51 protein-coding genes, 3 pseudogenes and 1 riboswitch (1 of these 55 only partly in view) are annotated in these 55,287 nt (G+C 71.6%); of the genes and pseudogenes, 27 read left to right on the top strand and 27 right to left on the bottom strand.

What is annotated here, in order from left to right; genetic code table 11:
• Both nagA and LIU39_RS12750 read right to left on the bottom strand, forming a co-directional pair.
• Positions 1-620: the 5' portion of an N-acetylglucosamine-6-phosphate deacetylase gene (gene nagA, locus LIU39_RS12755; RefSeq protein WP_227046779.1), read on the bottom strand. The gene continues 583 nt to the left of window position 1, outside the view; only the first 620 of its 1,203 coding nucleotides appear in the window; it begins with the start codon at positions 618-620; its stop codon lies off the left edge, out of view.
• Positions 620-1,552 (bottom strand): ROK family protein, encoded by a 933-nt coding sequence (locus LIU39_RS12750; protein WP_227046778.1) that lies wholly within the window; start codon positions 1,550-1,552, stop codon positions 620-622. Before LIU39_RS12750 ends, nagA begins: the two co-directional genes overlap by 1 nt.
• Positions 1,553-1,835: 283 nt before the next feature.
• Between LIU39_RS12750 and LIU39_RS12745 the strand changes: the two genes are divergently transcribed.
• The 3 genes from LIU39_RS12745 (at position 1,836) to otsB (ending at position 4,511) form a co-directional block, all read left to right on the top strand.
• Positions 1,836-3,107, top strand: a complete 1,272-nt coding sequence (locus LIU39_RS12745) for an extracellular solute-binding protein (protein WP_443742996.1) — start codon at positions 1,836-1,838, stop codon at positions 3,105-3,107.
• An 84-nt stretch (positions 3,108-3,191) separates the two neighbouring features.
• Positions 3,192-3,488, top strand: coding sequence for a DUF3263 domain-containing protein (locus LIU39_RS12740; protein WP_227046776.1), 297 nt, complete (start codon positions 3,192-3,194; stop codon positions 3,486-3,488).
• An 87-nt stretch (positions 3,489-3,575) separates the two neighbouring features.
• Positions 3,576-4,511 (top strand): trehalose-phosphatase, encoded by a 936-nt coding sequence (otsB, locus tag LIU39_RS12735; protein ID WP_227046775.1) that lies wholly within the window; start codon positions 3,576-3,578, stop codon positions 4,509-4,511.
• A gap of 54 nt (positions 4,512-4,565) precedes the next feature.
• Here the strand turns inward: otsB and LIU39_RS12730 are convergent, their stop codons facing one another.
• The 3 genes from LIU39_RS12730 to LIU39_RS12720 are packed head-to-tail and all read right to left on the bottom strand — an operon-like array spanning position 4,566 to position 8,115.
• Positions 4,566-5,597, bottom strand: a complete 1,032-nt coding sequence (locus LIU39_RS12730) for a cytochrome c oxidase assembly protein (protein ID WP_227046774.1) — start codon at positions 5,595-5,597, stop codon at positions 4,566-4,568.
• A 55-nt stretch (positions 5,598-5,652) separates the two neighbouring features.
• Positions 5,653-7,110: an alpha,alpha-trehalose-phosphate synthase (UDP-forming) gene (locus tag LIU39_RS12725; RefSeq protein ID WP_227046773.1), complete on the bottom strand. Its 1,458-nt coding sequence runs from the start codon at positions 7,108-7,110 to the stop codon at positions 5,653-5,655.
• 39 nt (positions 7,111-7,149) lie between these two features.
• A complete protein-coding gene (locus LIU39_RS12720; RefSeq protein ID WP_227046772.1) occupies positions 7,150-8,115 on the bottom strand; it encodes a glucosyl-3-phosphoglycerate synthase in 966 nt (321 codons plus the stop codon).
• A 172-nt stretch (positions 8,116-8,287) separates the two neighbouring features.
• Positions 8,288-8,450, top strand: a riboswitch (SAM riboswitch).
• A 16-nt stretch (positions 8,451-8,466) separates the two neighbouring features.
• Between LIU39_RS12720 and thrC the strand changes: the two genes are divergently transcribed.
• From thrC to LIU39_RS12690, 6 genes are all read left to right on the top strand, one after another.
• Entirely contained in the window at positions 8,467-9,759 is a 1,293-nt protein-coding gene (gene thrC, locus LIU39_RS12715) for a threonine synthase (protein WP_227046771.1), read from the top strand.
• Positions 9,760-9,836: 77 nt separating this feature from the next.
• On the top strand, positions 9,837-10,115 hold the full coding sequence (locus LIU39_RS12710; RefSeq protein WP_227046770.1) for a MoaD/ThiS family protein: 279 nt from the start codon (positions 9,837-9,839) through the stop codon (positions 10,113-10,115).
• A gap of 468 nt (positions 10,116-10,583) precedes the next feature.
• Entirely contained in the window at positions 10,584-10,787 is a 204-nt protein-coding gene (locus tag LIU39_RS12705; protein WP_003986833.1) for a cold-shock protein, read from the top strand.
• A 544-nt stretch (positions 10,788-11,331) separates the two neighbouring features.
• Positions 11,332-12,957: a chaperonin GroEL gene (gene groL / locus LIU39_RS12700; protein ID WP_227046769.1), complete on the top strand. Its 1,626-nt coding sequence runs from the start codon at positions 11,332-11,334 to the stop codon at positions 12,955-12,957.
• A gap of 253 nt (positions 12,958-13,210) precedes the next feature.
• Positions 13,211-13,906, top strand: a complete 696-nt coding sequence (locus LIU39_RS12695; RefSeq protein ID WP_227046768.1) for a type 1 glutamine amidotransferase domain-containing protein — start codon at positions 13,211-13,213, stop codon at positions 13,904-13,906.
• A 52-nt stretch (positions 13,907-13,958) separates the two neighbouring features.
• Positions 13,959-14,738: an SDR family NAD(P)-dependent oxidoreductase gene (locus LIU39_RS12690; protein ID WP_227046767.1), complete on the top strand. Its 780-nt coding sequence runs from the start codon at positions 13,959-13,961 to the stop codon at positions 14,736-14,738.
• Between the two features lie 54 nt (positions 14,739-14,792).
• Here the strand turns inward: LIU39_RS12690 and LIU39_RS12685 are convergent, their stop codons facing one another.
• The 4 genes and pseudogenes from LIU39_RS12685 to LIU39_RS12670 form a co-directional block, all read right to left on the bottom strand.
• Positions 14,793-15,224 carry a VOC family protein gene (locus LIU39_RS12685; protein ID WP_227046766.1) on the bottom strand — a complete coding sequence of 144 codons (432 nt, stop codon included), beginning with the start codon at positions 15,222-15,224 and terminating at the stop codon, positions 14,793-14,795.
• Between the two features lie 105 nt (positions 15,225-15,329).
• Positions 15,330-15,554, bottom strand: a pseudogene (locus tag LIU39_RS12680) (Uma2 family endonuclease); the annotation flags it as partial.
• Positions 15,555-16,368: 814 nt separating this feature from the next.
• Positions 16,369-16,482: pseudogene (locus tag LIU39_RS34900) on the bottom strand (VOC family protein); the annotation flags it as partial.
• A gap of 39 nt (positions 16,483-16,521) precedes the next feature.
• Positions 16,522-16,824 carry a helix-turn-helix domain-containing protein gene (locus LIU39_RS12670; protein ID WP_227046765.1) on the bottom strand — a complete coding sequence of 101 codons (303 nt, stop codon included), beginning with the start codon at positions 16,822-16,824 and terminating at the stop codon, positions 16,522-16,524.
• Between the two features lie 78 nt (positions 16,825-16,902).
• On the opposite strand from LIU39_RS12670, the gene map reads away from it, so the two are divergent.
• The 5 genes from map to tgmC all read left to right on the top strand — a co-directional run bounded on the left by map (position 16,903) and on the right by tgmC (position 21,179).
• Positions 16,903-17,670 carry a type I methionyl aminopeptidase gene (gene map, locus LIU39_RS12665; protein WP_227046764.1) on the top strand — a complete coding sequence of 256 codons (768 nt, stop codon included), beginning with the start codon at positions 16,903-16,905 and terminating at the stop codon, positions 17,668-17,670.
• Between the two features lie 200 nt (positions 17,671-17,870).
• Positions 17,871-18,575: a DUF4328 domain-containing protein gene (locus LIU39_RS12660; protein ID WP_227046763.1), complete on the top strand. Its 705-nt coding sequence runs from the start codon at positions 17,871-17,873 to the stop codon at positions 18,573-18,575.
• 221 nt (positions 18,576-18,796) lie between these two features.
• The gene (gene tgmA / locus LIU39_RS12655; RefSeq protein WP_227046762.1) at positions 18,797-19,069 is read left to right on the top strand and encodes a putative ATP-grasp-modified RiPP; all 273 of its coding nucleotides are present in this window, start codon (positions 18,797-18,799) and stop codon (positions 19,067-19,069) included.
• Positions 19,069-20,040, top strand: coding sequence for an ATP-grasp ribosomal peptide maturase (gene tgmB, locus LIU39_RS12650; protein ID WP_227046761.1), 972 nt, complete (start codon positions 19,069-19,071; stop codon positions 20,038-20,040). The genes tgmA and tgmB overlap by 1 nt, the downstream gene beginning before the upstream one ends.
• Positions 20,037-21,179, top strand: coding sequence for an ATP-grasp peptide maturase system methyltransferase (gene tgmC, locus LIU39_RS12645; protein WP_227046760.1), 1,143 nt, complete (start codon positions 20,037-20,039; stop codon positions 21,177-21,179). Before tgmB ends, tgmC begins: the two co-directional genes overlap by 4 nt.
• A 74-nt stretch (positions 21,180-21,253) precedes the next feature.
• Here the strand turns inward: tgmC and LIU39_RS12640 are convergent, their stop codons facing one another.
• Both LIU39_RS12640 and LIU39_RS12635 read right to left on the bottom strand, forming a co-directional pair.
• Positions 21,254-21,556, bottom strand: a complete 303-nt coding sequence (locus LIU39_RS12640; protein ID WP_227046759.1) for a DUF397 domain-containing protein — start codon at positions 21,554-21,556, stop codon at positions 21,254-21,256.
• Positions 21,540-22,379 (bottom strand): helix-turn-helix domain-containing protein, encoded by an 840-nt coding sequence (locus tag LIU39_RS12635; RefSeq protein ID WP_227046758.1) that lies wholly within the window; start codon positions 22,377-22,379, stop codon positions 21,540-21,542. Before LIU39_RS12635 ends, LIU39_RS12640 begins: the two co-directional genes overlap by 17 nt.
• 121 nt (positions 22,380-22,500) lie before the next feature.
• On the opposite strand from LIU39_RS12635, the gene LIU39_RS12630 reads away from it, so the two are divergent.
• Positions 22,501-22,725, top strand: a complete 225-nt coding sequence (locus LIU39_RS12630; RefSeq protein ID WP_308409378.1) for a hypothetical protein — start codon at positions 22,501-22,503, stop codon at positions 22,723-22,725.
• Positions 22,726-22,968: 243 nt separating this feature from the next.
• Here LIU39_RS12630 and LIU39_RS12625 read toward each other — a convergent pair whose 3' ends face one another.
• On the bottom strand, positions 22,969-23,199 hold the full coding sequence (locus LIU39_RS12625) for a hypothetical protein (RefSeq protein ID WP_227046756.1): 231 nt from the start codon (positions 23,197-23,199) through the stop codon (positions 22,969-22,971).
• 285 nt (positions 23,200-23,484) lie between these two features.
• Between LIU39_RS12625 and LIU39_RS12620 the strand changes: the two genes are divergently transcribed.
• Entirely contained in the window at positions 23,485-24,765 is a 1,281-nt protein-coding gene (locus tag LIU39_RS12620; RefSeq protein WP_227046755.1) for a chloride channel protein, read from the top strand.
• A gap of 48 nt (positions 24,766-24,813) precedes the next feature.
• On the opposite strand, the gene LIU39_RS12615 is transcribed toward LIU39_RS12620, so the two are convergent.
• A complete protein-coding gene (locus LIU39_RS12615) occupies positions 24,814-25,896 on the bottom strand; it encodes a YncE family protein (protein ID WP_227046754.1) in 1,083 nt (360 codons plus the stop codon).
• A gap of 499 nt (positions 25,897-26,395) precedes the next feature.
• Here LIU39_RS12615 and LIU39_RS12610 point away from each other — a divergent pair, with 499 nt between their 5' ends.
• Together LIU39_RS12610 and LIU39_RS12605 are read left to right on the top strand one after the other, a co-directional pair.
• A complete protein-coding gene (locus LIU39_RS12610; protein ID WP_227046753.1) occupies positions 26,396-26,560 on the top strand; it encodes a hypothetical protein in 165 nt (54 codons plus the stop codon).
• A gap of 11 nt (positions 26,561-26,571) precedes the next feature.
• Positions 26,572-27,621, top strand: coding sequence for a hypothetical protein (locus LIU39_RS12605; RefSeq protein WP_227046752.1), 1,050 nt, complete (start codon positions 26,572-26,574; stop codon positions 27,619-27,621).
• 1,068 nt (positions 27,622-28,689) lie between these two features.
• On the opposite strand, the gene LIU39_RS12600 is transcribed toward LIU39_RS12605, so the two are convergent.
• Positions 28,690-28,833: a hypothetical protein gene (locus tag LIU39_RS12600; RefSeq protein WP_227046751.1), complete on the bottom strand. Its 144-nt coding sequence runs from the start codon at positions 28,831-28,833 to the stop codon at positions 28,690-28,692.
• A gap of 417 nt (positions 28,834-29,250) precedes the next feature.
• Here LIU39_RS12600 and LIU39_RS12595 point away from each other — a divergent pair, with 417 nt between their 5' ends.
• Positions 29,251-33,426 (top strand): non-ribosomal peptide synthetase, encoded by a 4,176-nt coding sequence (locus LIU39_RS12595; protein ID WP_227046750.1) that lies wholly within the window; start codon positions 29,251-29,253, stop codon positions 33,424-33,426.
• 9 nt (positions 33,427-33,435) lie between these two features.
• Here LIU39_RS12595 and LIU39_RS12590 read toward each other — a convergent pair whose 3' ends face one another.
• From LIU39_RS12590 to LIU39_RS12580, 3 genes are all read right to left on the bottom strand, one after another.
• Entirely contained in the window at positions 33,436-35,064 is a 1,629-nt protein-coding gene (locus LIU39_RS12590) for a PTS transporter subunit EIIC (RefSeq protein ID WP_227046749.1), read from the bottom strand.
• A 49-nt stretch (positions 35,065-35,113) separates the two neighbouring features.
• A complete protein-coding gene (murQ, locus tag LIU39_RS12585; RefSeq protein ID WP_227046748.1) occupies positions 35,114-36,052 on the bottom strand; it encodes an N-acetylmuramic acid 6-phosphate etherase in 939 nt (312 codons plus the stop codon).
• Positions 36,053-36,161: 109 nt separating this feature from the next.
• Positions 36,162-37,106, bottom strand: a complete 945-nt coding sequence (locus tag LIU39_RS12580; protein ID WP_227046747.1) for a MurR/RpiR family transcriptional regulator — start codon at positions 37,104-37,106, stop codon at positions 36,162-36,164.
• Between the two features lie 137 nt (positions 37,107-37,243).
• Between LIU39_RS12580 and LIU39_RS12575 the strand changes: the two genes are divergently transcribed.
• From LIU39_RS12575 to LIU39_RS12560, 4 genes are all read left to right on the top strand, one after another.
• Positions 37,244-37,615 carry a DUF8819 family protein gene (locus LIU39_RS12575; protein ID WP_227046848.1) on the top strand — a complete coding sequence of 124 codons (372 nt, stop codon included), beginning with the start codon at positions 37,244-37,246 and terminating at the stop codon, positions 37,613-37,615.
• A 68-nt stretch (positions 37,616-37,683) separates the two neighbouring features.
• Positions 37,684-37,974, top strand: coding sequence for a DUF4031 domain-containing protein (locus tag LIU39_RS12570; protein ID WP_227046746.1), 291 nt, complete (start codon positions 37,684-37,686; stop codon positions 37,972-37,974).
• Positions 37,958-38,632 (top strand): acyl-CoA dehydrogenase family protein, encoded by a 675-nt coding sequence (locus tag LIU39_RS12565; protein WP_227046745.1) that lies wholly within the window; start codon positions 37,958-37,960, stop codon positions 38,630-38,632. Before LIU39_RS12570 ends, LIU39_RS12565 begins: the two co-directional genes overlap by 17 nt.
• The gene (locus LIU39_RS12560) at positions 38,608-39,153 is read left to right on the top strand and encodes a pyridoxamine 5'-phosphate oxidase family protein (RefSeq protein ID WP_227046744.1); all 546 of its coding nucleotides are present in this window, start codon (positions 38,608-38,610) and stop codon (positions 39,151-39,153) included. Before LIU39_RS12565 ends, LIU39_RS12560 begins: the two co-directional genes overlap by 25 nt.
• A gap of 28 nt (positions 39,154-39,181) precedes the next feature.
• Here LIU39_RS12560 and LIU39_RS12555 read toward each other — a convergent pair whose 3' ends face one another.
• From LIU39_RS12555 to LIU39_RS12530, 6 genes are all read right to left on the bottom strand, one after another.
• Positions 39,182-40,429 carry a Cmx/CmrA family chloramphenicol efflux MFS transporter gene (locus LIU39_RS12555; RefSeq protein WP_227046743.1) on the bottom strand — a complete coding sequence of 416 codons (1,248 nt, stop codon included), beginning with the start codon at positions 40,427-40,429 and terminating at the stop codon, positions 39,182-39,184.
• Positions 40,430-40,557: 128 nt separating this feature from the next.
• Complete coding sequence (locus LIU39_RS12550) at positions 40,558-41,271, bottom strand: serine hydrolase domain-containing protein (RefSeq protein ID WP_264482702.1); 714 nt, start codon at positions 41,269-41,271, stop codon at positions 40,558-40,560.
• 364 nt (positions 41,272-41,635) lie between these two features.
• Positions 41,636-42,307: an HD domain-containing protein gene (locus LIU39_RS12545; RefSeq protein ID WP_227046742.1), complete on the bottom strand. Its 672-nt coding sequence runs from the start codon at positions 42,305-42,307 to the stop codon at positions 41,636-41,638.
• A 52-nt stretch (positions 42,308-42,359) separates the two neighbouring features.
• Positions 42,360-43,271 carry a transporter substrate-binding domain-containing protein gene (locus tag LIU39_RS12540; RefSeq protein WP_227046741.1) on the bottom strand — a complete coding sequence of 304 codons (912 nt, stop codon included), beginning with the start codon at positions 43,269-43,271 and terminating at the stop codon, positions 42,360-42,362.
• 48 nt (positions 43,272-43,319) lie between these two features.
• Positions 43,320-44,075, bottom strand: coding sequence for a hypothetical protein (locus LIU39_RS12535; protein WP_227046740.1), 756 nt, complete (start codon positions 44,073-44,075; stop codon positions 43,320-43,322).
• Positions 44,072-44,566 carry a hypothetical protein gene (locus LIU39_RS12530; protein WP_227046739.1) on the bottom strand — a complete coding sequence of 165 codons (495 nt, stop codon included), beginning with the start codon at positions 44,564-44,566 and terminating at the stop codon, positions 44,072-44,074. Before LIU39_RS12530 ends, LIU39_RS12535 begins: the two co-directional genes overlap by 4 nt.
• 317 nt (positions 44,567-44,883) lie before the next feature.
• Between LIU39_RS12530 and LIU39_RS12525 the strand changes: the two genes are divergently transcribed.
• Positions 44,884-45,618, top strand: coding sequence for a copper homeostasis protein CutC (locus LIU39_RS12525; RefSeq protein WP_227046738.1), 735 nt, complete (start codon positions 44,884-44,886; stop codon positions 45,616-45,618).
• An 18-nt stretch (positions 45,619-45,636) separates the two neighbouring features.
• On the opposite strand, the gene LIU39_RS12520 is transcribed toward LIU39_RS12525, so the two are convergent.
• Together LIU39_RS12520 and LIU39_RS12515 are read right to left on the bottom strand one after the other, a co-directional pair.
• Positions 45,637-46,056, bottom strand: a complete 420-nt coding sequence (locus tag LIU39_RS12520; protein WP_227046737.1) for a hypothetical protein — start codon at positions 46,054-46,056, stop codon at positions 45,637-45,639.
• Positions 46,053-48,263: a HelD family protein gene (locus tag LIU39_RS12515; RefSeq protein WP_227046736.1), complete on the bottom strand. Its 2,211-nt coding sequence runs from the start codon at positions 48,261-48,263 to the stop codon at positions 46,053-46,055. Before LIU39_RS12515 ends, LIU39_RS12520 begins: the two co-directional genes overlap by 4 nt.
• 387 nt (positions 48,264-48,650) lie before the next feature.
• Between LIU39_RS12515 and LIU39_RS12510 the strand changes: the two genes are divergently transcribed.
• On the top strand, positions 48,651-48,851 hold the full coding sequence (locus LIU39_RS12510) for a hypothetical protein (RefSeq protein ID WP_227046735.1): 201 nt from the start codon (positions 48,651-48,653) through the stop codon (positions 48,849-48,851).
• A 183-nt stretch (positions 48,852-49,034) separates the two neighbouring features.
• Positions 49,035-50,315 (top strand): glycosyltransferase 87 family protein, encoded by a 1,281-nt coding sequence (locus LIU39_RS12505; RefSeq protein WP_227046734.1) that lies wholly within the window; start codon positions 49,035-49,037, stop codon positions 50,313-50,315.
• Positions 50,316-50,333: 18 nt separating this feature from the next.
• Here the strand turns inward: LIU39_RS12505 and LIU39_RS12500 are convergent, their stop codons facing one another.
• Both LIU39_RS12500 and LIU39_RS12495 read right to left on the bottom strand, forming a co-directional pair.
• Positions 50,334-51,992 carry a DNA repair helicase XPB gene (locus tag LIU39_RS12500; protein ID WP_227046733.1) on the bottom strand — a complete coding sequence of 553 codons (1,659 nt, stop codon included), beginning with the start codon at positions 51,990-51,992 and terminating at the stop codon, positions 50,334-50,336.
• 308 nt (positions 51,993-52,300) lie between these two features.
• Positions 52,301-54,832, bottom strand: coding sequence for a helicase C-terminal domain-containing protein (locus tag LIU39_RS12495; RefSeq protein WP_227046732.1), 2,532 nt, complete (start codon positions 54,830-54,832; stop codon positions 52,301-52,303).
• Positions 54,833-55,041: 209 nt separating this feature from the next.
• Between LIU39_RS12495 and LIU39_RS12490 the strand changes: the two are divergent.
• Positions 55,042-55,287, top strand: a pseudogene (locus LIU39_RS12490) (hypothetical protein); the annotation flags it as partial.

Raw genomic sequence — 55,287 nt, 5'->3', positions numbered from 1 at the left:
TCGGTGTGGCCGACGGCGGCGATCACTCCGGCGTCGGCGAGCAGCCGTACGGACTCCAGGCCGCCGGGCAGTTCGGGGGCGATGGTCATCATCCGGGCGGTGCCGCGGGCGGCGTCGACGAGCTTGCGGACGTCGGCCGGGTCGGGGTCGCGCAGCAGCTCGGGCTGGTGGGCGCCGCAGCGGTGCGGGGAGATGAAGGGGCCTTCGAAGTGGATGCCGGCCAGGTCGCCCTGCTGGACGAGTTCGGCGAGTACCGCGGCCTGCCTGCCGAGTTCGTCGAGGTCGCCGGTGACGGTCGAGGCGACCATCGAGGTGGTGCCGTGCCTGCGGTGCGTGGCGGCGACGGTCAGGCACTCCTCGGGGTCGGCGGACGAGAAGGAGCCGCCGCCTCCGCCGTGGACGTGCATGTCGACGAAGCCGGGGACGATCAGATGGCCCGTCAGGTCGATGGCGGTGCCGGCCGTTTCCGGGTCGCCGCCGCGGCTGGACACGTCGGCGATGCGGCTGCCTTCGACGGTGATCCGGCCGCCGTCGACGACGCCGGACGGCCGGGCGATGCGGGCGCCGGCCAGAGTGGTGCGCCGGCCGTCGGCCCGTCCCGCGGATTGTTTCTGTGCCATCAGGCCGATACCTCCGTGGAGAGAAGATCCCAGGCGAGCAGTCCTGCGCCCAGGCAGCCGGCGGCGTCCCCGAGGGCCGCCGGAACGATCGAGGGGAGGCGCTGGAAGGTCACGCGGCGGCGGACCGCTTCGCGCAGCGGCACGAAGAGCGTGTCGCCCGCTTCGGCGAGGCCGCCGCCGATGATCAGCGTCTGCGGGTCGAGCAGGGTGAGTCCGGTGACCAGGCCGTCGGCGAGCGCGTCCACGGCGTTTTGCCAGACGGCGGCGGCGCGCGGGTCGCCGGACGCCACGGCCTTGGCGGCGTCCGCGGCGCCGGCCTCCGGGTCGCCGCAGGCCGCGGCCCAGTCGCGGCCGATGGCTGCGGCGGAGGCCAGCGCCTCCAGGCAGCCGCGCTGTCCGCAGCCGCACGGCGGTCCTCCGGGCCGTACGACGATGTGGCCGATCTCGCCCGCGCTGCCGTGTGCGCCGGTTTCGATGCGGCCCTCGATGCCGATGGCGCCCGCGATGCCGGTGCCCAGCGGCACGAACAGGAAGCGTCCGGCGCCCTGGCCCGCGCCGATGCGGCCTTCGGCGAGGCCGCCGGTGCGGACGTCGTGGCCCAGTGCGACGGGCACGCCGCCGAGGTGTGCGGACAGCAGCGCCCGCATCGGGACGTTCCGCCAGCCGAGGTTGGCGGAGTAGACGGCGAGGCCGGCGGCTTCGTCGACGATGCCGGGGACGGCGACTCCCGCGGCGGCGGCCGTGCTGCCGAACCTGGTTTTGCCGATGTCCCGCAGTTCGGCGGCGAAGCCGAGGACGGCCTCGACGACGGCTTCGGGGCCGTGCTCGCGGCCGGTGGGGCGGCGTGCTTCGTAGAGGAGGGTGCCGTCCGCTCCCGCGAGGGCGGCCTTCATTCCGGTGCCGCCCACATCAAGGGCGATGACGTGTCTCACGGGAACAGTTTCGCGCGATCCGGCATGAAAGGTCTAGTCCACTCGCCGTACCGCCTGCTGTTCGCCGGGAATTATCCTTGGTGTTACCCCATGATTTATTTGACGCAAAACCGCTGTGACCTGCGCCTCCCCGGGGCGATACCCCAGCGATACGGGAGGTGGTGTAGACCTTGTGACGGCACGCGGGGGAGACTCGCTGCCCATGCCGGTGGAGGGCGATCCCTGAAGCCGTACGGCAAACCGGGTACTCACACATCATTCGGGACAAAGGGCGGTAATAGCGGTGCAGCGGCGGTACGTGACCTTGGCGGCGGCGGGACTCGCCACCGTCATGACTCTGACCCTGACCGCCTGTGACGGAGGTCCGGGCGGCGACGGTGACGTCACTCTCAAACTGGTCGCGGCGGACTACGGCGACGGCAAGTCCAACAGCTCCCAGCACTACTGGGACGAACTGACCAGCGCCTTCGAGAAGAAGAACCCCGGCATCAAGGTCGACGTCGACGTCTACAGCTGGACGGAGGTCGACAAGAAGGTCGCCGCCCTCGTCAAGGCCGGCCACGCACCCGACCTCGCACAGATCGGCGCGTACGCCGACTACGCGGCCAAGGACCAGCTCTACAGCGCCGACCAGCTGCTCTCCATCCCGACCCAGGCCGCTTTCACACCCGCGCTCGCCGAGGCCGGCGAGTACCACCGGATCCAGTACGGCATGCCGTTCGGCGCCAGCACCCGCCGCCTCTTCTACAACAAGAAGCTCTTCGCCGATGCCGGCATCACAGAACCCCCGCAGACCTGGGACGACGTCGCCAAGGACGCCGCGCTGCTGAAGGCGCACGGCGTCAAGATGCCCTACGCGCTGCCGCTCGGCCCGGAGGAGACCCAGGCCGAGACCATGATCTGGATGCTCAGCGGTGGCGGCGGCTACACCGACAACATCGGCAAGTACACGATCAATTCGCCGGAGAACGTCAAGACCTTCGACTGGCTCCGGAAGAACCTCGTCGGCAAGGGCCTGACCGGCGGCGACCCGGCCGCCCTCAACCGCGAGGCCGCCTTCCGGGCGTTCGCCGACGGTGACGCCGCCATGCTCAACGGCCACCCGACCCTGATGAAGCAGGCCGCGGCCAAGGGCATCGACTACGGCACCGCCGACCTGCCGGGTGTCAACGGCAGGGCCAAGGCGACCATGGGCGTCGCCGACTGGATGATGGCGTTCAAGCAGAACGGCCACCGCAAGGAAGCCGGCAAGTTCCTCGACTTCGTCTACAGCGACAGCAACGTCCTGACGTTCTCGCACGACTACGGGCTGCTGCCGGTCACGACCACGGCCTCCCAGAAGATGGCCGCCGACGACAAGTTCAGCAGCCTGCACAGCTTCCTCAAGCAGCTCCGCGACGCCGAGTTCTACCCCGCGAACAAGATCTCCTGGCCGATGGTCTCCAAGTCCCTCAAGGCGAAGATGGGCGCGGCGGTCGGCCCCAAGGGCGACCCGCAGAGCGTGCTCACCGAGCTGCAGAACGCCGCGGACGCGGCCGACAACACCAGCGAGTGACCACCCGCGCCCCCGGCGGGCATCCGGCACTGTCGGACCGTGGGCTTATCGTGGAAACGTGATGACGAGCGGTACGGACGCGTGATGACCAGCGGCGCGGGAGGCGGCGCGGACGGCGGCGCACCCGAGGCGGACGGCGCGGACGACGGCGAAGCGGGCGGGCTCTCGGCCAGGGACGAAGCGGTGCTCGCCGTGGAGCGCCGCTCCTGGCCGTCGGCAGGACCCAAGGAGCGCTACATCCGCGAACGGCTCGGCCTCTCGCCGACCCGCTACTACCAGCTCCTGAACGCCCTGTTGGACGACGTACGGGCACTGGAGCACGATCCGGTCACCGTCAACCGCCTCCGCCGGATACGCGCCGCCCGCCGCACCCGGCGGTGAAGGACCGGGCCGGAGCCCGCCGCCCGGCCCGCTCCAGGGCGGCGCACACCCGGCGCACCACGCCGCCCCACCGGTAGGCTCGGCACCATGGGCAGCTCCCCGAACGCCGCACCGGACCCGCAGGAATCCGCCCCCCAGGAACCCGCCCCGCCGGGCCCCGCCGCAGGCCCCCGCCCCCTCCCCGAGCCGAAGACCGCAGCAGGCCGGGCCGGTCTCGCCGCGCTGCTCGCCGAGCCGCAACGCACCGTGATCGCCCTCGACTTCGACGGCACCCTCGCCGACATCGTCCCCGACCCGGAAAAGGCCCGCGCGCACCCCGGCGCCACCACCGCACTCGGCCGCCTCGTCCCGCGGCTGCGCGCCGCCGCCGTGATCACCGGCCGCCCGGTCGCGGTCGCGGTCCGCCTGGCCGGCGTCACGGGCGTCCCGGGCCTGGACCACCTCGTCGTGCTCGGCCACTACGGCGCCGAGCGCTGGGAAGCCGCGAGCAACACCGTCCACGCGCCCCCGCCGCCCCCCGCCTTCGCCGCCAGGGCGGCCGAACTCCCCGGCGTACTGGCCGCTTCCGGCGTCTGGCTCGGCCCCTGGACCGCGACCGCGATCGAGACCAAGGGCGGCCGCGCCCTCGCCGTGCACACCCGCCGCGCCCCGGACCCGCAGGGCGCCTTCGACCGGCTGCGCGAGCCGCTGTCCGTGCTCGCCGCCCGCCACGGCCTGATCGTCGAACCGGGCCGCCTCGTCCTGGAACTGCGCCCACCGGGCATGGACAAGGGCGTCGCCCTCACCGACTGGGTCCGCGAGACCGGCGCCCGCACCGTCCTCTACGCGGGCGACGACCTCGGTGACCTCGCCGCCTTCGACGCCGTCGAACGCCTCCGCGCCGACGGCCTCACCGGCCTCCTGGTGTGCAGCGGCAGCACCGAGGTCGCCGAACTGGCCGACCGCGCGGACCTGGTGGTCGACGGGCCGGAGGGTGTGGTGGCGCTGGTCGACGGGCTGGCGGACCGGCTCGCGGACCGCTGACGTGACCGTGACGGGGCGGCCGTAGCCCGGCCGCCCTCACCCGCACCGCCCGGGTCAGCCGCCCCCGCCGTGCCGCCGGAAGCGCTCGCCGACCGCCCCCTGATCGGTCTCCCACCACGGCCGCGTCAGCTCCGGCTGCGCCACGCCGGGCACACCCGCCGCGTCCGGCACACCCGCAGCGGCCGCCTCGCCCGCCACCGCCAGCTCGCGGTCCAGCCGGGCGTCCAGCGCCTTCGTCCTGGCGCGCTCGGACCGTACCCACTCCGCGAACACCGCGATCAGGAACGGCAGTCCGACGACCTCGGCGATGGTCAGCATCAGCCCGCCGCCGATCATCTGGTCGCGCTCCGGGCTCGGATCCCAGGGCCGGTGCCGGGTGGCGTACCAGCCGCCCGCGATGACGGTGCCGCTGGTCATCACGACGATGCCGGGCACCGCGTCGACCAGCCCGTCGACCAGGACCAGCAGCGCCCGCACCGGATGGCTGCACCACGACGGCAGCAGCGCCTCACGGGTGAGCAGCGGCAGGACGAAGAGGCTGCCGACGACCAGGAGTTGCAGGTACATCAGCTCGTGCAGCGGGCTGTGCCGCAGCGCCGTCGGAAAGTACGGCGTGAAGTAGATCGCCAGCTCGGACGAGAGCACCAGCACCGTGCTGACCAGGGGGAAGGTCAGCAGTCTCAGGGCACGGCCGGTCAGCCGCGCCCGCAGCCACCGGGCGGCGGGACGTTCGTAGGGCAGCGCCCGCAGCGCGAGGGCCAGCGGGTCGCCCAGCGCCAGGCCCAGCGGTGCGATCAGGTCCAGCACGACGTTCTGCACCGCGGCCGGCCAGAACAGCTCGTGATCGTAGACCGCAAGGCCGGACATGGTCGCGGCCACGATGCTGCCGAGCCCGATCACCGCGAAGGCCGCGCTCCGCGCGAGCGGCCACCGTTCGCCCCGCCGCGCGAGCCGGACAAGACCGCAGGCGTAGAGGCCGCCCAGCACGAGCACCAGCGCCAGGGCGTACGGATCGAGCTGCCAGCTGCCGACCAGCCGCCCCGCGGTGAGTTCCGGCAGACCGGCCGCAAGCGTTGTTCCTGTCACGGACCACCACGCTAGACCCGGCCCCGCGACGCCCGCGGAGCGGGTACCCGGGCGGTCAGCAGGACCGGCCCTCCAGTGCCCGCAGCTCCTCCAGCTGCGCCAGGAACCACCGGGCCGGCGGCAGCGCGGTGGCGGCCGCGGCCAGGCGTTCGGTGCGGGTGGCGCGTTCGGCGGCGGGCATCGACAGGGCCGCGTGGAGGGCGTCGGCGGTGGCGTTGATGTCGTACGGGTTGACCGTCAGCGCGTGCTTGCCCAGCTCCTCGTGGGCGCCCGCCTCGCGGGAGAGGACCAGGACGCAGCCCGCGTCGGAGACCACCGGGATCTCCTTGGCGACGAGGTTCATGCCGTCCCGGATGGGGTTGACCAGGGCCACGTCGGCGAGGCGGTAGGCGGCAAGCGAGCGGGCGAAGTCGTCCTTGACGTGCAGTACGACCGGCTGCCAACCGGGCGTGCCGTACTCGGCGTTGACGGCGTCGGCGACCCGCTGCACCTCGGCGGTGTAGTCGCGGTAGACGGCCAGGTCCTGGCGCGAGGGGTAGGCGAAGGCGATGTGGACGACGCGTTCGCGCCATTCCGGGTGATCGGCGAGCAGCCTGCGGTAGGCGTGCAGGCCGCGCACGATGTTCTTGGAGAGTTCGGTGCGGTCGACGCGGACGATGGTCCTGCGGGCCGCGCCGTCGGCCGCGTCGCCGCCCACCTGGGCGCGCAGCGCCGCGAGCCGATCGCCGACGTCCGGCCGGTGCGCCCGCTCGCGCAGGAACCCGGCGTCGGCGCCCAGGCCGTACACGCCGATCCGGGCATCGGCGACCTCGCCCTCCGCGCCCAGCGCGGCCCGGCAGCAGCTCTGGAACGCCTGTGCCCAGCGGCGGGTCAGGAAGTTGGTCCGGTCCGCGCCGAGCATGCCGCGCAGCAGCTGCCGCTGGATGTCGTCGGGCAGCATCGCGAAGTACTCGGCGGGCGCCCACGGCGTGTGGGAGAAGTGCGCGATCCGCAGGTCGGGGCGGAGTTCGCGGAGCATTCCGGGGGCCAGCGCCAGGTGGTAGTCCTGGATGAGGACCGCGGCGCCCGGCGCTGCGGCCTCGGCGAGCGCGTCGGCGAAGGCCGCGTTGTACGCCTCGTAGGCCGCCCACTGCGTACGGAAGTCCGTATCGAAGGCGGGTTCCAGGGGCGTCTGGTAGAGCATGTGGTGGACGAACCACAGGACGGAGTTGGCGATGCCGTTGTAGGCCGCGGCGTGCACGTCGGCGGGGATGTCCAGCATCCGGACGCGCTGTCCGCCGGTGTCGTCCGGGTCGAGGTCGCCGCCGGTGCGCCGTACGGCCGCCCGGTCGCCGTCGCCGAGCGCGGCGCACACCCAGACCGCGTCGGTGTCCGGGCCGATGGCCGAAAGGCCCGAGACGAGACCGCCGCCGCCGCGCTTGGCGGTCAGCGTGCCGTCCGCGGCCAGGGCGTAGGAGACCGGACCGCGGTTGGAGGCGACGAGCACCTCGGCAGACTTGCGTTCGGAGACCATGCGGCGAGAGTAGACGGGCGAGGTGCCGCCCGCGCGCCGTCAGGCCGCCCTGCGCTCCGCGTACTCCGGTATTTCGGCCATCGGGGGCCGCTCCTCGGTGTCCACGTCGGTGGTGCGCGGCACGAAGCCGGACGCGCCGCGGTCGAACTGGGTGAGCCGGGGGCGCACCAAGTGGCCGCGGGCCAGGCGGAGTTGGGCGGTGCGGTAGATGGCGGCCGCCATCCGGCCGAGGGCCTGGCCGTCCTGGTGGCGGTGCTTGCGGACCCCGACGTCCACCTGGGCGAGCGCGTCCAGGCCGACCGTGTGCAGCGCGTCCACCAGCAGGCCCAGCTCGACGCCGTAGCCGACCGGGAACGGCAGGCGTTCCAGCAGGGAGCGGCGGGCCGCGTACTCGCCGCCCAGGGGCTGGACGAAGCCGGCCAGCTGCGGCCAGTGGAGGTTGAGGAGGGGGCGCGCCACCAGTTCGGTGACCCGGCCGCCCTGACCGGCCCCGGAGCCAGGGGCGCCGCCGGTCTCCAGCGGCCGGTCGTACATCGCCTTCACGAACTGGATGTCCGGATCGGTCAGCAGCGGGCCGACGATGCCGGAGACGAAGGACGGCGAGAAGGCGCGCAGGTCGGCGTCTATGAAGCAGACGATGTCGCCGCGGGTCGCCAGCAGCGAACGCCACAGCACCTCGCCCTTGCCGGGCAGCGCGGGCAGCCGCGGCAGGACGGTGTCGCGGTGCACGACGCGCGCCCCGGCCGCCGCCGCGACCTCGGCCGTGCGGTCGGTGGAGCCGGAGTCCAGCACCACCAGCTCGTCGACCAGCGGCACGTCGGCGGTCATCAGCGCGGCGCGGATGGCCGCGACGATGGTGCCGACCGTGGCCTCCTCGTCGAGCGCGGGCAGCACGACACTGACCGTCCGGCCGGTCTGCCGCTTGGCGTCCAGCAGCCGCCCGAGCGGGCGGTCGGCAGCCGACCAGGAGCGGCGCTCCAGCCAGCGCTCCACCTCATCCAGCACGTCTTCGACTCCTCGGTGCGCGCCGTGTCAGCGGCGCATGTGATCCATCTCGCGGTTCGGACGACTATCTCAACCGTCAGGGCCTTCGGTTACAGTCTTGAACAACGCGGACGACCGCCGCATGCCGGGGTCACCGCACCACAAACGCCTGGGATTTTGCCCAGTGCCATACCGCTCATCCAGAGGGGCAGAGGGATACGGCCCGTTGAAGCCCCGGCAACCCTCCAGCCGGTCTTGCCGCCAGGACGTGGAAACGTCCCGCGCGCGTGAGGCTCCCGGCTAGGGAAGGTGCCAAATCCGTCTCGTGGCGAGATGCGCCGCGAGGAAGATGAGGAGAAAGGGCCTCCCTCCATGGCTGTGCAAGCTACTGAAGTCACCGAAAACGCTCCCTCCGTCGCTCTGGGTCCTGCCGTCGCGCTCTCCTGCCGCGAATGCGGCGAGCGGTTCGGACTCGGCCCGATCTTCGCCTGCGCGAGCTGTTTCGGGCCGCTCGAAGTGGCGTACGACCTGCCGGGCGGCGACCCCGAGGGCCTGCGGAAGCGGATCGAGGCCGGTCCCGACAACATCTGGCGCTATGCGCCGCTGCTGCCCGTCCCCGATGACGTGGCCGAGAAGCCGAACCTCAACCCCGGCTTCACCAAGCTCGTCAAGGCCGACAACCTAGCCCGTGAACTGGGCGTCACCGGCGGCCTGTACGTCAAGGACGACTCCGGCAACCCGACGCACTCCTTCAAGGACCGGGTCGTCGCCATCGCGGTCGAGGCCGCCCGTGCCTTCGGCTTCACGACCCTGTCCTGCTCGTCGACCGGCAACCTGGCCGGCGCAGTGGGCGCGGCGGCGCGCCGGGCCGGCTTCAAGTCCTGCGTCTTCATCCCGCACGACCTGGAGGCCGGCAAGGTCGTCATGGCCGCGGTCTACGGCGGCGACCTGGTCGGTATCGAGGGCAATTACGACGACGTCAACCGCTTCTGCAGCGAGCTGATCGGCGACCCGCTCGGCGAGGGCTGGGGCTTCGTCAACGTCAACCTCCGTCCGTACTACGGCGAGGGCTCCAAGACGCTCGCGTACGAGATCTGCGAGCAGCTGGGGTGGCGGCTGCCGGACCAGATCGTCATCCCGATCGCGTCAGGATCGCAGCTGACGAAGATCGACAAGGGGCTGAAGGAGCTGATCGCCCTCGGCCTCGTCGAGGACCGGCCCTACAAGATCTTCGGCGCCCAGGCGGAGGGCTGCTCGCCGGTCTCGACGGCCTTCAAGGCCGGCCACGATGTCGTGCGCCCGCAGAAGCCGGACACCATCGCCAAGTCGCTGGCGATCGGCAACCCGGCCGACGGGCCCTACGTCCTGGACATCGCGCGCCGTACCGGCGGCGCGGTGGAGGATGTCAACGACGAGCAGGTCGTGGACGCGATCAAGCTGCTGGCCCGGACGGAAGGGATCTTCGCGGAGACCGCGGGCGGCGTGACCGTCGGCGTGACCAAGAAGCTCATCGATGACGGTCTGCTGGACCCGTCCCTGACCACCGTCGTCCTGAACACCGGTGACGGCCTCAAGACGCTTGACGCCGTCGCCCCGACCACGGGGCCCACGGCCACCATCCGCCCGAGCCTGGACGCGTTCCGCTCGGCCGGTCTGGCCGGCTGACCGTCCCGCCCGCCGCCGCTCGCCCGGCGGCCCCCGAACTCGCAGTCGTACTCCCGTAGCCGTTGGAGGCACACCCCATGAGCGTCAAGGTCCGCATCCCCACCATCCTCCGCACGTACACCGGCGGCCAGGCCGAGGTCGCGGCCGAGGGCGCGACCCTCTCCGAGGTGATCGGCGACCTGGAGAAGAACCACCAGGGCATCGCGGCCCGCGTGCTGGACGACGCGGGCAAGCTGCGCCGCTTCGTGAACGTGTACGTCAACGACGACGACGTGCGCTTCGAGCAGGGCCTTCAGACGCCGACGCCGGACGGCGCGGGCATCTCGATCATTCCCGCGGTGGCCGGAGGCTGCTGAGCCGCTGCCTTTTCGGGATGGGCACCATCTGATTCGCGCCATCCTTTCTTCGATTGACCGGAATCGCCCCGTCCGTAGTTAAGCGGACGGGGCGATTCCGATTTGTGAAAGGGTCCTGCAAAACGCGGTACCATTTCGCTGTTTCCCTTCTTCGCCCCCACCGTGAGCGGCTCGACGCCCAAGAGATCGCGGTGAGTTGTGCGCAAAGTGTGTGCGGTTTTTGCGGCTTAGGTGAGCTATGCCCGGCCCGACTTGCCCGGGAATATGGGGAGTTCAGGGCATATCGGCCCTTCCGGCGGCGTCAGAATTCTCGTCCGATTGACCTGTTGCGCTGGGCATCGGTGCAGATACATTCAGCGGCGGTCGACGCGTTCCGGCGCACACCCCACGGGCCATTCGCGGGGTGAGGTCTGACCCGGGTCCGCGGAGTGCGGTCCTGTGCAAGGGCCAGTAATAGGGGAGTTAGGCATGGCTCAGGGCACCGTCAAGTGGTTCAACGCGGAGAAGGGGTACGGCTTCATCGCGGTCGACGGTGGTGCGGATGTTTTCGTCCACTACAGCGCGATCCAGATGGACGGCTACCGCACCCTTGAGGAGGGCCAGCGGGTCGAGTTCGAGATCTCGCAAGGCCAGAAAGGGCCGCAGGCGGACATGGTCCGGGTGGCCGGCTGAAGCGCCGACCGACTGCAGCGTGAAGGAGGCCCGCATCCCTTCGGAGGTGCGGGCCTCCTGTCGTACCCGGGAGCGGGATGTGCCCCCCCCGACGTCGTCCGCAGGCGCTTGCTCCCACCCGTCGCCCGACCGCCTCCCCGGAAGGAGCCTTCTTCGAAGGCGCTTGCTCCCACCCGTCGCCCGACCGCCTCCCCAGAGGGAGCCTTCTTCGAAGGCGCTTGCTCCCACCCGTCGCCCGACCGCCTCCCCAGAGGGAGCCTTCTTCGAAGGCGCTTGCTCCCACCCGTCGCCCGACCGCCTCCCCAGAGGGAGCCTTCTTCGAAGGCGCTTGCACTCTAGGGGGTCGAGTGCTAATCATTGGCGTTAGCACTCTCCGGGTGAGAGTGACAGTTTTGGACCGTCGGTGAGGTCCGCAGGCAGGGCGGGAAGGAACCGTCAGGCATGTGGTCCGTCCGTCGCGGGCGCCAGCGCGGTCCGGAGAAATCCGCCCCCACGTCTTGACGGCGTGGGAGGTGCCCCCTTCGTCCTGGGAGGACCACTTCACATGGCCAAGATCATCGCGTTCGACGAGGAGGCGCGGCGCGGCCTTGAGCGCGGTATGAACCAGCTCGCCGACGCCGTCAAGGTCACGCTCGGCCCCAAGGGCCGCAACGTCGTCCTTGAGAAGAAGTGGGGCGCCCCCACGATCACCAACGATGGTGTCTCCATCGCCAAGGAGATCGAGCTGGAGGACCCGTACGAGAAGATCGGCGCCGAGCTGGTCAAGGAGGTCGCGAAGAAGACGGACGACGTCGCCGGTGACGGCACGACGACCGCGACCGTCCTGGCCCAGGCGCTCGTCAAGGAGGGCCTCCGCAACGTCGCCGCCGGTGCCAACCCGATGGCACTCAAGCGCGGCATCGAGAAGGCCGTCGAGGCCGTCTCCGCCGCCCTGCTGGAGCAGGCCAAGGACGTGGAGACCAAGGAGCAGATCGCTTCGACCGCCTCCATCTCCGCCGCCGACACCCAGATCGGCGAGCTCATCGCCGAGGCCATGGACAAGGTCGGCAAGGAAGGCGTCATCACCGTCGAGGAGTCCCAGACCTTCGGTCTGGAGCTGGAACTCACCGAGGGTATGCGCTTCGACAAGGGCTACATCTCGGCGTACTTCGCCACCGACATGGAGCGTATGGAGGCGTCGCTCGACGACCCGTACATCCTGATCGTCAACTCCAAGATCGGCAACGTCAAGGACCTGCTGCCGCTCCTGGAGAAGGTCATGCAGTCCGGCAAGGCGCTGCTGATCATCGCCGAGGACGTCGAGGGCGAGGCCCTGTCGACCCTGGTCGTCAACAAGATCCGTGGCACCTTCAAGTCCGTTGCCGTCAAGGCCCCGGGCTTCGGTGACCGCCGCAAGGCCATGCTCGGCGACATCGCCATCCTCACCGGTGGCACCGTCATCTCCGAGGAGGTCGGCCTCAAGCTGGAGAACGCCGGTCTCGACCTGCTGGGCCGCGCCCGCAAGGTCGTCATCACCAAGGACGAGACCACCATCGTCGACGGTGCCGGTGACAGCGACCAGGTCCAGGGCCGCGTGAACCAGATCCGCGCCGAGATCGAGAACTCGGACTCGGACTACGACCGCGAGAAGCTCCAGGAGCGTCTGGCGAAGCTGGCCGGCGGCGTGGCCGTCATCAAGGCCGGTGCCGCCACCGAGGTCGAGCTCAAGGAGCGCAAGCACCGCATCGAGGACGCCGTTCGCAACGCGAAGGCGGCCGTCGAAGAGGGCATCGTCGCCGGCGGTGGCGTGGCCCTGCTCCAGGCTTCCTCGGTCTTCGAGAAGCTGGAGCTTGAGGGTGACGAGGCCACCGGCGCCAACGCGGTGAAGCTGGCCCTGGAAGCCCCGCTGAAGCAGATCTCCGTCAACGGCGGCCTTGAGGGCGGCGTTGTGGTGGAGAAGGTGCGCAACCTGGCTGTCGGCCACGGTCTGAACGCCGCGACCGGCGAGTACGTCGACATGATCGCCGAGGGCATCATCGACCCGGCGAAGGTGACCCGCTCTGCGCTGCAGAACGCCGCCTCCATCGCCGCGCTGTTCCTCACCACCGAGGCCGTCATCGCCGACAAGCCGGAGAAGGCGTCCGCCGCCCCGGCCGGCGGTGGCATGCCCGGCGGTGACATGGACTTCTGATCCTCCCGAGGATCGGCAGGCCATAGCGCCGGAGTACGTACTGAAGGCGGCACCCCTTCCGGGGGGTGCCGCCTTCGGGCGTTGTACGGGTGGCTCCAGGACCCAAATCCCCGGCGCGGGAGCCGGGTTGCGGCGTGAATGATCACGGTTACGGTGGGAGTGAGCCGCTGGCGTCGCCCAGCCTTCGCGGAGTGCTCGCGGGTACCGGCAGCGCCATCGGCGGCTTACCGGCAGCTCGGAGAGGGAGGCCGCCATGGCCGGCACCAACCGCATCCTGGTCATCGTCACGAGCGTGGGCGAGTACGAGAAGGCCGGGTACCGCACCGGCTTGTGGCTGGGGGAGCTGACGCACTTCTACGACGTCGCCGAACAGGCCGGCTTCGCGATGACGATCGCCAGTATCGCGGGCGGCCACGTCCCGCTCGACCCGGAGAGCCTGGCCCACGACGTCCTCGCCGACCTGGGCACCGACAAGCGCTACGCCGACCGTGCGTTCATGGACAAGCTGACGGACACCGTGCCGGTGGCGGACGTCGACGTCGAGGACTTCGACGCGATCTACCTCACCGGCGGGCACGGCGTGATGTTCGACTTCCACCAGAGCGCGGCGCTGGAATCGCTCATCGCCCGGTTCCACGAAACCGGCCGGATCGTCTCGGCGGTCTGCCACGGACCGTGCGGCCTGCTCGACGTCACCCTGAGCGGCGGGGAGCCGCTGGTGCAGGGCAAGGACGTCACCGGCTTCTCGTGGCCCGAGGAGGAGCTGGCCCAGCGCGCGGACGTGGTTCCCTACAGCCTCCAGGACCGGCTCAAGCAGCTCGGGGCGTCCTACAGCACGGCGGAGAAGCCGTTCGCCACGTACGTGGTCGAGGACGGCCTGCTGATCACGGGGCAGAACCCCGGCAGCGCGAAGGCGGTCGCCGAAGCGGTCGTCGGGCGGCTGCGCTGACCTGCCCCGACCCCCTAGCGCACCCCGCGAACGCCGCGTCTAAGGTGCGGCCATGACTTCGCAGACGTACCTCTCCGGCCTGTTCGCGCTGGACGGCAGGACCGCCGTGGTGACCGGCGGCAGCTCCGGCATCGGCCGGGCCATCACCGGCGCCCTCGCCCGCGCGGGCGCCAACGTCGTGATCGTGGCGCGCAGGGAAGCGGAACTCGCCGCCACCGCCGACGAGTTGACGGCCGAAGGCTGCCGGGTGGCCTGGGTGAGCGCCGATCTCGGCACCCGCGAAGGGGTGCGGACGGCGGCGGACCGGGCGGCTGCCGTGTTCGGCGAGCCGGACATTCTCGTCAACTGCGCCGGAGTGAACCTGCGTCCACCGATGGACGAGTTGGATGACGCGGTGTGGGACACCACGATGGCCGTGAATCTGGAGGCGCCCTTCCTGCTGGGCCGGCGGTTCGGCCCCGGCATGGCCGAACGCGGCTACGGCCGGATCATCCACATCACCTCCCAGCAGGCGCACCGGGCGTTCGTCCAGAGCGGCGCCTACGGGGTCTCCAAGGGCGCGCTGGAGTCCCTGGCCCGCTCCCAGGCCGAGGCGTGGTCACCGTACGGCGTCACCTGCAACACGCTCGTGCCGGGCTTCGTGATGACGCCGCTCAACGCCCGGCTGTCCGCCGATCCCGAAAAGGTCGCAGCCCTGGCCGCCCGCACGCTGACCGGCCGCAACGGCCTGCCCGACGACTTCGCGGGCGCCGCGGTCTTCCTGGCGAGCGCCGCCTCCGCCTACGTCACCGGGCAGGCCCTCTTCGTGGACGGCGGGTTGTCGGTGCACTGAGGGGCTAGGGGCCCGCCCCCTCGCGGAACCCCGCCGCTGCGCCTCCCACCGCTCCTACGTTCCCTGCGCCTCCTGCGCCGACTCGCCATCGGCCCGCTCGCGCAGCGCCAGCCACTCCTGAAGCTCGATCAGGTTCCCTTCGGGATCCTCCAGGTAGGCGACCCGCATCCGATCGCCCATCGGGCCCGGTTCCCGGGTGAAAACCGCACCCCGCGAAGTCAGCTCGGTGTGGGCGGCGTCGAGGTCGTCCACCCGCAGTACCACCAGCGCGCGGTACCCCTCCGGCCGCGCCCGCAACTGCCCCAGCACGCCGGCCATCTGCGCCCGCTCCTGCAGCGCGATGGCGGCGTGTCCGGTGTCGGGGCTGAGCTTGGCGTACGGGCCGCTCTCGGCCTCGAACTGCGGCTGGAGCCCGAGCACGTCCCGGTAGAAGCGGTAGACGCCGGGGAAGTCGGACACCAACACGCGTATCTGGGTGAGTTCCATGCCGACCTTTCTAGCCCAGTTCCGGCCGGCTCCGGCTCTGGTTCCGGCTTCGGTTCCGCCGCGATCGGGATCTCTGCGAGAGGCCGCGGGAGTTCAGTGACACGCCTCGGTCCGGAGGCCCTGTTCGGGGTAGAGCGCGAGGTCGGGGCGCTGCTGCATGCATTGCTTGAGCAGCCACATGACGATGGCTCCGTGATCTCCGTCCGGCACCGGCTTGACCTCTAGTTTTCCGTTGATGAATTCGAGAGTGACGGCTTCCGGCGCGGTGCGGGCGAGTTCTTCGAAGTCCTCGACGGGCATCTGCGGGCGGTGTGCGGCGCTGGGGGTCATGGTGTCGCCTCCTCGACTCCATGGTGCCCCGGTTCTCGTGCGGACAGTTGTTGCGGTCATGCGTGACTCCGTTCTGTTGCGCGGGTCGCCTCCCGGATGCGCTGCACGTGGGTGTGGACGGCCGTGGGGGAGAGGCCGTGCGGGGTGGGGCGGGGTTCGTTGCGGCAGTCGGGGCAGAGGCCGCGGGGGAGGGCTTGGGGGTGGCGGGGGGCGCGGCAGTGGGTGCTTGAAGCGGGGGCGGGGTGGGGCGCCGTCGCGGAACGGTGGTGGTTCCGGGGCCGGTTGGGGCTCCGGTGGGAGTTTGGTGGTCAGGCGGGAGTGGGCCAGTTTGCCGGGGTGGTGGACGATCGGAGGGAGGCCCGCGGTGAGGTCCTGGGCCAGGTGGTCCGGGTCGCGCCCCGGGCCAGCCACTCGGCGGCCAGTGGTTCGAGGGCGGCGCAGTCGGCGGCGGAGAGTGTCATGCGGGGGTCCGTGCGGCCGAGGGCGACGAGGGCTGCGTAGGCCGGGGTGCGGGTGCGTGCCTGGTGTGGGGAGCCGTGCGGTGCTGGGGAGTGGTGTGGCCGCGGGGCCGGTGGCGGCGGTTCCGGTTCGCGTGCCGGTGCCGGGTCGCGCTGGGCGGCAGGTCCGGTGGGCACGCCAGACCGGTGTGGCGCCTTGTGGCAAACCGAACACAATCCGTCATCTGCGCTGGTGTGTGCGGGAGTTGGGCGGGTGGGTGGGTGAATTCCCTTCATCCTCCCGCTCCTTGAAAGCAGGGCTCGAAGCGCGGATCTCGGCGCCCGGGTCTCGGGTCTCGCGCGGTGTGCGGCCCCGGTCAGGGGTGGCGGCCCGCAAGGAAGCGGAATTCGTCGCCTTCCGGGTCGGCGAGCGGCGCCCAGCTCTCGTCGCCGGTTCGGCCGACGTCGGCGCGCCGGGCGCTCGACCGCAAGGCCGGTGAATTCACCGGCCGTTCCGGGGTCTCCCCGACTTACGAGGCCAACTGCTCAGGTGCGTGGTGGCCGGAGCCGGCCCGTCCAGCGCCACGTTCGGGCCGGTTGATCTCCGCCCAGACCACATCGAGGGAGAGGCCGAGGGCATCGGCGATCACCGCGATGGTCGGGAAGGCGGGGGTGGCCACGCGGCCCGACTCGATCTTCCGGAGGGTCTCCGGTGAGACGTGTGCGTCGAGCGCGATGTCGAGCATCGAGCGCTCCCCCCTGGCCCGACGTAGCAGGGCGCCGAGGCGCTGTCCGCGTTCGACCTCTTCGGGAGTGAGCGGCAACCTGACCATGGCTCCGATTCTAGTACCGGTATAGTTTGGCCGGTATAGTTTGACCGGTATAGTTATTGGTTACGAGAAGGGCGCCGCATGATCGAGATCCTGAACCCCACCCTGCTGGCTCGGGCGAAAGGCACAGGTGCCCTGGTCGCTGACATCCTGCGGACGCTGAAGAGCCGTAGCGCGGTCGGCACGAACCTGCTGGACATCGACCGGTGGGCCAAGGCCATGATCATCGAGGCGGGGGCGCAGTCCTGCTACGTCGACTACGCGCCGTCCTTCGGCCGCGGCCCGTTCGGCCACTACATCTGCACGGCCGTCAACGACGCCGTGCTCCACGGACGGCCGTACGACTACACGCTTGCCGACGGCGATCTGCTGACACTCGACCTCGCCGTCTCCCGAGGCGGAGTCGCCGCGGACGCCGCCATCAGCTTCCTCGTGGGCGACGCGAAGCCCGCGGAGAGTGTCGCGATGATCGAGGCAACCGAACGCGCGCTGGCCGCAGGGATCGCCGCTGCCGGGCCCGGGGCCCGCATCGGCGACATCTCCCATGCCATCGGCACGGTCCTCAGCGAGGCGGGATATCCGATCAACACCGAGTTCGGGGGTCATGGCATCGGATCAACGATGCACCAGGACCCGCACGTGGCGAATACCGGACGGCCCGGACGTGGATACAAACTGCGCCCGGGTCTGCTGCTGGCCCTGGAGCCGTGGGTCATGGCGGACACCGCTGAACTCGTCACCGATGCCGACGGGTGGACGCTCCGCAGTGCGACCGGCTGCCGGACGGCACACAGCGAGCACACGATCGCCATCACCCGCGACGGAGCCGAAATCCTCACCTTGCCGTAGCGAGCGCAGCCGTGAGGGCGGCCTCAACTCAGCCTTCCATAGGAAAGTTTGGTTCACTCCGAGACGGGCTGGTCTGCCCCTTTTTGAATGGACAGGGGATGTATGGAGAACGTATGTTCCCTCTGTGTTCGGGCCGCCTCGGGGAGAGGCGGCCCGCTGCACGTGCCAGCACAGTGATCCAGCACCACGGGGGATTCCGCATGTCCCACATGCCCGTCGCACCGCCGCCGCCGTCATCCAACTGGTCCGTTCCGCGCGGCCCGCAGGCGGTTCTCCGCTCGCCTGTCGGGCTGTCGAAGGCCGTGAAGATGCTGCTCAGGCTCGTCGTCGTCGCCGATCTGTACGCGCTGTGGCAGGGGTGGCAGCTGTACGGTCTGGCCGGCCGCATCATCGGCGACTTCGGCTCGGTGACCGCGCAGGAGATCGACCGGGCGGACACGCTGTACGCGGCCTCCGGGAAGATTCAGGCCGTGGCCATGCTCGCGACCGCCGTGGTCTTCATCGTCTGGTTCCACCGGACCCGCGTCAACGCCGACGTCTTCGCCCCCGAGCACCACGCGAAGGGCCGGGGTTGGGCGATCTGGGGCTGGATCGTACCGGTGGTGAATCTGTGGTTCCCGCGGCGGATCGCGCTCGACACCTGGAACGCCAGTGCCGGTGCGAACTCCCCGTCCAGGGCGCTGGTCAACTGGTGGTGGACGCTGTGGATCGTGGACCTGATCTTCGGGCGCCTTGCCAGTACGCGGTACGCGCGGGCCGAGACGCCGGATGAGATCAGGGGGGCGCTCGCCGGGCTCATGGCGAGCGATGTGTTCGACATCGTGGCCGCCGTCCTCGCGATTCTCTTCGTGCGCCGCCTGACGCACATGCAGAACGAGAAGGCGCTGCGGGGGCCGACGCTCTGACCGTCGGTGGGCCAACGGTCCGGGGCCCGGGGCTCGGGTGAACGAGCCCCGGGCCCCGGGCTTTTGTTTCTCAGGCGCCCGCGCGGTCTTCAGGTGGCACAACGGCCTCGGCCACTCCCACCCTGGACAGGACGAGTCGGCTGCGGTGGGATGGCGCAACTCGGCCAACTGGCTGGGCTGTTGCACTGTTGGCACCGCCATGAAACGGAGGCGCAGAACAGATGACGCAGATGCCCGCACCGTGGGGCACGCAACGAATGGGGCCGTACGCGGCCACCACCGCGGTCCCGAAGTGCACCCCCGTGATCGACCCCGAAACGCAGATCGCGGTGATCGTGGATGAGCACGGCCGGACGGTCGAGCTGGGCAGCCACGGCACCAGCACGAGCGGCCTGACGCCCACCACGACCGCCCCCGGTGACGGGGCCGGTCCGGGCGGCGCGACCGACGCGGACAGCACCGAGTCGTACGACCAGGACCAGAGTTCCGGCTGATGGATGACGGCAGGTCGGTACTGGTGCTGACCACCCCCTACGACGTGACAGCGGACGTGGTGTTACGGCTGCTCGCCGAACGCCGGGTTCCCGTTGTCCGTCTCGACCCCGGCGCCGACCTGCACGAGGGTGCCTCGCTGACTGCCACGTACCGCACGGGCGGCCAGCGGGGCACCCTGCGCACGGCAAGCCGGGAACTCGACACCGCTCGGATTCGGTCCGTCTGGGTGCGTAGGCCCTCCCCCTACGAAGGGCCGCAGGGGTTGAGCGACCAGGACAGCCGGTTCGCCGCAGAACAAGCCCTGTGGGGCGTCGGGGGCATCCTCGCGTCACTGCCGGGCGCGCACTACGTCAATCACCCGTGGCACAACCGGGCCGCTGCGTCATCCGAGTTCAAGCCCGCACAGCTTTCGACCGCACGGCGCTGCGGATTCCTGGTGCCCGACACCGTGATCACCAACGACCCGGACGAGGCGCGCAAGTTCGTTGTCAGCCGGCCCGGCGGAGTGGTCTACAAACCGCTGTGGAACACGCCTTACCGGGTGGACGGCCGGCCGCACAGCGTGTGGGTCCGGGAGGTGCGCGGGGCCGAGATCACCGACGCCGTGTCCGTCTGCCCGCACATGTTCCAAGCCAGGGTGGACAAGGCGTTCGACGTGCGGGTGACCGCCGTGGGCGACCGGCTGTTCGGGGTCCGGATCGACAGCCCCGACCTCGACTGGCGTTACCGTCAGGACCTGATGACCTGCACACCGGTCGAGGTGCCCGAGTCGGCCGCCCGCGCGGTCGCCGCCTACCTCGCCGAACTCCGTTTGACCTACGGTGCGTTCGACTTCTCCGTAACCACCGACGGTGACTGGTACTTCCTTGAGTGCGATCCGAACGGCCAGTGGGCGTGGCAGCCGGCGGAGACCACCGCAGCGGTCGCCCACGCCATCGCCGACCAGTTGGAGAAAGGCCCCGACACGTGAGCACATCGGCTCAGCTTCGCAGCGTCCTGGCGGACAGGCTCACCGAGGACGGCACCTTCGCTGAACCCGAGTGGCGCAGCGCCGCCAGGACGGTTCCCCGCGAGCTGTTCACGGGGTCCTACTTCATGCCGGTGGCAGGCAGTGTCCCGACCGGCTACCGCCCTGTCCGGGAGGGCAAGCCCGGATGGCTGGAGGGGGTCTACTCCGACCACACGCTGATCACTCAACTCGACGGGCGCATCAGGCCCGACGACGTGACCGAGGGGACGGTGACCGGTTCCCCGTCGTCGTCGTCCACGCTGCCGTCGCTGGTGCTGCGCATGTGGCAGCAGCTCGGCGCCGAGGCCGGGCACCAGGTGCTGGAGATCGGCACCGGAACCGGCTACTCGACCGCCCTCGGCGCGCACCGCCTCGGGGACGCCCATCTCACCAGCATCGAGTACGACCCGGTGGTGGGCGGGGCTGCGGCGGCGGCGCTCAAGGCGGCCGGTTTCGCGCCCCGGCTGATCAACGGTGACGGGCTGCGCGGCGACCCGGACGGCAGGCGGTTTGACCGGCTCATCGCCACCTGCTCGGTCCGGTACATCCCGCTCCCGTGGCTGCACCAGGTGAAGCCGGGCGGAAAGATCCTGGTCACCCTGTCCGGGTGGAGCTACGCCAACTCCCTTGCGCTGCTCGACGTGACCGGCCCCGGGGAGGCAACGGGGCGGTTCCTGCCCGGCTACACCAGTTTCATGATCGCCAGGCCCCATGACCGGCCGCCCCGCCCGACGCCGGCCCTGCTGCCCGGAGAGGAACGCCCGAGCCGGATCGACCCTGCGAAGCTCGACACGTGGACCGGCGGGTGGGTCGCGCAGCTCGCGGCGCCCTCGGCCGAACGTATGGGGACGGGGGCGGCACAGATCCTCTGGGACGTATCCACCGGTTCGCAGGCCCGGACGGCACCTAACCCCAACGGCGGGTGGACCGTTGTGCAGCGCGGGCCCGTCCGCCTGTGGGACCGGGTCGAGCGGGCGGTGCAGCGCTGGCAGGCCGCCGACGAACCCCATCAGGAGGGATTCGGCATCACGGTCTCGGCCGCCGGCCAGCGAGTCTGGCTCGGCACCGAGGACGGGCCCGGCTGGGACCTGCCGATCTGACATACAGCGGTCCCAGCCGACGGCCTGGGGCCCGGGGCTCGGGTGATGAGCCCCGGGCCCCAGGCTTTTGTGTCTCAGGCGCCGTGCAGCGAACCGCTGTTGAGGCCCGTCACGAACTCGGACCAGGCCGCCGCCCGGAACACGAGCGCCGGGCCGGAAGGCCGCTTGGAGTCCCGTACGGGGACGAGGCCGGGGAGGGCGTTGTCGTTGACCTCCAGGCAACTCCCTCCGCTGCCGTCGCTGTAGGTGGACTTTCGCCAGGAGGCGGCGCCGGGGAAGTCCCGGGCGACCTCCAGGCAGTCGCCGCCGCTGCCGCCGCTGTAGCTGGACTTGTGCCAGGAAGCGGCGCTCAGGTCGTACTCACCGTGGTTCCTCATGGATGAATGCCTCCGCCATCGACTCGATCATGGCCAGTGACATTTCCGGTGACAGTGCGCTGGCCGCGAGGAGATCGTAGGACAGTTCGTACTGCGCGACCCGAGCCGGATCGTCCACCAACTGCCCTGTGCCGAGGCCCTGCAAGTAGGACAGCGGCGGAGCGTCCGGGAAGCGCATGAGTTTCAGCGTGCCTTCCAGCGAGGCATGCGCCCCGGCGTCGAACGGCAGCACCTGCACGATGATCCGGTGTCGGCGGATCAGTGCGGCGATGTGCTGAAGCGCCTCTGCCATCACCTTCCGGCCGCCGGTCGCCCGTCGCAGCACCGCCTCGTCCAGAACGGCCCACATCAGCGGCGTTGTTGGATCGTCGAGCAGTCGGGCTCGTTCCAATCGGGCGACGACCAGCTCATCGATGACCGACTCCGTCGCCGTCGGCTGATACGCGCGGAAAACGGCCCGCGCATACGCCTCCGTCTGCAACAAGCCCGGGATGAGCTGCGGTGCGTACTCCTTGATGGAGACCGCGATGGCCTCCGCCTCGGCCGCCTCCGCGAAGTGATCCGGGTACTTCGATTTCGTGGCCGCTTCGCAGTTGCGGGTGAAGTAGCCGTCCGTGCCGAGGATTTCGTCTATGCGGGCGGCGTACTCGGGGAGCATCCGGCGGGTACCGGCCTCCAGTTGGCCGATGAACGAGCCGCTGACGAAGAGGGCGGCACCCAGTTCGTCCTGCGACAGGTTGGCCTTCTCGCGTTGGTGACGTAACTCGGCGCCGAGCATCGCGCGGGGTGATGACGACGGGTCGAGACGCTTCGGTCCGGGCATGAGAACTCCTGGTCAGCCAGCCGGATGTGTTGGATCTGCGCCACTTTTCAGGCTAGCCGAGTCCGGCCACGCTGGGTGAAGAACATCACTACTGAGCGTGGAAGGTGGTAGGGCGATGGCGATGAGTGAGCGGCGTCGGGCGGCGGCGGAGCGGCTGGGCGAGGCAGAGGACATCGTGCGGGTGGTGGACGAGTCGTTGCGGGAGTTGGGGGTGGCACTGCCGTCGTTGCGGGTGGATCCGGTCTCGTGCGTGATGGCCGACCCGCAGCCGTTGATCGAACTCGGGCGGTGCAATCTCGCCACGGCGCGGCGGCTGGTGGAGGTGCTGGAAGGGTGCCGGCCGTGACGGGGGCGGAGTGCGGGCGGTACGTGGTGGATGCGCGGGACGGGCGGATCGGGCGGGTGATGGGGCGGGAGGGGCCATATGTGCAGTTGCGGCCTCCTGGGGGCGGGCGGGAGTGGGACTGCCCGCCGGACGCGGTGCGGGCCGTGATGCCCCGGGAGGAACTGTGGGCCAGGGTCGCGGAGTTGAATCTGGCGAGCAGGCTGCCCTGAGCGCGGGGGCGCGTCCGTGCCGGGACGCGGGTGGTCAGTTCGGGGAACGAGGCTGGTGCCGCGTGCCGTTCGGCGGGTGCGTCGGCCGTCTGCGGGCGCGTGCGGCCAGGTAGCCCTGCCGCAGGGTCAGCACCGCCCAGACGCCGCCGATCGCGGCCAGCCAGCGGGTGCGCAGCAGCAGGGCGCCGGTGATCAGGCCGGCGGTGACCGCCGCGTCCATGAGGGTCACCGAAGCGTCCCGTACCCACTGTGCGTTCCGGTTCATCGCTGCGCCCTCACGATCGGTCTGTCCCCGGATACAACGAGGGGCGGGCCGATCCGGTGGGCACGTAGGCGCAGGTGCAGGCGGATGGCGGTACGGCCTCCCGGTCCGGTCGGCGTCCGGATCGTGTGGTGGCGCGACACGCGGGCCGGGCGCACCTGTGGGCGGGCGGGCCGGGAGACGATGCCCGGCGGGGGCGAGTGGGGGCCGGCTTCCCGGGAAGGGCGGGCGATGGACGGCGGCCGAAGCGGAGACCACGGAAGGGACAGGCCCGGCGGTACGGGGACGGTGGAGCAGCCGAATCTCGTCGCGCCGGTGGATGTTCCCGCGCTTTCCGTGCGGTTCTGGGTGCTGGTGGTGGCCACCGGTGTGCTGGCGGGGCTCGCGGGTGCCGCCCTGATGGCGCTGCTGCACGCGGTGGCCCACCTCACGTATTCCTACCGGTCGGGGAGCTTTCTGGCCGCGGTCGAGCAGGCCGGTGCGCCGCGCCGTGTGGTGGCCCTGGCCGTCGCGGGGGCGGTGGCCGGGGGCGGCTGGTGGCTGCTGCGGTGGTGGACGGGGCCCGGCGGCTCGGAGGTGAGCGTGGCGCTGTGGCGGGACGCGGGGCGGCTGCCGCTGCGGCGGAGTCTGGGCACGGCGGTGCTGTCCGTGGTGATCGTCGGCATGGGCGCCTCGCTGGGGCGGGAGGCGGCGCCGCGGCTGGCCGGTGCCGCGCTGGCCTCCCGGCTCTCCGACTGGGCCCGCATCGACACCGCGCACCGCCGGCTGCTCGCCGCCTGCGGCGCCGGAGCCGGCATGGCCTGCGTCTACAACGTCCCGCTGGGCGGGGCGCTGCTGACGCTTGAGGTGATGCTCGGGGTCCTGTCGCTGCGGCTTGCCCTGCCCGCACTGGCCGCCTCGTGCATCGCCACCGCGGTCTCCTGGACCGTGCTGCCCACCGGGCCCACCTACCGGCTGCCCGACGTGCCGCTGTCCGCCTCGCTGGCCGTGTTCGCCGTGCTGCTCGGTCCCCTCGCCGGGCTGGCCGCGGTCGGCTGGGTGCGGATGATCCGGATCGCGCACGCACACCGGCCCACGGGGTGGCGGCTGCACGTCGCGCCGTTGCTGGTGTTCACCGCGGTCGGCGCGCTGGCCGTCCCGTATCCGCAACTGCTCGGCAACGGCAAGGACATCGTCCAGCTCTCCCTCGGCGGGCTGCTCGCCGCCCCCACGCTGGTGGCCCTGCTCTTCCTCAAGCCGATCGCCACCGCCGGGAGCCTGGGCAGCGGGGCCAGCGGTGGTCTCTTCACCCCGACGGTGGCCACCGGCGCCCTGCTCGGTTCCCTCGCCGGGCTGGGCTGGACGCATCTCTGGCCCGGACCTGCCGCCGGATTCGCGGTCATCGGCGCGGCCGCCGTCCTCGCCGCCGCCATGCAGGCACCCGTGGCCGCCGTCGTCCTCATGCTGGAACTCACCCGCACCGTCGACGCGCTGATGGTCCCCCTGCTCCTCGCGGTCACCGGCGCCATGCTCGTCTCCGGCCGCCTCGACACCCCCTCCATCTACTCCGTACGCCTCCCGGCCCAGTGAGGGCGCGGGCCGTACGGCTCGGATCGGGCGGGGGTGCCGGGCCGGGGGTCAGCGCTTGATGCGGATGCGGTTGAGCTGGTCCTCGCCCCGGGGGCCGGTGCCGGACTTGTCGACGACGTAGGCGGTGCCGTGGGCGATCTCGATGTGGTTGGGGTTGGCCCCCGTGGTCACGGTCTTGACGACGGATCCCTTGCGGGGGTCGATGAGGGAGACGGTGGCGGTGGTGCGGTTGGCCACCACGACGGTGTGGGAACGCGGGTCGCTCGCGACGGCGAGGGTGCCGTCGCCGGTGGGCACGGACGTGGTGACGGTGCCCTTGCGCAGGTCGACCACGGAGAGGGAGCCGGCCTTCTGGTCGGCGGTGTAGGCGGTGCGGCCGTCGCGGGAGAGGGCGATCGAGATCGGGCCTTCGCCCGTGGGGATGAGCCGCGGGGCCTTGGCGCGGGGGGACGCCTCGATGATCTGGTTGCCGTTCAGGTCGGTGGCGTAGGCCGTGCCGGTGCGTTCGTTGAGGGCGAGGCCCGCGGGGCCCGCGCCCGCGACCGTGACGCGCTTCTTCTCCTTGTAGGTACGGGTGTCGAAGGCGACGAGCGAGCCGTCGCCGAAGCCGCTGGCCCACGCGGTGTTGTGCCGCTCGTCCACGACGACCTCGCGGGCGTGGTTCACGCCCGGGAGCGTGGCGAGGTGCTTGCCGGTGCGCTGGCTGTAGACGGCGACGGAGTTGTTGCGGGTGTTGGTCGTCCAGACGGTGTTGTGCCTGTCGTCCACGGCGACCCCGTAGACCGCCTCGACGGCGCCGGTGGCCGTGTCCGTGACCGGCGGCGCGTAGGACGCCTTCACCTTCATCGACCGCGGATCCACCTTCACCAGCGCGGAGTTGGTGACCGGCGGGCGGCCTACCGAGGCAGTGGCCCAGAGCACGTGGTTCCGGTCCGAGTACGCGGACTGGTAGAGCCCTTTCGCCAGGGGAGCGGCCGTGACGGGCTTGGCTGCGGGGGCGGCCTTGGCTACGGCGGCCTTGTCCGCGGGAGCGGCGGCGTGCGCGGCGCCCGGCAGGGCCAGCGTGCTGCCCGCGGCGACGGCCACGGCGGTGGCGGCGATCCGGCGGATGCGGAGGGTCAATGAAGACATGCGGCGTCAATCTCCTTGGCGGGGGTGCCTCTTGGGGCCGGCTCGCGGGAAGCGGTCCAGGAATAAGTTAGCTTAGGCTTGCCTAACTTGAGGCTGGTTTTGGTGTGGCGCCCGTCACGTCATCGGTGTTGCCGCATGGCGCATCGGCGCCGGGTGTGCCCGCGCGGCTGCCGGGTGGGGGTGACCGGAACCCCAGAATGATCAAGGTCAGCGACGTCTGTATGCTCACCGGTTCTGCGTGGAAGTGTCACTCGCCCGCAGAGAGCATCGACACGAGGGGGACGCAATGGTCTGGGGGACCACGCCCAGCCCGCCCAGCTCAGGAGGAAGCGGCGGCGCTACTCAGATCAATAGCCCGACGAAGCTGCGCCAGTCCGGTAACAACTCCCTGGACATCGCCGGTGAGTTGCACGCCAAGGGGTGTGGCGCCAAAGACGAGAGCATGCGCGCGGCCACAGCTTTCAAGGGGGCTTCCTGGGACGGCAGGTTGGGCAGAACCATGGATCAGACGGTGGAGACCTGGAGTGACCAGGTCGCACGGCTCGTCAGAACCTGCCGCGAGATACATGCCAAGTGCACCACCACCGCCGACAACTACGAGCGGTCGGAGCACGAGAACGCGGCGACGTTCAAGTCCGTGCCCCCGTCCACGCCCTTCGGATGAGGTGACAGCGCATGGTGACGTACGAACAGCTCTACCACCTCGACCTGAACGGCCTGAATGGCGCCGTCGAGGCATGGGACACCCAGATACGCCGCCTCGAATCCCTGGGCGACGCATTCACCCGCGACGTCTCCAAAACGTTCCATCAGGCAGGTTGGCAAAGCACCGACTTCACCTCGGTGATGGCATCCAACCAAATCAAGGATGCCGATAAGGAACTCGCGGACGCAGTCACGGAGGCCAAGGGCATCCGTGATATTTTGCGCGACGCCCGCAGTAGGTTGAAGAAACATAAAGCGGACCTCCACGAACTCGCCGATGTGGAGGCGAGGGACCGAGGCTTGGTGGTCAGTGGCACCGGCCGCGTCGAGGCCCGCAACGACATCACCAAGGACCTCCCAGACCAAGACGACGTCGACAACCGAGAGATCCTTGCCCTGCAGAAAGCAAAGATCGAAGATTTCACCGGCAGGATCGAAAAAATCCTCGGAGACGCAGACGAAACGGACGAGCTCGCCTCCCAGGCTCTCCACAGCAACACTGTCGGCAAAGCAGAGGATGGCTTCAAGGGCAAGGTCTACACCTCAATCAGCTCGTATAAGAAAGCTTCCCAGAAGGACTCTGGCGTCGGCGTGGGCAGGCTCGATGCCAAGAAGCCATGGGGTAGTGACACCATCAAGCCGGTGGCGGAGTTCCTCAGCTACAAGGGATGGATCAACGCTGGAGATTCTGCGCTTCATGGGAGGGGAGGGGAAGCCTGGAAGTATTTTATTGGTGGTACTCCACCGAATGCCCTCTCCTCGATGGCGAATACATTGGGGATCAAGCTCGGTGCGGGTGGCGGGACTGTCATCAACAAGGTGGGTTCCGGAATCATCAAGGGTGCAGGGAAGGTATTCGGTTGGCCTGTTGCTCTCATTGCGACCGGCATTGACTATGCCTATACGCCCGAGGCTGATCCGGAGAAGAAAGAGAAGCAGAGCCGGAATGTAGGGCCGGACCAGTTCAACCGGGAGTATGGGAAGGGGAAGGCTCGTGGAGGGAACGGATCGGCCGCGTAGGTCTCCGCGCAGGAGGTTCGCTCCTCTGTGGGATCTGAACAGGCTGCTTGGGTCTTTCTTGAATCTTAAAGCGTTCCCGGTGATCCTCTTTAGCTGCCTGGCGACCTTCGCAGGTCTGGGAGGGTTCGTCCTTGGACTTGTGGAGGGACGCGGGTTGCTGAGTCTCCTTGGCAGCCTTGCGCTGGGTGCCGTCGGGGCGGTCCTGTTGATGGCGTCCGTTCTGGAGCATTCAAAAAAGTGAACCCCTTCGGAGATGGCTATTTCCTCCTACTGCGTGGAACCAGGAGGAGGATTCGCCAACAGCGTCCTGTTGTGGCCCGGGGATTCTGGGTGTGCGGCGGCGCCGTCACCGGTGGGTATGTGTGCGGTGAGGTGCGGTCACCTCATCAGGGTCGCGTTAATGCGCGTGCGGATCAGGGCCGCATGGGCCTCGTCGAAGCCGGTGAGGAGGTCCGGGGCTTCATCCACGGGAAGCGCGCTTTCTCGCCGGCACCGGTTTCGTGGAACGTCGTCGCCAGACCGTCGAGCGCGAGGGTCAACTGCCAGGGATCGTTGACCTCGCGCTGCGTTGCCGCCGCGCGGCGGTGAAAGGTGGACGTGTCCTCGAAGCGGCGCTGTTGTGCGTACGTTTCTTCGGCGTGATGCCAGGCCCGTGCCTCGCGAGAGCGGTCGCGGAGACGGCACCTCGCTGTGCTCCCGCGTCCGGAGCCGGTCGAATCCGGTCTCACGGCAGAGTGCCGGCAACGTGACGAACTGCTCCTTCTTGGCGTCCAGTTGACGGGCATGCGGTCTGATCAGGCCGATCGCGTTCAGGGCGAGCGCTTCCCCCGGCTGGTCGCCCAGCTCCCGGCGCAGCGCCAGGGCGTCTCCGTGATGCTCCGCGGCCGCGACGAGGCGGTGCGACTGGGAGTACGCCTTGCCCAGGCCGGCCAGCAGCTCGACCTGACCGGCTCGATGGCACTCTCCGGGCGGCCTGCAGGCCGGTCGCGCCCATGGCGAACCACTCGACGAAGGGGTTCATCCGGGCGGGTAACGGGCAATAGCGCGGGGAGTTCCCAGGCGATGCGATCAAGGCCCGCTTTCGGCCTGTGCGGCTGCCAGGAGGCTGCCGTGCTCCTGCTCGTGCCGGAGCAGGGCGGCGGCGTGGTCCAGGAAGGCCGGCGGCTCGACGCCGTCGGTCGGCGGGTCGAGCGGGAGCGGCGATTCGGACACCTTGAAACGGGTCCGCGGCCTGGGCCGCGTGCAGGTGCCAGGGCAGCGTGTGCGTGCAGCGCGACCGCCTTGCTGCCGGCGGGCTCCTCACGCTGCGCCTGGTCGATCGCGCAGGCCAGCAGATCGTGGAACTCGAAGCGGTCGGGCGCGGTCTGCGTCAGGAGATGCGCGCCGATCAGGACGTTCCAGCAAGTGCTGTGTCGATGGGCGGGATGACCGGCCGGCCGCGGCGGAGTACTCGTTGTTCACGGCCAGGGCCCCGCGGCACACCCGGCGGACATTTTTCCCGATGAACCGATACACCAGCCCCGCTGGCTCGTTGGCCCTGTGCAGCGTGTGAGTTGCGGCCGGGAGCGCAGGTGAGCCACCGGCCCGGTCGGCGTTGAGCACAAGGACCTTCGTCAGGGGACGGCAAGCATGAACAGGAAGTCCGGCGACCGCGACCGTCGTCTGCCGCTGACCGTCGCGCAGACCGGGGTGTGGTTCTCCCAGCAAGTGGATGCGGCGAACCCCATCTACCGTGCCGCCGAGTACGTGGACATCCACGGCCCGGTCGACCTGGACGTGCTTCGCGCCGCGCTGCGCCGTGCCGTGGCCGACACCGAGGCGTTGCAGGTCCGCTTCGAGACGGACGACGAGGGCGACGTCTGGCAGGTGGCCGACCGGTCGCCGGACTGGCCGCTGCCGGTGGTGGACCTGCGCGACGTCACCGATCCGACGGCCGGGCCGATCGGCCGGCCCGTCATCGAGCCCTCGGCAGCCGCTCCCGCGCCCGTCCCCGGTGCCTGGACCGGGGCCCGGCAATGGATGTGGGCCGACCTGCGCCGGCCGGTCGACCTGCGCCGCGGTCCGCTCTTCAGCTTCGCGGTGCTGCAACTGCCCGATGACCACTGCGTGTTGTACCTGAGCATCCACCACATCCTTCTGGACGGTTACGGCTTCTCGCTGTTCATCCAGCGCGTCGCCGAGCTGTACACCGCCCTTGAGGCCGGCAAGGAGTGCCCGCCCGGCCGCCTGGGATCCCTGGCCGAGCTGCTGGCCGACGAGGCCGCGTACCGGACGTCCGAGCGGTTCAGCCGCGACCGCGAGTTCTGGGCCGCCCAACTGGCCGGGCGCCCGGCCACCGCCGATCTCGCGGACCGGCGGCCCTCGGCCCCGCACGGCTTCGTACGCGAGACCGGGTACGTCCCGGCGCCCGCCGCCGACGGGCTGCGGGCGCTGGCGCGGCAGTGCAGGTCAGGACTGCCCGCGGTGGCCATGGCGGCACTGGCCCTGTACGTGTACCGGATGAGCGGCAGCACCGACGTGATGCTGGACCTGACGGTGACGGGCCGCTCCGGCACGGTGGCCCGCAGCGTGCCGGCCATGCTGGCCAACATCCTGCCGCTGCACGTGGAGCTCGGCCCGGACACCAGCGTGCGCGAGCTGGTACGCCGCACCTCCGAGCGGGCCCGCGGCCTGCTGCGCCATCAGCGCTATCCGTCGCAGTACCTCGTCCAGGACCTCGGATTCGTTCCCACCGGCGGCTATCTGGGCGACTGGGGCATCAACATCATGGGCTACGACCCGCAGCTGAGCTTCGGACGGCATCCGGCCACGCTGCACAACCTCTCCAACGGACCGGTCACCGGCCTCGGCGTCAACGTCTATGAACGGACCGCCGACGGCTCACTGCGCATCGACTTCAACGCCGACCCCGCCCTGTACGACGCCGAGGCCACCGCCGCCCACCACCGCCGCTTCCTGACCCTGCTGGAGACCCTCGCCGGCGCCGAGCCCGGACAGACCGTCGGCGGCATCGACCTCCTGTCGGCCGTCGAACGCCATCAGGTGACGACCGGCTGGAACGACACCGCCCGCGCGGTACCCGCCACGACCCTGCCGGACATCTTCCGGGCACAGGCACACAGCACACCGGCCGCCACCGCGCTGGTCTGCGGCGACCTCACGCTTTCCTACGCCGAACTCAACGCGCGGGCCAACCGGCTGGCACACGCGCTGATCGAGCGCGGCGCCGGTCCCGAAACGTTTGTGGCGCTCGCCCTGCCGCGTTCGGTCGACCATGTCGTCGGCCTGCTGGCCGTACTCAAGACGGGTGCGGCGTCCGTACCGGTCGACCCGGGCCTGCCGGCCGAGCGCATCCGCTTCCTGCTCGCCGACACCCGCCCGCGATGCGTGCTCACCACGACCGCCACCGCCCGGCGCCTGCCCGCAGGTACGGCCACGCTGCCGCTCGACGACCCGGCCGCACTCCGCACGTTCGCGCGTCTGCCGGACGCCGACCCCACCGACGCCGACCGCCCGGCCCCCCTGTCACCGGGCCATCCCGTGTACGTGAGCTACACCTCCGGTTCCACCGGCCGACCCAAGGGCGTGGTCGTCGAACACCGCCAGATGACCAACCTCTTCTTCGATCACGAGGCCGAACTGATCGGCCCGGAGGCCGCCGCTGCGGGCCGCCGGCTGCGCGCCGCGCTGACCGCCGCCTTCTCCTTCGACACCGCCTGGGTGGGAATGCTGTACCTGGCCGCAGGCCATGAGCTGCACCTCGTCGAGGACGCCGTACGCATCGACCCGCCGGCCCTCGTCGACTACATCGCCAAGCAGCGCATCGACTTCCTCGACCTCACCCCCACCTACCTCCACCAGCTCATCGCCGACGGGCTGTTCACCGGCGACGGGCACCGGCCGCGGGTCCTCATGGTGGGCGGCGAGGCCATGGACGCCGCACTGTGGGAGACCCTGCGCGCCCAGCCCGGCACCCACGCGTACAACTACTACGGGCCCACCGAATGCACCGTCGACGCGGTGTACTGCCGCCTCACCGACCACGGCGACCACCCGGTCATCGGGCGCCCCGGCCACAACATCCAGGCGTACGTGCTGGACGGCCTGCTCCACCCGATGCCGCCCGGTGTGCCCGGCGAGCTGTATCTGGCCGGCGACCAGATCGCCCGTGGCTATCTCAACCAACCCGACCTGACCGCCCAGCGGTTCCTCGCCAACCCCTTCGCCACTCCCGGCGCTGCCGGCTCCCGCATGTACCGGACCGGCGACCGGGCGCGCTGGACGGCGGACGGCGTCCTGGAATACCTCGGCCGCATCGACGAGCAGGTCAAGATCCGCGGCTTCCGGATCGAACCGGGCGAGATCGAGACCACGCTGGCCCGCCACCCGGGCGTCGCCCAGGCGGTGGTGACCATACGAGAGGACTCCCCGGGCGATCAGCGCCTGACCGCGTACGTGGTGCCCGCGACCCGTCCGGTGGCCTATCCGGCCGCCCGCGCAGCCACCCATGCCGACGCTGATGCCGCGCCTCGCCCCGGCCCCGGCTCCGTCCCCGACCTCTGGCCCGCACACTCCGCCTCCCCGCTGGACGCCGCCGCACTCCGCTCCTGGGCCACCGCACAGCTGCCCGCCTACATGGTCCCCGGCGCCTTCGTCCTCCTCCAGGAGCTGCCGCTGACCACGAACGGCAAGCTCAACCGCGCCGCCCTGCCCGCCCCCGAAACCCCCGCGGCCCCTGATGGCCGGCAGCCGGACAGCCCGCAGGAGAAAGCGCTCTGCGCGCTGTTCGCCGAGGTCCTGGGCGTGCAACAGGTCGGCATCGACGACGACTTCTTCACCCTCGGCGGGCATTCGCTGCTGGCCGCCAAGCTCATCAGCCGCATCCGCGCCGCCCTGGGCACCGAGCTGTCCATCGGCGCACTCTTCGAAGCCCCCACCGTCGCCGGCCTCGTCCGGCTGCTGGAGACCGGCTGCCGGTCGGACGGTTTCGACATGCTCCTGCCGCTGCGCGCCCACGGCTCCCGGCCGCCCCTGTTCTGCGTCCACCCCTCCGGCGGCCTGAGCTGGTGTTACGCCGGGCTGCTCCGCCACCTGGGAACGGACCGCCCGGTCTACGGACTCCAGGCCCGCGGCCTGGACCTCACCGGCACCGGCACGCTGCCCACCACTTTCCAGGAGCTGATCACCGACTACGTCGAGCAGATCCGCACCGTGCAACCCACCGGCCCTTACCACCTGTTGGGCTGGTCATCCGGCGGCGCGCTCGCACACGCCATCGCCGCCCGGCTGCAAGGGGCGGGCGAGCGCGTGGACCTCCTGGCCATGCTCGACTCGCGCCCCATCGACCCGCACGAAATGACGGGTTCGGCACTGGAGGAGCGCGACATCCTCGCCGCGCTTCTCGAAGCCGCAGGCCACGCCCCGACCCGTACCGGCCGCCCGCTGACCGCCTCCGGCGACGCGGACGACGGCAGCAATGACGTGCCGGCCTCCCTGAAAGCCTTGAAAGAGCACCCCACTCTCGGCGAACGCCAACGCGCACGGGTCACCCAGGTGTTCACCCACACCGTCGAGCTCCTCCCGACCTTCACCGAGAGCGTCTTCGACGGGGACCTCCTGTACTTCCACGCGACGCACGGCAAACCGGCCCATGCGCCGTCCGGCGAGGTGTGGCGTCCGCTGGTGACGGGCCGCATCGAAAGCCGCGACGTCGCGTGTACGCACAACGCCATGACCCAGGCGGCCCCGCTGGCCCACATCGGCCGGGAACTGGCCGCGCACCTGGACACCGTCTCCGCGCACTGAGAGGTGCTCCTATCGGCCCGCTATGTCGATTCCGCTCTTGCCCGCGCTCGCTGCGGCCGGAGCTGCGGCCGGGGCCGGACGCGGAGGAAGTGTCTGGGCCGCTGAGGCGGAAACGGCTGCCTCCGGGGTGGGCTCGGCGTTCAATTCTGTGCGCATCTGCTTGCTGAAGCCGAAGAAGTAAGTGGCCAGGAAGCCGGTGACGTAGCCGACGGCCAGGCCGATGGCGTAGATGACGAGGGTCGTGCCGATGTCCTGATTGCCCTTGACCAGAGGGAACAGGGCCCAGCCCGAGGGGCCGATGGCGGTGGAGCCGACGGCGTCGCCGAGCTGGTTGAAGAGGCCGATGAAACCGCCGCCGAACGCGCCGCCGATGCAGGCCGTGATGAAGGGGCGGCCGAGGGGCAGTGAGACGCCGTAGATCAGCGGTTCGCCGACGCCCAGGAAGCCGGCCGGGAGCGCGGACTTGATGGTGGCGCGGATCGAGCCGTTGCGCGGCAGCCGGAGGTAGACGGCGAGGGCCGCGCCCACCTGGCCCGCGCCCGCCATGGCGAGGATGGGCAACAGGACGGTGTAGCCCTGCTGTTCGATGAGGGTGGTGTGGATGGGGATGAGGGCTTGGTGCAGGCCCAGCATCACGAGGGGGAGGAAGAGGCCGCCGAGGACGAACCCGGCGAGCGCGCCGCCGTGTGCCAGGAGCCAGTTGGCGAGCGTGCCGATCGCGGTGGAGACCTCGCCCGCCGCGTACATCAGGCCGAAGAGGGTGACCAGGCCGGTCACCAGGATCGTGAGGGTCGGCGTGAGCAGGACGTCCAGCGCCTCCGGCACGGACTTGCGGCACCACTTCTCCACCTGGACGGCGAGCAGCGCGGCCGCCAGGGCGCCCAGCACACCGCCCTGGCCGGGGGAGAGCTTCTGGCCGAACGCGGTGATGTCCGCGACGCCGGGGAAGACGATGACCGCGGCGACCGCACCGCCGATGACGGGCGTGCCGCCGAACTCCCTGGCGGTGTTGTAGCCGACGAAGACGGCGATCAGCGACATGAAGCCGGAGGCCATCGCGGCCAGCGCGGGGACCACCGAGGGGAGCCAACCGAGGTTGGTCAGCAGGCCGTTGATGCCCGCGATGATGCCGCAGCCGATCAGGGCGGGGATCAGCGGGACGAAGATGTTCGCGACCCGGCGCAGGAACAGTTTGGCCGGGGTGGCGTTCTTGGCCTTCCGGCGGGCCTTGAGCGCGGCTCCCTGGGCGGCGAGGTCTTCGGCGGTGGTGAGGGGAGCGGCGGCGTCGGCCGGGGGTGACTCCGGGGCCGGGGCTTGGGGTTCGGCGGCGGCAGCGGGGGATGCCTCTTGGGCCCCGGCCGTGCCGGGCGCGGGCGCGCGGCCCAGCTCGACGAGGCGCTCGAATTCCGGGGTGACGCGGGCGACCGCTCCCGGGCCCAGCACGATCTGGTACGTGTCGTCCTCGACCACTCCCATGACCGCGGGCAGCGCCTTGAGCGCGTCGTCCTGGACCAGCGAACGGTCCTGGATGCCGAGGCGGAGCCGGGTCATGCAGTGGGCGACGGACGTGACGTTCCTGGCGCCGCCGACGAGAGGGAGGATCGCGGCGGCGGTGGCGCGGTTCTTGTCTTCGGACATGTGCGGTGCCTTGCTGTGCGGACAACGAGGAGGGGGCTGCGGGGGGGGATCAGGGTGTGCGGGTGGCTTCCAGGGCGGCTCGCAGGTGGCCGTGGGAGGCGTCCAGAAGGCGGGCCGTGGTGGGGGCGTCGGTTCCGCCGATGACCATGAGGATGGCGTTCTTCACCTCGCCGTCCGTCGCGGCGAGCGCGGTCTCTATCTCCTCGTCGGACGCGCCCGTGGCGAGCGCGACGATGCGCCGCGAACGGGCCTGGAGCTTCTCGTTGGAGGCCCGGACGTCGACCATGAGGTTTCCGTAGGTCTTGCCGAGCCGGATCATGGTGATCGTCGAGAGCATGTTGAGCACGAGCTTCTGCGCCGTGCCGGCCTTGAGGCGGGTGGAGCCGGTCAGCAGCTCAGGGCCGACGACGACCTCGATGCCGTGCTCGGCGGCCGCGGCGAGGGCCGATCCGGCGTTGCAGGACAGGCCGACGGTCAGCGCGCCCAGGGCACGGGCGTGCTCGACGGCGCCGACCGCGTACGGAGTGCGGCCCGATGCGGAGATGCCGACGACGGTGTCCTCGGCGGTCAGGCCGAGCGCGGTCAGGTCTTCGGCGGCCAGCGCGGCGCTGTCCTCGGCGCCCTCGACGGCGGTGACCATCGCGGACGGACCGCCGGCGATCAGGCCGAGCACCTCGGTGGGGTCGGTGTTGAACGTCGGCGGGCACTCGCTGGCGTCCAGCACACCCAGCCGGCCGGCCGTGCCCGCGCCGGCGTAGATCAGCCGGCCGCCTTCGGCCATCCGTGCGGCGATGCCGTCGATGGCGGCCGCGATCCGCGGCAACTGCGCGGCGACGGCGGCCGGGACGGTCGCGTCCTCGTCGTTCATCGTCCGGGCGATCTCCAGGGTGGAGCGCCGGTCTATCTCGGCCAGCTCGGGGCGGAACGCCTCGGTGGTGAGGGTGTCCAGCTGGGCCCGCAGGTGGGCGTGGTCGGCGGTGGAAGTCATGGGGGCGGCTCTTTCCGGCTCGTACGGACGGATCTGTACGACGTGCTGTGAGGCGACGTGCTGAAGGGAAGGGAGGGGAGCTGCGGTGCCTGGGGTGTGGTGGCGCCGGTCAGCGGTGGGGGCGGGGGGAGTGGCGGTGCGCCAGTGCTTCGTAGGAGGCGGACAGGGCGGGGGCCGCGATGTCGTACGTACGCTGCGCGACTCCTATGAACAGGCAGTCGACGACGAGGAGTTGGCTCGTTCGGGACGACATGGCGGCGGGGCGCAGCTCGCTTTCGCGGGCCGTGGACGTCGTCAGGATGTGGTCGGCGTAGGACGCGATCTCGCCGTCCGGGCGGCCGGTGATCGCGATGGTCGTCGCGCCGTGGTCGAAGGCGACCCGCAGCGGCTCTATGACGTCGGTGGTCCGGCCGGAGTGGGTGATCGCGAGGGCGACGTCGCCGGCCCGCATTTGCACGGCGTTCGTCACCGCGAGGTGCGGGTCCGCCGGGGCATGCGCTATCAGGCCGATGCGCAGCAGCTTCTGGACCAGATCCTGGCCGACCAGATTCGACGCCCCTATGCCGTACACGTCGATGCGGCGGGCCGAGACCAGCGCGGCGACGGCCGCTTCGAGCTGGGTGACGTCAAGACCCGCCGCGGTGTCCGCCAGGCACTGCTGCTCCTCCTGCGCCAGCTTCGCGACGACGTCGGTGAGGGTGTCGTCGACCGCTATGTCGGCGGTGACGGCCGGGGCGCCGCCGGCCTCCTGCTGCGCGGCCAGCGCGGCGAGGGCGAGCCGCAGGTCGCGGTAGCCGGGGTAGCCCAGCAGGCGGGAGGTGCGGACGACCGTCGCCTCGCTGGTGCCCGTACGCTCCGCCAGGCCGGTGACGGTGAGGGCGGCGCAGCCCGCCGGGTCGCCCGCGACGGCCTCGGCGACCCGCTGCATGGAACGGGTCATCGACGGGCCGAGGGTGCGGACCTTGGCTGCCAGCGCCGCAGGGGCGGGTGGGGCCGGGGCCGGTCGGGTGTCGACGGCCGCGTCCTTGAAAGTTTCCTTCAGGCTGCTGCTCACAACTGAAAAGTAATTTCATCGGCTGGTCGCGTCAACACCTCCCTTTCCGGCCTGTGGAAAACCCGGAACGCCGGCCGCGGCCTGTGGATGACGGGCCTGTGGACAGCGGCGGATCGATGTCGGTGGTCCGCGAGAGAATGGAAGGCATGGAGCTGGAACAGGCATTGCATGCCGCGCGGGCGCTGGTGCTCGCCGATCTGATGGCGGACGAGGTTGCCGACGCGGACATCGTCTCGCTGGTCGAGGACGCGGTCGTCCACCGCAGATGGTGGGTGGAGCAGTGGCCTGAAGGCGTGGAGTTCGTCGCCGGACTGGTGGCGCAGGACGTGCAGGACGCCCTGCTGGAACGGTACGGCCGCTGGCCGCTGTGCCCGGTGTGCACGGAGTCGGGTGATCCGCATGCGCTCGACGTGGAGCCGGAGTTGGGGCCCGACCCGCACTGGGTCTGCCCGAAGACGGCCGTGACGGTCTCCCCCGTCGGCGGGCTCGGCAAGCCCCTGGAGCAGTGAGGTGAGCACGCCCGGCGGGCCGCCGGAGGGCGGCGCGGTGGTGTCCTGCGGCCGTCGGGAGCCCTGACGTGGCGATCTATATCGACCCGCCGACCTGGCCGGGACACGGCCGCCTGTGGTCGCACGTCGTCAGTGATGTCTCGTTCGACGAACTGCACCGCTTCGCGGACGGCATAGGCGCGCCCCGCAGGGCCTTCGAACGCGATCACTACGACCTGCCGGGCGAGCGCTACGGCGACGCGGTGCGGGCCGGTGCGGTGGAGGTCGGCAGCAAGGAACTGCTGCGCCGCCTGACGGCCGCCGGCCTGCGCCGCCCCAAGCACCGCCCGGCACCGCCAGGAGGTGTGGACACGCCCTGACCGACAGCGGCGCATCCTGCCGGACGACGAGGCCCCGGCCATCGGCCGCGCCGCCCTGGACGCCGCCACCCGGTACGCCGACGACCGCGTCGTCTCCGGCCGCCCCGTCGGACAGAACCCGGGCGTCGCCTTCCCCCTCGCCGAGGCCCTGACCCGGCTGGACGCGGCGCGCCTGATGGCCGGGAACGTGGCCTGGCGCCACGACCGGGGGCTGAGCTGCGGCCGCGAGGCGAACAGGGTCAAGTGGCTGGGCACCGGCGCCGGTTACCAGGCCGCGGACCGTGCCGTGCAGCCCCTCGGCAGCACGGGGCAGGCGAAGGAGCACCACGTCGAACGGTACTTCCGTGAGGCGCGGCGGCTGCGTCTCGCCCCGACCGTCGGCCCCGTCGACGGGTGCTGCCGCCCATCAACTTCGCGGACGTCGAGGCGTGCATGGGCCCGGTCCCCGCGCTGGGCGGGCACACCCGGGACGTGCCGGCCGAGTTCGGGGTCGCGGGGCGCGGTACGCCGCCGGAAGAAGGGGCCGGGGGCCGATCCCTCGTACGGGCGGCGGGTGGCGCGTCGTGGCGGCGGGGCAGCGGGCGGCACCAGCACGATGGGCCTGACCGCGCGCCGCGCCGAAAGGGGACCGCCATGCCAGCCAGGGACGTACCGGTGAGGGAACCTTCCACCACCCTCGACACGCGCTACAGCAGCGAGGGCGCCACCCCCACCGCGTGGAAGGCGGCCGTCGGCGGGCTCACCGAGGCGGAGGTCTTCTGGCTCTCCACCCTCCGGCCGGAAGGCCGCCCGCACGTCACCCCGCTGATCGCCGTCTGGATGGACGACGCGCTCCACTTCTGCACCGGCCCCGCCGAACGCAAGGCGCTCAACCTCGCCGCCAACTCCCACTGCGTACTGACCACTTCGACGGCCGGTGGCAACGACCTGCACACCGGACTCGACGTCGTCGTCGAGGGCGAGGCCGTCCAGGTCGGCGACGAGGCGACGCTGCACCGGCTGGCCGACGCCTACGCCGCGAAATACGGCAGCGACTGGCGGTTCGAGGTCCGCGACGGCGCTTTCGTCGGGGGCGGCGGCCGCGCCGTCGTCTACCAGGTCGCACCGGTGACGGCCTTCGGCTTCGGCCGCGGCGAAACCTACAGCCAGACCCGGTGGAGCTTCGCCGGGACGAGCTGACGGCGGCCCGTCCCGGCGTGTGCGGCGGTCAGCCCGAGTGCTGCTCCGCGCCCTCCCGCGTACGGGCCGCGGGCACGGAGGCGTCGGCGGAAGGCGCCGACTTGGCGATCACCCGGGAGCGGGGCGTGGCCCGCTGGAGGCGGAACGAGACGAAGGTGGTCACCACGGCCACCGCGGCCAGGGCGGCGCCGAGGCCGGCCACGGAGCGGTAGCCCCAGTGCGCGGCGATGACCAGGCCGCCCAGCCAGGGGCCGAGCGTGTTGCCGACGTTGAAGGCGGCGGTGGTGGTCGCACCGGCCAGCGTCGGGGCGGCGTTGGCGACGTTGAACATCCGGGCGTTCAGGGCCGGGGCGGTGGTGAACGCCGTGACGCCGAGCATCAGGGAGAGGGCGACGGCGGCGACCGGATTGTGCGCGGTGAACGCCAGCACGGCCAGCACGACCGTGGACGCGGAGATTCCGGCGAACAGGGTGGGGAAGAGGTGCGCGTCGGCGACCCGGCCGCCGATGAAGGTACCGATCAGCGCGCCGACACCGAACAGACCGAGCACCGTCGGCACCCAGCTCTCCGCCAGCCCCGCGGTGTCGGTGAGCAGCGGCGAGAGGTACGAGAAGAGGGCGAAGACCGCGGCGCCGTTCATCGCCGTCGCGGTCAGCGACAGCCAGACCTGCTTGTCCTTGTAGATGGTCAACTCGCGGCGCAGCTGCGGTCGGTCATCGCCCGTCGGCACGGCCGTGCGCGGCACCAGCGCGATCACTCCCACCAGGCCGATCGCCGACAGCACGGCCACCGCCCAGAACGCCGAGCGCCAGCCCGCGTGCTGCCCGAGCAGCGCGCCGGCCGGTACACCCGCGATGTTGGCGATGCTCAGCCCGCCGACCATGACGGCCATCGCACGGGCCCGCGCGGTCACCGGAACCAGGGAGACGGCGACCGCCGCGCCGACCGCCCAGAACCCGGCGCAGGCCAGCGCGCTCACCACCCGGGAGACGAACAGCACGCCGTATGTCGGCGCCAGCGCGCCCGCCACCTGGCCGAGGCCGAAGACGGCGAGCAGCACCATCAGGGTCGTACGGCGCGGCAGCCGCAGCGTCGCGGCGGCCAGCACCGGCGCACCGACCACCATCCCGATCGCGAACGCCGATACCAGCAGGCCTGCCTGCGGGATGGACACCCCCAGGTCACGGGCGAGCGGCTGCAGGATGCCGGAGAGCATGAATTCGCTGGTGCCAAGCGCAAAGACGGAAAGGCCGAGTACGTACACGGCTATGGGCATGCGGGCGCGTTCGGAAGATCCGGAATGATCGGACGGAGCAGGCATGTCAGCAAGGAACAGCGGGAGCGGGACGGGAATTCCCGTTCGGGGCGCGGCGTCCCTGTTCCGGGACACGAGGTGGTGCCACGTCACCCTGCGGCCGGGCCCGGCTCCACCGCCCGCGACACCGCCGCCAGCAGCGCCTCGACATCCGTTCCCCACCGCGAGCTGATCACCAGATCCCGCGCCGGGCCGATCCACAGCAGGTGGCTGCCGCCGTTTCCCCGGGCGCAGCGGCCGGACGCCGGAGCCTGCGGCCACACCGTGCGGTCATCGTTCAGCCACCAGGACAGCCCGTAGTTCGGCTTGACCCGGCAGGGCGTCCACAGCTCGTCGACCCACCGCCGTGACACCACCCGGCCCTCGCCCCACCGCCCGCCCCGCAGACAGAGCTGCCCGATCCGGGCGAGGTCGAGCGCGCTGGTCCACAGGCCGCCGCCCCCGTGCGCGCCCCCGGACACCACGGGCAGGCGACGCCCGCCGACGTCCACCACGGAACCGGCATAGCCGTGCCAGGACCAGGAGGACGAGGCGCCGAGCGGCTCCGTGATCCGGCTGCGCAGGACGTCCGGCAGCGGCCTGCGGAACAGCACCGTCAGTGCCAGGGCGGCCAGGTTCACCCGGACGTCGTTGTAGGCCCAGCCCTCCCCGGGCGGGCCGCCCGCCGACTCCGTGCCCTCCCGCGTGCTCTGGGCGTCGACCGCGGTGGGCTTCCCCCACAGCTCGCCCTCCCCCTGGCTGGTCTGATCCAGAAGGTGGCGCCAGGTGATCCCGCGCCCGTGCCCGTCCGCGAACTGCGGCAGGCCGGCGGACCGGCGGACCGGCTCGTCCAGCCGGAGCCGCCCGTCGTCGTACGGCCACCCCCGCCACCAGCGACAGCACGCTCCTGGTCGCGCTGAACGCCGTCTCCGCCCGCGCCGGATCCCCTCAGCGGGCGACGAACACGCCGCGCCGCAGCACCACGCCGCTCGCCCCCTGCCCGTCGAGCAGCGGTCCCACCACGTCCCGGTGGGAAGCGTCGGACAACCTGGGCGGCGAGGTACGACGCCATGTCCTGGACGCCGGGCACGGGCCGTTCGCTCTGCGCCCGAGCGGCCGCTGCCAGACCGGCCGCGTCCACCCCCGCCCAGGGGTCGCCGGGGGTGCCGCCGGGATGCCTCCCGTCCCTCATCCCTCCAGCAGCTCCAGCTCCGTGGCGAGGTTGCGGCGGGCCGGGTGTTCCCAGCGGTCCTGGCCGGTGGGGGTACGGAAGAGGCGGGGGAGGGAGAGGAGTTGGCGGAGTACGGTGGCGCGGCCTGCGGTGAAGTCGGGGTCGGGGACGAAGGCGTACTCCTCGCGGACCGCTGCCGCGTAGGCCGCGTAGGCGGCGGGCGGGCCTGCGAGTACCGCGAGGTCGGCGTCGCACAGCACCTCGCCGTCGCGGTCGTCGGGGCCCGGGTCGTGGGTGACGGTGAGCCGCACCAGGCGGGCGACCTCGGCGGTGCGGGCCGGGCCGACGCCCAGTTCGGGCAGGGCGCGTTCGGCGAGTGCGGCGCTGCGCTCCTCGTTCTCGGAGCGGTCCGGGCGGTAGACCGCGTCGTGGAACCAGGCCGCCAGCCGGACGACGCACAGATCGTCGGCGTGCGCGGCGAGTTCGTCGATCCGGTCCAGGACGGCGGTCAGGTGCGCGAGCGTGTGGTAGCGGCGCTGCGGCTCCGCCCAGCGGGCCAGGAGATTGTCCGCGTACGGGGCGGGGTCGGGGCCTTCCGGGCCGCGGGCCGAGGTCACGGCCGCGGCCCAGCGCCGGTGCAGATCGGGCGCCGGGCCGGTGGGCCGTGCCGTACGGGGCTCGGATGTCATGCGGCCATTGTGCCGCGTGGGGCAGGGGACGGGCGAGGGGCCGCGGGCCGGGTCAGGCGGCCGGGTGATCGCGGCAGGACAGCCGGTCGATGGACTCCGTGCTCGGCTTGAAGTCGGTCTGCCAGTGCGGCTCCTGCTCCTTGATGGCGGGCAGCGAGTTGGCGAAGTCCTGCTCCCAGGCGGTGCTGGTGATGTAGGCGCGCAGGGCGTCGCGCAGCCGCCGGCAGTCCGCGCGGTGGCCCTTGGCCATCGCGATGCCGTATTCGTTCGACGAGCCGAAGAGGATGCCGGGGACGACCTTGAGGTGGGAGTCCTTCTCCTGCGTGAAGCCGTAGAGGATCATCTGGTCGGTCGAGACCGCGTCCGCCCTGCCCTCCTCCAGGTCCTTGATGCAGAGCGAGGCGTCCTGCTGCGGATAGTCCTCGATGTCGTCGTAGGCGGGCTTGTCCAGCTCCTTGCCGGATGTGGTGCCCTCCCAGGTGCAGACGCGCTTGTGCTTGAGGTCCTGGCGGCTGCGGATGGTGCCCGCCTCGTCCTCGCGGATCATGACGCCCTGGGACGTGGTGGCGTAGGGGCCGACGAAGTCCACCGCCTTCATCCGCTCGTCGGTGATCGAGTAGGTCGCGATGACCAGGTCCTTCTGGTGGTGGGTGAGCACCGTGCTGCGGTCCTGGGACGGCACGCTGCTGAAATCGGGCTCCGCGTGCACGCCGGCGAGCACCTGCCGGGCGACGGTGATGTCGAAGCCGGCGAACTTGTAGGAGGTCTCCTGCCCGGTCCCCGGCTGGTCGTTCTTGACGCCGACCGCGACCCTGCCGTCCGCGAACAGGGACGGCGGCTCGGGGTCGGCGCAGGCACCGGCGAGCAGCGCGGTGAGGGCGAGCAGCGCGGCGCCGGCCAGGGCGCGGTGCCGGCGGGCGCGGGCTCTCGGCGGTGCGGGCCGGTGCTGTGAAGGTGTGGTCATGGGTGTCCCCGTTCGCGTTCAGGTTCCTGTTCGTTGCCGGTGCCGGGCTCAGCTGTCGTGCAGCACCGCCGACGCGGCCCGTACGTCCATCTGGCAGTTCCGGCCGGTCTTCAGCGTCAGCTGGATCCGGACGCTGCCGGTCCGCGCGCCCAGGGCGAAGTCGACGGTGCTGCCGGAGTGCATCTGTTCCTCCTGGGCGGCGACACCTGACGTGACCAGGTAGACCGTGGCGGAGGTCCGGTGCAGGCAGGTCGGCCCCGACGGATCGTGGTCGTCGATCGCCAGGGTGAGGCGCAGCCGCTCGCGCGGCTCCTTGAGCGCGGACTCGCCGAGGGTGAGGACCAGCGAGCGGTTCCCGGCGTCGTCCAGCGGCTGGGTGCCTGCCGTGACGACCTGCCCCGTCACGTCGATGTCGGCGTGCGCCGCGCCGTGCTGGAACGCCAGCCAGCCGCCGACGGTGGCCAGCACGGAGACCAGCGAGAGGGCCCCGACGAAGCCGACGCCGGAGGATCTGCGGATCAGCACGCGGACCGCGGCCGTGACGAGTGCGACCCCGGCCAGCACGGTGCACAGCAGGTACTGGCCGAACGGGCCGCTCGGGTGCAGGGCCTGGGCGATCACCAGCCCGGCACAGGCCAGCAGCAGCGGCAGCCAGCGGGCGCTGGGGTGCATCACCCAGCGGATGATGACGTTCTTGATGTCGTTGGCGGCGATGGAGTGGTCGCCGTGCGTGGTGGGGCTGTTGTGGATGTCGCGGGTGGGTGGGGCGGACCGGTCCTGGCGGTCGCCGTCCTCGGCGGTCATGAGCCGTCCTGGGTGCGTCCGCCGCCTCCCAGATGGATGTCGCCGTGGATCTCGACAGCCGCGAGGGAGTGCGCACCGTTCGCCGTGGGGTTGTTGTGAATGATCTGCACGGGGGCGGGTGCGGAGCGTTGGGCCACGTGTTCCAGCAGCTGGGAGGCTTCGCGGTGGTCGGCGGGTTCGGCCAGCCAGGCGGCGATGGCGTCGGAGAGCAGCTGCCGGTCCTGGTCGTCGAGGCGGGCGAGCAGGCCGTCGAGGGTGTCGGCGGTACGGGTGTCGAGCAGCGGCTGGGTGCCGCCGCCGAGGCTGGTGCCGCCGCCGTCTCCGTCGTCGGGGGCGCGGCGCAGCAGTCGGCGGAAGAAGCCCTCGCCGGCGGTCACCGTGCGGTCGGCGATCCGCTGCTGGGCGGTGGTGAGGACGGTGCTGCCGAGGCTGTTCGCCGCCAGGGCGAGAAAGGGGGCAACTTCGGCGGAAACAGTGGCAAGGTCGGACATCGGCTTCTCCCCGCTCGTGGGCCACGTGCATGATGCCGCAACGCCCTTACAGGGAAGGCGTGTTACCCATGATGGGCATGTTTCACACCCGCTCGGATGAGTGGTTTGCGACGCGCGTAGGTGTGCGAGCAGAAGTGCCGACGGGGCGTACCGGCCGGGCGTACGGTCGGTTTTCGGTCGTGTCCTGCGTAGTGGTGGACCCCGCACCGCTCACCAGCCCTTACGCTGGATATTGGACTAGACCTATGCCTGCCCGGTCCACTGCTCTCCACCGTCATCACCGCCGTCCACGTCATCCACCGAAGGGTTGAGGTCACATGAGCAAGCGCGCACTCCTGGAGGTGATCGCGCTCGACCCGCAGGACGCGGTCGCGGCCCAGGCCGGAGGGGCCGACCGGCTCGAACTGGTCACCGACATGGCGGCCGACGGGCTCACCCCGCCCCGCGCCGTCTTCGCGGCGATCCGGGCCGCCGTCGACATCCCGCTGCGCGTGATGCTGCGCTCCGCCGACGGCTTTGCGTCCGGTGACGTGGACGCGCTGTGCGCGAACGCCGCCGCGCTGCGGGCCGAGGGCGCCGACGCGTTCATCCTCGGCTTCCTGGCCCCCGACGGGAGCCCGGACCTGCACGCCGTGCGGGCGCTCGCCGAGGTGATCGACGGCTGCCGCTGGACCTTCCACCGGGCCATCGACCGGGCCGCCGACCGGGACGCCCTGCGCAAGGAACTGGCCGCCCTCCCGGAGGCGCCGGGCCCCGGCGGCTCCCCGGGGCCCGCAGGACCCGACACGTTCCTCACCGCCGGCTCCGCATCCGGCGTCGACGACGGCCTGCCGACCCTGCTGGCGGAACAGTCCCGCACCGCGGCGGGCGAACCGGGCTACGCCCCGCAGATCCTGGTCGGCGGCGGCCTCGCCCTGGCCCACCTCCCGGCCCTGCGCGCGGGCGGCCTCGACGCCTTCCACATCGGCGGCGCCGTCCGCCCCTCCGGCTGGTCGGGCCCGGTGGACGCGGCGGCGGTACGGGAGTGGCGGGAGGCGCTGGACGAGGCGTAGGGGCGGGGCGACGCGGCGTCAGGGCCGCGCGGGCGCGCCCCGGTGGCGCCGGCCGTCCTCGTGGGCGACCGGCTCCCCGATCCTGAACCGGCTCCCGTTGCGCGCGCCGAGCCGGGCGGTGATGCCGAGCGGCGTCCCGCCCGCTGTGAACTCCGCGCAGCTTTCACCGAGGCGCGCCGTCCGCTGCCCCCGGTAGCGGAAGGCGACGCAGAGCCGGTGCGTGCCGGGAGCGACCCGGGCCTTCCCGGCGCGCGTCGCCCGCCGCCCCCAACGCGCCGCGTACTCCCGGCCGTCGATCACGACGACCGGCCGCGTCAGCAGATGATGGAACCAGGCCGTCAGGGGCGACGCGACGACGCGCACCGTGACCACCGAGCCCGCCCCCTCTCCGACACCCGGGCCGTCACCACCGCGCTCGCCGCCCTGCTCGTGCGTCATGACGCGGGCGCCCCTTCGAAGTCGTCGGGCAACCGGCCGAAAGCGGGATCGGCGGCCGCTTCGTCGTCGATGTCCGTCAACTGTCCTCCCCCGACGGCCGAACCGTCCCGGCCATCGGCCAACTGCTCGGGCAGTCCTGCCGCATGAATGATCGTCAAACCCGAGACCGCTCGGGTCAGGCACACGTACAGGCGGCGCAGGCCGGTGCGTTCGTCCGGTTCGCCGGCCACGATCGCGGCCGGTTCGTCCAGCACCACGTAGTCGTACTCCAGGCCCTTGGCGAGCGTCGCGGGCACCAGGGTCAGACGGGCGTCGGCCGAGGTCTCCTCGCCGGGGGAGAGGCAGCCGAGGCCGGCCGCTTCCAGGGCGGCGCGCAGTGCCGGCACCCGTTCGTCGGCCGTGATCAGGCCGATCGAGCCCTCCTTCGCCAGCGCGTCGTGGCAGGCCGCGAGCACGGACGTGTCCAGGGACTGCGGCTGGACCGTGCGGATCTCGAAGTCGCCCGCCGACTCACGGATCGAGGTCGCCTCCGTCAGCTCGGGCGCGATGGCCGGCAGCAGCCGGGACGCGTACGCGATGACCTCGCGCGGCACGCGGAAGCCCAACGTCAGCTCCTCGATGGCCGAACCGGGCTTGCCGAGATGGCTCAGCGCCTCCTCCCAGGTGTCCGTCGACCACGGGGTGGTGCCCTGCGCGATGTCGCCCAGGATCGTCACCGAACCCGTCGTGCAGCGGCGGCCCACCGCGCGGTACTGCATCGGGGACAGGTCCTGGGCCTCGTCCAGCACCACATGGCCCAGCGAGTGCGTGCGCGCCACCAGATCCATCGCCTCGTCGATCAACACCGCGTCCGCGGAGGACCACTTGGCGCTCTTCACGCTCCTGGCCGGCTTGGCCCACAGGACCGTCCGCTGCTCATCGGGCGACAGGATCCCCTCCGCCTGCGCCGCCAGGAACTCCGCGTCACCCAGCAGCCGCAGCACCAGCTTCGCCGGATCCACCGGCGGCCAGACCGCCTTGACCACGGCCTTCACCGCGGGATTGCGCGCCACCGCATCCTGCACCCGGTCGTCGGGTGCCTCGCCCGCCTGCTCCATCCGCACCAGCACGGCATGCGCGATCCGCTGCGGCAGCGCCTCGCGCGCCGCACCGTAGCGAATCTCGCGCTCCATCAACTCCCGCACGATCTCTTCGAGTTCATAGGCCGGGATGCGCCAGCGGCGGGATCCGCGGACGACCACGCAGGGCTCCTGCGGCAGCGAAATGTGCGAGCGGACCGCCCGCCGCAGCACCGCGGCCATCCGCGCATCGCCCTTGATCGTGGCGGCCGCCGCCCCGTCCGTGCCGCGCACCTCCACATGGCCGACGAGCGTGTCGACGGTGGCCTGCTTGACCTCCAGCTCCCCGAGCGCCGGCAGCACCTGCTCGATGTAGTGCAGGAAGGAGTCGTTCGGGCCGATCACGAGGGTGCCCGAGCGGGCCAGCCGCTCCCGGTGCGCGTACAGCAGATACGCGACACGGTGCAGGCCGACCGCCGTCTTCCCGGTGCCGGGCGCCCCCTGGACACAGACCGAGCCGCCGATCCCGGCGCGGACGATCTCGTCCTGCTCCGGCTGGATCGTCGCGACGATGTCCCGCATCGGCCCGACGCGCGGGCGCTCGATCTCCGACTGGAGGAGCTTGCTGGTCTGTTCGGCCTCCGCGGGATCCGTCAGGTGCTCGTCCTCGTACGCGGTCAGCTCGCCGCCGGTGTAGCCGAACCTGCGGCGCAGCGCGAGATCCATCGGGTCCTTCTTGGAGGCCCGGTAGAACGGCTGGGACACGGGGGCGCGCCAGTCGATGACCATCGGGTCGCCGTCGGCGTCGTGGACGTGCCGCCGCCCGATGTAGAAGTTCTCCCCGGATGCCCCCTCGGCCAGGTCGATCCCCGGCGCGCGCAGATAGTCGAGGCGGCCGAAGAAGAGCGGGGTGTGGGCGAGGTCGGCGAGCGCCTTGATGCGGGCGTCGATCTCGCCCTGGAGCACCTCGGCGTTGACCCAGTTCGCGGTGACGTCGGCGATGTTCAGCGCCTCGGCATCGGCGCGCATGGCGCGCAGCGCGGTGCGGGACGCGGCGAGGTGGGCGCGCTCGCGCTGGAGGGGGCCGGCTGCGGTGCCTGGGGCCGGTGCGGATACGGGGGATGCGGGTTGCTGGGCGTGCGCGGGCACGGCGTTGCCTCCGGTGGGATCTCACTGCGGCGGGCACGCGCCGCGGCGAGCGGGCACGGCAGGCCGTTGTTCGGTACGTGGGGCGGGTCATCGGCGTGATGCGAAGAACCGGCCGGTTTCCGTCCGGTCGGCGGCACTCCTCGACGGGAGGCAGGGCAGACGCGCGATTGTAGTCAGCGGCCATTCGCGGCGCCAACGGATTTTCGGCGGGCCTGCGCCGGAACGGCACGCTCCGGCGCGCGGGCGCCCCGTACGGCCCTCCTCCTCCCGTAGGACCCCGTCCGTCTCCCGTAGGGGGCGGGGCGGTCCCGAGGTCGGACTTCAGGCCCCTGCGGAATGGACCCATCGACCGATGTGCGGCATCCGAGGGAAAACCATCATGGAGGCATGAGCAGCGCAACGATGATCCCGGCGGCCGCACACCCGGCGTCCCTGCACCCCGTCAAGGGGGCCACGGCCCTCGGCACCGGGCACGCCGCGCGGACCCACGACAGCCACCACTTCGCCGGCAACGCCCTGCGCGCGGTGAAGGTCTTCGCCTCGGCGGCCTTCAGCGTCGTCTTGCTCGGCGAGTACGCCGACGACTGACCCGGACCGGCCCCACCCGACGGACGGCGGTCCCGCACCGCCCCTGCGCCCGGTGCCGCGCGCCCGACGGGCGCGCGCCCCCTCCTGGACATCCGGTTGACCGGAAACCGTTACGGGCCGTCGGCCCTGATCAGCTAGCGTCGCCGCGTACGGAGCGCGCAGGGTGACGAGGAGGGGCAACGGGTGTCTGCCGCCGACGGGACGCGGACGTGGACGTGGAGGCGGACCTGGGCGCAGAGCGTCGCGAGACCGCACCGCACAGTGGTCGCGGGGGCGCTGCTGGCGGCTTCCCTCATCGGCCTCTGGGGGCTCTACACGGTCCATCCGCTGCCGATGCCCGACATAGAGGTGTACCGCGCCGAGGGTCAGGCGGCCGCGACGGGCAGCGATCTCTACGGATTCACGACGACCAGATGGCACCTTCCGGCCACCTACCCGCCGTTCGCCGCGCTGCTCTTCCTCCCCACCACGTGGGTCTCGCTCGCCACCCTCAAGGTCGCCTGCGTCCTCGCCAACGGCGCCCTGCTCGCCGCGCTGATCCAGCTCTCCTGCAAAGCCGCCGGAATACGCCGCTCCGCCTACACCGCGCCCACCGTCATCGGCGCCACCGCACTCGGCATCTGGCTCGAACCGGTCTTCCAGACCCTGATCTTCGGCCAGATCAACCTCGCCCTCACCTGCCTCGTCCTGTGGGACCTCGCCCGCCCCGACGGCGCCCGCTTCAAGGGCCTCGCCGTCGGCATCGCCGCAGGCGTCAAGCTCACACCGGCGATCTTCGCGGTCTATCTCCTCGTCACAGGACGGGTGAAGGAAGCCTGCACCGCCGCGGCCGGATTCCTCGGTTCGGCGCTGCTCGGACTCCTGGTGCTCCCGGACGCCAGCGTCGACTTCTGGACCCGGCGGATGTTCGAGACGAGCCGGGTCGGCAAGGTGTGGATCGTCGACAACCAGTCGCTCCAGGGCCTGCTCGCCCGCGTCCTGCACACCCCCGAGCCCGGCCTCATATGGGCCGTCGCCGCACTGCTCACCGCCGCCGCCGGGCTCTACGCCGCCCGCCGCGCCTTCATCCGGCGCGGTACGGACACCTGGGGCGTGCTCTGCACCGCCGTCACGGCGCTGCTCGTCTCCCCGATCAGCTGGTCCCACCACTGGGTGTGGTGCGTGCCGCTGATCGTCACGCTGGCCGCGCACTCCCGCGGCAGCCGCCGACGCCGCGCGCTGACGGCGGCCGTCACCCTCGTCTTCACCGCCCGCACCCTGTGGATCGTCCCGCACACCGGCGACCTCGATCTGCACTTCTCCTGGTGGCAGCAGCCGCTCACCTCGCCGTACCCGCTGCTCGGCCTCGCGATGCTGGCGGCGGTGGTGTGGTGGACCCGCTCCGGCCCGGCGGGCGGCGGCCTCGGCCGCATCCCGCACCCGCGCACCGACCGGACACTCCCGCAGCGCTCCCGCGCCCTCTGACCGGCCGGGACCTGCGGGTCAGGCGTCCTCGGAAGGGTCCGTCGCCAGCAGCTCGTCCGCGTCCATGATCCGGTACGCGTACCCCTGCTCGGCCAGGAAGCGCTGGCGGTGCGCCGCGAAGTCCTGGTCGATGGTGTCGCGCGCGACGACCGAGTAGAAGCGGGCCTCGTGCCCGTCCGCCTTCGGGCGCAGTACCCGGCCGAGACGCTGGGCCTCCTCCTGGCGCGAGCCGAAGGTGCCGGACACCTGGATCGCGACCGTCGCCTCCGGCAGATCGATCGAGAAGTTCGCGACCTTCGAGACGACCAGCACCGAGATCTCGCCCTCACGGAAGGCGCCGAACAGCTTCTCGCGCTGCGCGTTGGTCGTCTCGCCCTTGATCACCGGCGCGTCCAGATGCTCGCCCAGCTCGTCCAGCTGGTCGATGTACTGCCCGATGACCAGCGTCTGCTCGCCCTGATGCTTGCGCACCAGCGCCTCGGTGACCCGCTGCTTGCTGCCCGTCGTCGCGCAGAAGCGGTACTTCTCCTCGGTCTCCGCCGTCGCGTACGCCAGGCGCTCGGAGTCGGAGAGGTTGACCCGGACCTCGACGCAGTCCGCCGGCGCGATGTACCCCTGCGCCTCGATCTCCTTCCACGGAGCGTCGAACCGCTTCGGCCCGATCAGCGAGAAGACGTCCGACTCCCGGCCGTCCTCGCGCACCAGCGTCGCGGTCAGCCCCAGCCGCCGCCGCGCCTGGAGGTCGGCGGTGAACTTGAAGACCGGCGCGGGCAGCAGGTGCACCTCGTCGTAGATGATCAGGCCCCAGTCCCGCGAGTCGAACAGCTCCAGATGCGGATAGACGCCCTTCCGCTTCGTCGTCAGCACCTGGTACGTCGCGATGGTGACCGGCCGGATCTCCTTCTTCGTGCCGCTGTACTCGCCGATCTCCTCCTCGGTCAGCGACGTCCGCTTCACCAGCTCGTGCTTCCACTGCCGTGCCGAGACCGTGTTCGTGACCAGGATCAGCGTGGTGGCCTTCGCCTGGGCCATCGCCCCGGCCCCCACCAGCGTCTTTCCCGCACCGCACGGCAGCACCACGACACCCGAACCGCCGTGCCAGAACCCCTCGACGGCCTGCTGCTGATACGGCCGCAGCGCCCAGCCGTCCTCGGCCAGCGCGATCGGATGCGCCTCGCCGTCGACGTAACCGGCCAGGTCCTCGGCCGGCCAGCCGAGCTTCAGCAGCGTCTGCTTGATCTGCCCGCGCTCGGACGGATGCACGACCACGGAATCCGGGTCGAGCCGGGCCCCGACCAGCGGCTGCACCTTCTTCGACCGCAGGATCTCCTCCAGCACCGGCCGGTCGGTTGAGGTCAGCACCAGGCCGTGGGCGGGATGCTTGGTCAGCGTCAGCCGCCCGTAGCGCGACATGGTCTCCGCGATGTCGACGAGCAGCGCGTGCGGCACCGGATACCGCGAGAACTGCACCAGCGCGTCCACGACCTGCTCCGCGTCGTGCCCGGCCGCCCGCGCGTTCCACAGCCCGAGCGGCGTCACCCGGTACGTGTGGATGTGCTCGGGCGCCCGCTCCAGCTCGGCGAACGGGGCGATGGACCGGCGGCAGGCGTCCGCCAGCTCGTGGTCCACCTCCAGGAGCAGCGTCTTGTCGCTCTGGACGATGAGAGGTCCGTTCACGCGCCTCGCCTTTCACTACCTGGGGCCGGCCGCGGGTGCAGCCAAACGTCCAGTGTGCCGCATCGCGCCGACAAGGCGGGCGGCTGCTGAGCGAGGGGCGGCCCGGGGCACGGAGGGCCGCGGCCGCCCTGCCGCCCTGCGCCTCCGGCCGGATGTCCCGACTGCCGTGCGCGGCACGCCCCGCAGGCCGCGCTCGCGTTCCACACCAGCGGCGGCGACACCGTAGAGGCGGCCGAGCGCCGACTCTGACGCGTCACACCAGGTCAGCGCGTCACGACGGCCCGCCGGACGGGGAAATGCCCGCGCCCTCAGCTGGCGTCGTCCGCCAGCTCCGCGACGCCGGTGATCCGGTGCAGCGGGTAGGTCCTGACCTCGTCGGACGTGTGGTCGTACGCCGTGACGAAGCCGCCCTCGACGCGGACCGGCGCGATGACGCGCTGGCTGGCGGCGCCGTCGACGTTGACGTAGCCGATCCAGACGGCGGCCTGGGTGAGGACGGCGGCCTGCATCGTGGCCAGGGTCTCGGCCGACGTGGTGCGGGGCAGCGTGCCGGGCGCAGGGGCGGCGGCGGCCTCCACCGGCTTGCGTTCGGCGGTGGCCGCCAGATCACCGGCCCGGATGGCGCGCACGGCCGCCCCGACGAGGGCCGGATCGGGCGCCGGGGGGCCCTCGGGGACCGGGGCGGGGGCGGTGCGCGGCGGGGTGCGGTACGAGTCGGGGCGGGTGATCAGGACGTCACCCGCGGCGGACTCGGCGGCCGGCGCGTAGCCCATCGCCCGCAGCCCTTCGAGGAGTTGGTCGGGCGCGGTCTGGGCGGCCAGCACGGTCGGGGCGAGGCGGCGCAGGCGCAGGGGGGCGGCCCGGCGGTCGGCGAGGATTTCGGAGAGCAGCGCGTCGTCGTCGCAGCGGACGTAGGCACTGGCCGCACCGATCCTCAACTGGCCGTGCCTGCGCGCCACATCGTCGATGAGATAGGCGAGCGGCTGCGGCACCGGGGTGCGCGAGTGCGTCGCGAGGAAGTCCTGCAGCTCGGCTGCGGAGCGTCCGGCGTCCAGGGCGCGGCGTACCGAACCCGGCGTGAAGCGGTAGACGGTCGCGCCGCCCTTGGACTCGACGTCGGCGAGCACGTCGAGCGCCTCGCCGAGCGGACGGCGCAGCGGTCCTGGCGCGACGGCGGTCAGGTCGGCCTGGAGCAGGACGTGATCGAGGGGTTCGGGCAGATGCGGGGCGAGGAGGGCCGCGGCGCGGGCGGCGGCGGCCCGAGTCTCCGCGGCGGACGGCACGGCGGCGGGCTCGGGGCCGGGCGGCACGGCGGGACCGTCCGCCTGCGGTGACGTTTCGGCGCCGATGAGGACCCGGCCGTGGGTGGCGAGCGCGCCGCGCCCCGTGACACCCAGCAACTCGGCCTCGGCGAGCGTCCATTGGGCGAGACGGGAGCGGAGATCGGACGCGGGTGCACCGGTGCCCGTACCGGACGCCGGTGCGCCCGGGGCGGCGCCGCGCAGCGGGCGTTCCCAGTGGAGGCGGTCGAGCACGGCGCCCGCGGGGACGGCCGCGCCCGGCGGGAGGGCGGCGAGGAGGGTGAGGGCGCGGCGGCGTACCTCGGGGGCGGGGGAGCGGTCGAGGTGCGGGCCGAGTGCGGCCAGCGCCCGGCCCTTGGCGTCCGCGCTGCCGACCACCCCCGGCGTACGGGTCGCCGCCAGCCAGCCCGCCACCAGCTCGGCCCAGCGCAGTTCGTCGGGCAGTTGCAGCCACTCCTCGGCCGCGGGGGTGGCCGCGTACCGCTCGTCGGCCTCGCCGTCGGACGCCACGAGCCCGGCCGCGTAGGCCAGTTCCAGCCAGAAGGCGGCCAACTGCTCGGTGGTGTCGAGCGCGGCGGCGGTCCGCTTGAGGTCGCGGACGCTCAGCCCGCCCGCCCGCAGGACGGCGGGCCCGCCGAGATCCCACTCCTTCAGCAGCTCCTCGACGGTCGCCAGCGCCGTGAACGCCTGGCCTGCCGCCGCACCGTCCACGGCCTGCGGATCCCGTGCGGTGACCGGCGCGAGGGCGGGCGGCACCGGCTCGGGCGTGCGGTGCGCGCGCCCCGCCCGCAGATGCAGCGCCGCCTCCCTGGGCAGCACGACATTGCGCGCGCCCACAGGCAGCAGCAGCCCGCGGTCCAGCAGCCACTGGAGATGCGGCGCGGGCCGGTCGGTGACCCCGCCGTAGGGCGGGCCCCACAGCAGCTTGTCGAGGACGGCGACGGACTCGGCGGGCGCGGTGTCGAGCAGCGCGGCCATCCGGGCGCGGTCGGTGAACAGGGCAGCGAGCGCGGACACCGCGGTGACCGGATCGTGGGTCGCGGGCAGCCCGGCGGCCGCGATGATCTCCTGGAGCCGGCCGGGCGACATCCCCGACGTGGCCTCGGCGACGCTGGGGCCGAGCCCCGTCGGAGAGGGATGCGTCGCACTCGGTGTGAGCAGCTCACGGGCCGTACGCACCAGCCGCAACCGGTCGTCGGGCCCCCACACCAGCGCCTGCGTCCGCAGCTCGGCCACCGCCCTGGGCAGCTCGGCGAGCACCGCCGCGTCCCCCGCGTCCCCGGTCATCAGCGCGGCGAGCACGGCGTACGGGCACGGATCGGGCGCCACCGCCAGCGCCTCGGCGGCCTGCAGCGCGAACCGGTCGAGCCGCTCCACGGCCCGCACCACCGACGCCCTCGTCCCGGCCCTGGTGGCGAGCTGGGTGACGTCGCCCGGCACCGGACTCAGCAGATCGGGACGGGCCCGCAGCAGGTCGACGAGCCCGCTGTCGGTGCGGGTCCGAAGCTCCTCGGCGAGTGTGCGGGGCGTATCAGTCATCCGCCCTACGGTAGCCGTGCCCGGGGCGCAGGTCTCCCGCGGCGGCAGCGCACGTGCCACGGCCGGGCCGCCCGGCACGCCTTCGGGATCCGCCGGACGGCCCGGCCGCGGCCCGACCGCACGGCACCTCGGGCGTGCCACCTCCGTCACCCCACTGGGCCGAAGGGGTACCGTCGGGGCAGCAACCAGCGCACGCCGCAGGGGATTTCGTGGGGATCGAGAGCGATCAGCTCGTCTTTGACTATCTGAGCCGGGTCGGCGACCTGGCCCAGCAACGGGGCCTGCCATCGGCAGCACGGATGCGGCTGGTGGCCACGCTGCGCGCCGATCTGGCGGCCCGGCTGGCGGCCCAGAAAACCGATTCGGTCTCCGGCGTGAAACGGGTGCTGTCCCGCATGGGAACGCCGGACGCAGTGGTCTCCGCGGCAGCCGGCGCCGCCGACGAGGCCCCCACC

The organism is Streptomyces pinistramenti (assembly GCF_020564935.1).
Classification (GTDB): Bacteria; Actinomycetota; Actinomycetes; order Streptomycetales; family Streptomycetaceae; genus Streptomyces; species Streptomyces pinistramenti.
Note: the sequence above shows the minus strand (reverse complement) of the source record. Positions and strands in the feature narration are given on the sequence as shown.

What these genes read in the sequence shown, in the direction of transcription:
- LIU39_RS12740 (WP_227046776.1), top strand. Translation starts at nt 3,192, where the DNA reads ATGACCAGCGGCGCGGGAGGCGGCGCGGACGGCGGCGCACCCGAGGCG.
- otsB (WP_227046775.1), top strand. Translation starts at nt 3,576, where the DNA reads ATGGGCAGCTCCCCGAACGCCGCACCGGACCCGCAGGAATCCGCCCCC.
- LIU39_RS12725 (WP_227046773.1), bottom strand. Translation starts at nt 7,110, where the DNA reads ATGGTCTCCGAACGCAAGTCTGCCGAGGTGCTCGTCGCCTCCAACCGC.
- thrC (WP_227046771.1), top strand. Translation starts at nt 8,467, where the DNA reads ATGGCTGTGCAAGCTACTGAAGTCACCGAAAACGCTCCCTCCGTCGCT.
- LIU39_RS12710 (WP_227046770.1), top strand. Translation starts at nt 9,837, where the DNA reads ATGAGCGTCAAGGTCCGCATCCCCACCATCCTCCGCACGTACACCGGC.
- LIU39_RS12705 (WP_003986833.1), top strand. Translation starts at nt 10,584, where the DNA reads ATGGCTCAGGGCACCGTCAAGTGGTTCAACGCGGAGAAGGGGTACGGC.
- groL (WP_227046769.1), top strand. Translation starts at nt 11,332, where the DNA reads ATGGCCAAGATCATCGCGTTCGACGAGGAGGCGCGGCGCGGCCTTGAG.
- LIU39_RS12695 (WP_227046768.1), top strand. Translation starts at nt 13,211, where the DNA reads ATGGCCGGCACCAACCGCATCCTGGTCATCGTCACGAGCGTGGGCGAG.
- LIU39_RS12690 (WP_227046767.1), top strand. Translation starts at nt 13,959, where the DNA reads ATGACTTCGCAGACGTACCTCTCCGGCCTGTTCGCGCTGGACGGCAGG.
- LIU39_RS12685 (WP_227046766.1), bottom strand. Translation starts at nt 15,224, where the DNA reads ATGGAACTCACCCAGATACGCGTGTTGGTGTCCGACTTCCCCGGCGTC.
- LIU39_RS12670 (WP_227046765.1), bottom strand. Translation starts at nt 16,824, where the DNA reads ATGGTCAGGTTGCCGCTCACTCCCGAAGAGGTCGAACGCGGACAGCGC.
- map (WP_227046764.1), top strand. Translation starts at nt 16,903, where the DNA reads ATGATCGAGATCCTGAACCCCACCCTGCTGGCTCGGGCGAAAGGCACA.
- LIU39_RS12660 (WP_227046763.1), top strand. Translation starts at nt 17,871, where the DNA reads ATGTCCCACATGCCCGTCGCACCGCCGCCGCCGTCATCCAACTGGTCC.
- tgmA (WP_227046762.1), top strand. Translation starts at nt 18,797, where the DNA reads ATGACGCAGATGCCCGCACCGTGGGGCACGCAACGAATGGGGCCGTAC.
- tgmB (WP_227046761.1), top strand. Translation starts at nt 19,069, where the DNA reads ATGGATGACGGCAGGTCGGTACTGGTGCTGACCACCCCCTACGACGTG.
- LIU39_RS12640 (WP_227046759.1), bottom strand. Translation starts at nt 21,556, where the DNA reads ATGAGGAACCACGGTGAGTACGACCTGAGCGCCGCTTCCTGGCACAAG.
- LIU39_RS12635 (WP_227046758.1), bottom strand. Translation starts at nt 22,379, where the DNA reads ATGCCCGGACCGAAGCGTCTCGACCCGTCGTCATCACCCCGCGCGATG.
- LIU39_RS12630 (WP_308409378.1), top strand. Translation starts at nt 22,501, where the DNA reads ATGAGTGAGCGGCGTCGGGCGGCGGCGGAGCGGCTGGGCGAGGCAGAG.
- LIU39_RS12625 (WP_227046756.1), bottom strand. Translation starts at nt 23,199, where the DNA reads ATGAACCGGAACGCACAGTGGGTACGGGACGCTTCGGTGACCCTCATG.
- LIU39_RS12615 (WP_227046754.1), bottom strand. Translation starts at nt 25,896, where the DNA reads ATGTCTTCATTGACCCTCCGCATCCGCCGGATCGCCGCCACCGCCGTG.
- LIU39_RS12610 (WP_227046753.1), top strand. Translation starts at nt 26,396, where the DNA reads ATGGATCAGACGGTGGAGACCTGGAGTGACCAGGTCGCACGGCTCGTC.
- LIU39_RS12605 (WP_227046752.1), top strand. Translation starts at nt 26,572, where the DNA reads ATGGTGACGTACGAACAGCTCTACCACCTCGACCTGAACGGCCTGAAT.
- LIU39_RS12595 (WP_227046750.1), top strand. Translation starts at nt 29,251, where the DNA reads ATGAACAGGAAGTCCGGCGACCGCGACCGTCGTCTGCCGCTGACCGTC.
- LIU39_RS12590 (WP_227046749.1), bottom strand. Translation starts at nt 35,064, where the DNA reads ATGTCCGAAGACAAGAACCGCGCCACCGCCGCCGCGATCCTCCCTCTC.
- murQ (WP_227046748.1), bottom strand. Translation starts at nt 36,052, where the DNA reads ATGACTTCCACCGCCGACCACGCCCACCTGCGGGCCCAGCTGGACACC.
- LIU39_RS12575 (WP_227046848.1), top strand. Translation starts at nt 37,244, where the DNA reads ATGGAAGGCATGGAGCTGGAACAGGCATTGCATGCCGCGCGGGCGCTG.
- LIU39_RS12560 (WP_227046744.1), top strand. Translation starts at nt 38,608, where the DNA reads ATGCCAGCCAGGGACGTACCGGTGAGGGAACCTTCCACCACCCTCGAC.
- LIU39_RS12555 (WP_227046743.1), bottom strand. Translation starts at nt 40,429, where the DNA reads ATGCCCATAGCCGTGTACGTACTCGGCCTTTCCGTCTTTGCGCTTGGC.
- LIU39_RS12545 (WP_227046742.1), bottom strand. Translation starts at nt 42,307, where the DNA reads ATGACATCCGAGCCCCGTACGGCACGGCCCACCGGCCCGGCGCCCGAT.
- LIU39_RS12540 (WP_227046741.1), bottom strand. Translation starts at nt 43,271, where the DNA reads ATGACCACACCTTCACAGCACCGGCCCGCACCGCCGAGAGCCCGCGCC.
- LIU39_RS12535 (WP_227046740.1), bottom strand. Translation starts at nt 44,075, where the DNA reads ATGACCGCCGAGGACGGCGACCGCCAGGACCGGTCCGCCCCACCCACC.
- LIU39_RS12530 (WP_227046739.1), bottom strand. Translation starts at nt 44,566, where the DNA reads ATGTCCGACCTTGCCACTGTTTCCGCCGAAGTTGCCCCCTTTCTCGCC.
- LIU39_RS12525 (WP_227046738.1), top strand. Translation starts at nt 44,884, where the DNA reads ATGAGCAAGCGCGCACTCCTGGAGGTGATCGCGCTCGACCCGCAGGAC.
- LIU39_RS12520 (WP_227046737.1), bottom strand. Translation starts at nt 46,056, where the DNA reads ATGACGCACGAGCAGGGCGGCGAGCGCGGTGGTGACGGCCCGGGTGTC.
- LIU39_RS12510 (WP_227046735.1), top strand. Translation starts at nt 48,651, where the DNA reads ATGAGCAGCGCAACGATGATCCCGGCGGCCGCACACCCGGCGTCCCTG.
- LIU39_RS12495 (WP_227046732.1), bottom strand. Translation starts at nt 54,832, where the DNA reads ATGACTGATACGCCCCGCACACTCGCCGAGGAGCTTCGGACCCGCACC.